Raw genomic sequence first — 57,200 nt, forward strand, 5'->3', positions numbered from 1 at the left:
TAGGACAGCGAGCGAAGCCAGAGATAGTGCTTGGGCTCGGAAGCCGTGACTTCGTCGAGAAAATCCAACCAATGCTGCTGTGCTGAGCGGCTCATACCTTAACCCGTTTCTTGAACACACCCGCCTAGAATCGTTCGGAAAAACCAGCCTTTGCCTTATTGCGTCATAATTGTCAACAGGGAGAGTTTGTGGGGCTGCCGGCTTAGGTGCTTTTACCCGGCCGGGGGTTGGGGGAGGTGTCCCCTCTCAAAATTCTGCCCGGTCGGGCTACTCAGTCCGAGAAATCCGCTTCGCAATAAAACTTAGGGTCTTCCTTCGTCAGCCCCTAAGTTTTTTGCTCCGACGGATTTCTCGGCCTTCGTACGCCCTCCCTCTTGCAGAGATAGTTTGAGAGGGGACACCTCCCCCAACCCCCGACCTACCGTCAAAGAAGAAGCTTCGGCCCAAAACCATTTCGCGTCTCTGCCCAAGGTAGGTCGGGGAGTCCGGGGACTCCTCCGAACGGCTTTTGGGCCGTCGATCACCTTAAAGCATCCAATAGATATCGATGGACCAAGCTTTCCCCGGCCCGGCTTGAGGGCCGGGGAAAAAAGTGAGGAGGATGTCCCCGGGCTCCCCGACCGGGCTGAAACACCAGACATGGCGCCAGCAGCAACTCGAGAATTGCGAAGTAAAATCAGCTAAATTTGGTTGTCTGGACCAAGCAAAGCGGATAGGACCCACCCCATGCCTCAGCAGATTCGCAAGGGATTTTGGCTACTGGCGCTCCTCGCCACCCTGGTGGGAATCGGCGCCGCCGCTTACCTGACCTATCAGCACTTCCTCCACCTTTCGGCCTCGATGACCGGAAAGTCGCTGTGCAACCTCAGCCCTTACCTGAATTGCGATTCAGTCCTCGCCAGCAAATACGCCAGCCTCGGCACCCTGCCCTTGGCCGGCCTCGGGCTGCTCTTCTATATTTACGTCTTCGGCGCCCTGCTCTATTCGCGGATGGCCCCCGAAAACTTCTCCGAGATCCTCGCCCTTCCGACCCTGCTGGCCCTGGCCACGATTTTTTTAAGCCTTTTCCTGGCCTACGTTAGTTTTTTCGAGCTGCAAGCTCTGTGCATCTTTTGCTTCACGCTCTACGTCGTGAACCTGATCTTGGCTTTAGCGCTGTGGGCCCTGATGGGCCGAGGAGGACCGGTGGAAATTTTTCGCAAAATCCCTTGGGGCAAGGCCCTGCTCTATTTCGGCATCGTCTTCGCGATCGGTGGCGTCATCCTGCACACCAACCACAAGCAGATGGCCAAGGAGCTTTCCAAAGGCGAAGTTCAGGAATATCTCAATCAGTTCATGGCCCAGAAGCCGGTCGCGATCGACGTCAGCGGCAAGCCCTTCTGGGGCAATGCCGACGCCAAGGTCGTCATCGCCGAGTTCAGCGACATGGAATGCCCTTATTGCAAGGTGGCGGCCTTCAACCTGAAGCCTTTGCTCGGCGATTACCGCGACAAGGTGAAGCTGGTGTTCATGAACTACCCCTTGGACAAGGCCTGCAATCCTTCCATGCAGCGCGACCTTCACCAGCAAGCTTGCAATGCCGCTTACGCCGCCCATTGCGCCGGCGTGCAGGGGAAATTTTGGGAGTACCACGACGCCGCCTTCGATCGGCAGCCCAAGTTTTCCGATGAGTCGCTGCTGGCCATCGGCCGCAAGGTCAAGCTCGACATGAAAGCCTTCGAGGCCTGCCTCGGCGCCGACTCCACCAAGCAGGCGGTGGCCGCCGACGTCGCTCTGGGCAACCAAATCGGGGTCAGCGGAACCCCGGCGGTCTACATCAATGGGCGCTCGCTGCCCAACTGGATCAATCGCCAGATCCTCCAAGGCGCGGTCGAGCGCAGCTTGGCCCCGTAGGGGTGGGCCTTGCGCCCACCCTGTCTACCCATCAATGTCCATGTACCGGGCGACCGCAAGGGTCGCCCCTACTGATATGAAATGCAGATTCCGCAGTCCTCGGTTTCGTCGATGACCGCCCGGGCCTTCTTTTTCTTGGGCGGCGCCTTTCCGACCTTGAGGACTTGATCGCTCTGGCTGCCGTAGCGGTAGACCGTGATGCCCTTGCACTTCTGCTCATAGGCCGCCATGTAGATTTGATAGACATCCTCCCAGGTGGCATCCTCGGGCAGGTTGACCGTTTTGCTGACCGCGTTGTCGGTGTACTTCTGGAAGACCGCCTGCATCTTGATGTGGTCGATCGGCTTCAAATCCATCGAGGTCTTGAAGACTTCCTGAATTTTTTTCGGAACCTGGCCGAGCCCCTGGACGCTGCCGGTTTCGGCGATCTCGGCGAAGAGCTCGGGCGTGGCCAAGCCCTCGGCCCTCATCTTGGCCTGGAAGACCGGCAGCACCTCCATCAGCTCCTCGCCGCCCAAGGCGCTGCGGTAATAGCTGAGCGCGAAGGCCGGCTCGATCCCGCCGGTGGTGCCGGCGAGCAGGCTCAGGGTGCCGCTAGGCGCGATGGTCGTCAGGGTGGCGTTGCGTTGCGGCGCCATCCGGGCCTTGTCCAAGGCCGAGCCCTTGAAGCTGGGGAAGGCTCCCCGCTGCTTGGCCAAGGAAACCGAGGCCTGGCGACAACGCTTCAGGAAGAGCTTCATCATCGTGGTCGCCAGGGTTCGGGCCTTGGCCGAGTCGTAGGGGATGTCCATCTTCATCAACATTTCGGCGAAGCCCATCACGCCGAGGCCGATCTTGCGGTTGGCCATGGTCAGCTTTTGGATCTCCGGCAGCGGGTAATGGTTGACGTCGATGACGTTGTCGAGAAATCGGACCGCCAGGTCGATGAGAATCTCGAATCGCTCCTCGTCGAACTCGCCTTGATGGACCAGGGCCGAGAGGTTGATCGAGCCGAGGTTGCAACTTTCGTAAGGCAAAAGCGGTTGCTCGCCGCAAGGGTTGGTGGCTTCGATCTGGCCGAGCTGGGGCGTCGGGTTGTGCCGGTTGATCTCGTCCAGGAACAGCAGGCCCGGGTCGCCGACCGCCCAGGCCGACTTGCAGATGGCCTCGAAGACCTCCCGGGCCGGCGTGAAGCGGACGATCTTGCCGTTGCGCGGATTGACCAGCGGATAGGTCGTTCCTTTCTTCAGGCAGCGCATGAAGTGGCTGGTCACGCCGACCGAAAGGTTGAAATGGCTCAAGCCCCCCTGGTCCTTGGCCCGGATGAAATCAAGGACGTCGGGATGGTCGACCCGCAAAACAGCCATGTTGGCGCCGCGGCGGGGCGGCGCGCCCTTGGCCACCTCGGTGGCGTTGTCGAAGAGCTTGATGAAGGAGACCGGGCCGCTGGCTTGGCCGCCGGTCGAGCTGACCGGGTCGTTTTTGGGCCGGATCGCGGAGAAGCTGAAGCCGGTGCCGGCTCCGCCGCGGTGGAGCAAGGACATTTGCTGGACCGCCTTGGTGATCCCCTCGATGCTGTCGGGCACCGGAAGGACGAAACAGGCCGAAAGCTGGCCCTGCTCCCGGCCGGCGTTCATCAGGGTCGGCGAGTTCGGCAGGAACTCGAGGTGGCTCATCATCCGGTAATATTCGTTTTCGTAATAATCGACCTCGTCGAGCGAGCTGAAGGCCGCCTCGGCCTGGGCTACCGCATGGGCGACTCGACGGAACAGGTCCTTGGGGCTCTCCACCACCCGCGCGAGGCTATCCCTCCGCAAATAGCGGGCCTCAAGGATCTTTACAGCTGTGGGCGAAAGACTCCTCATCGACCTCACTCCTCGGAGAAATTCTAGTCGAAAAATGCAAGAGACAGGCTAAAAAAATGTCGATTTTTTTGACGCGGTGTGAAGGGTGGGGTTTTGTTGATCTTTCACCCTCTCCCCTTGCGGGAGAGGGCCGGGGAGAGGGGGCGTGGCATTAAGTGAATGCTGCTTATGCCATGCCCCCTCTCCCGGTTTCGCTTTGCGAAACCACAGCAAGCTTGGAAAGGCTTAACATTACCAAAAAGTTTGCCCGGCGACATTAAGTCGCCGGTTTGCCTTTTTGGTCCCCCGCAAGGGGGGAGGGAAAATAAAAAAGGCAGCCTCTTCAGCTGCCTTTCCTGAGCGGGAGACGGGGCTCGAACCCGCGACGTCAACCTTGGCAAGGTTGCACTCTACCACTGAGTTACTCCCGCATTGCGGGGGACCTCATAGCCAGCCGGCTAAGAATTGTCAATCCTTCGTGATTTGGTCTAGAAAGGCGCCATGTCGCGCTACGATGTGGTCATCCTGGGCGGCGGCGCCGCCGGCCTTTTTTGCGCCGTCCAAGCCGGCAAGCGCGGCCGGCGAGTCCTGGTGCTGGAGCGAGCCGAGCGGCTGGGCAAGAAAATCCTCATCTCCGGCGGCGGCCGTTGCAATTTCACCAATGTCCAAAGCCGGCCCGAGAATTTTTCCTCGGCCAATCCTCATTTTTGCAAGTCGGCCCTCGCCCGCTTTTCGCCGGCCGACTTCGTCGAGCTGGTCGAACGCCACCGCATCGAATATTACGAGAAGAAGCTGGGCCAGCTCTTCTGCAAGCATTCGGCGAAGGAGATCGTCGCCATGTTGGCCCGGGAATGCTCGGCCGCCGGCGTCGAGATCCGCTTGCGGCAGGAGCTGCTCTCGGTCGAAAAGAACGGGCTTTTCCGGCTCGAGACCGCCGCCGGGCCGATCGAAGCCGAGAGCTTCGTCGTCGCCACCGGCGGCCTCTCCTACCCCAATCTCGGCGCCACCCCTTTCGGCTACGAGCTGGCCAAGCGCTTCGGCCACGGGGTCCATTCCTGCCGGCCGGCCCTGGTGCCCTTCCTGGTCGACGGCGAGGATCGAGTTTGGACCGAGCTGAGCGGCGTCTCAACCGAGATCGTGGTGTCGGCGAAGGCCAAGAGCTTTCGCGAAAGCCTGCTCTTCACCCACCGCGGCCTGAGTGGGCCGGCGATTTTGCAAATTTCCTCCTATTGGAAAAGCGGTGAAGCGATCGCGATCGACCTGCTGCCGGAAGAGGAGGCCGGGTTTCTGCTGCGGCTGAAGAAGGCCGGGGAAAAGGCCGAGCTGAAAAATCTGCTGGCTCGGCACTTGCCCCAGCGGCTGGCCGAAACCTGGTGCGCCCGCCACGCGCCGTCAAGACCTCTCCAAGATTGCCCCGATCGCGACTTGAGCCGGGCCGGCGAGCTTTTGAAGCGCTGGGAGCTCAAGCCCTCCGGCACCGAAGGTTACGACACGGCCGAGGTCACCGCCGGCGGCGTCGACACCGCCGAGCTTTCTTCCAAGACGATGGAGTCGAATCGGGTTCCCGGCCTCTATTTCATCGGCGAGGTCCTCGACGTCACCGGCGAGCTCGGCGGCTTCAATTTTCAATGGGCTTGGGCTTCGGGCTTCGTCGCCGGGCAGGTTGTGTAGGGGCGGGCCTTGCGCCCGCCCCAGGCGCGGTGCCGAGGGCGACCGCAAGGGTCGCCCCTACGATGGGGGCAGCGCTTAACTTGATAAATTTCATTTTATCATCCCGGTCCCAGGACTTGATCTCAGCCTCGCGCTTCGAGGCCAGCGAGCGATCGGGTTGAGGCTCGCTGTAGACCAGGTTCACCGGCAAACGGCTCCGGGTGTAGCGCGAGGCCAAGCCGCGGTTATGCCGCTCCAGCCGGCGCTCCAGGCAGTTGGTGATGCCGGTGTAAAGGCTGCCGTCGTTGCAGCGCAGGATATAGACAAACCAGGTGCTTTGCTCCATCATGTCGGCCATGAATCTGCCCAATGTGAAGGACCTGCAACGCCGCGCGTTACGCTTGGTCCAAGATCCCGAAACCCTGCGCAAGGTCGTCGACGAAGCCGACGCCAAGGCCGAAGCCCATCGTTCGCGAATCGGCGCTTTTTGGTCCGAGCTCAAGACCCTGCTCCGGCTGGTCCGGGCTTGGCTCGGCGGCCGCTATCGCCAAGTTCCCTGGAAAACGCTGCTGGCGGCGGTCGGGGCGCTGCTCTATTTCCTCAACCCCCTCGACCTGATCGCCGACTTCCTCTACGTCTTCGGTTTCCTCGACGATGCCCTAGTCGTCGGCTTGGTGCTCTCCTCGATCCGCTCCGATCTGGAAAAGTTCACGGCCTGGGAACAGAGCGGAGAAATTCCAGCAAGTGCCGATTGAAAAGCTCCGGATTCTCCAAATTGCTCAAGTGAGCCGCCTCCGGGATGATTTCGAGCCGCGACCCCGGAATACGCCGGTGCATCGACTGGGCCGACGAGACCGGCGTGACCCCATCCTTTTCTCCGACCAAGATTAAAACCGGCAGCTTCAGCCTGTCCAAGGCCGAAGTCGTGTCGCTGCGCGCCGCCAAGGCGATCAGAGTCCCGGCGATCCCCAGCGGCGAGGTGCGGGCGATGAGCTTGCGGATCAAGCTCACGGCTTGCGGCTTGGATTCCAAGGATTTGGGCGAGAAACCCGCCGGCAGCAGGACGTCGGCGAAAGCCAGCGACCCGATGGCTTTGACTTGCTTGACTTGGGCCGCCCGGCGCAGGCGGGTCGGATCGCTGTCGGTTTCGCTCCGGGTGTCGGCCAGGACCGCGGCCAGGAATCGATCGCCGTTCCGCTCCAGGGCCCGGAGCGCGATGTAGCCGCCCATCGATAGGCCGATCAGCACCGCCTTTGGGATTTTCCAATGGTCCATCAAGGCCAGCAGATCGTCGACGTGACCTTCGATGGTGTATTGGCCGTCGCCGGGCTCGTTGGCGCCCAAGCCTCGCAGGTCGTAAGCGTAGGCCCGATACTCCGGCGGCAGAGCCTCGAGCTGCGGAGTCCACATCTCGGAGCTGAAGGGAAAACCATGCAGAAAGATCAGCGGCAGACCGGTTTCTTGGCCATGGCTTCGATAGTGAAAGCTGTAATCGTCGAGGACGGCTTGCATCCGCGAAGAATAATGGACTTTTCGCCAAAATCCATTATTTTCCGGCATATTCTCGGCACCCCCCAAGGAGGCTTTCATGATCCGGATTCGACTCACTGTCGCCTTAACCGCCGCCGGCCTGGCCCTAGGCCTTTCCTCGGCTCTGGCCCTCGAAATGATGACCTACAGTTATATGGACAAGAACCGCGACGGCAAGGTCACCATGAAGGAGTGGACCAGCAGCAGCACCTCCTTCAAGGCTCGCGACTACAACAACGACGGGGTCCTGACCGGCGACGAGCTCCGGGTCACCTATAAGGGCAAGAAGGAAAACCTCAGCTTTCAAGAGACCCTCAACATGCGTTTCGAGGAGCTCGACGTCAACAACGACAACATCATCTCGACTTGGGAATGGCCCTCCCAGCGCCGGTACTTCGACCAGCTCGACGACAACGGCGACCGCACCTTGACCCGGGTCGAGTTCCGCGACCGCAAGGACGAGACCCTCGACGCCTTCTCGACCCTGGACAAGAATCGCAACGGGGTCTTGAGCAAGAAAGAATCCCAGCTGAGCGACAATGCCTTCAACCAACTCGACACCAACCGCGACGGCCAGCTCACCCGAAACGAATACTACGACAAGGTCGCCTCGGTCCCGCCTCCGACCAACAATTTCGACGCCCTCGACCGGAACAAGGACGGCATCCTCTCGCCTTTCGAATGGCAGGGCAGCAAATCCGACTTCGACGCCGCCGACACCGATAACAACCGGGTCATCACCGTCATCGAATTCAACAACCGCTCGCGAGCCAGTCGGCCGGGAATGAAGTGAGACCCAGGCTCTTCGTCGGAGGCGACCTCGACGGCTTCTTCGGGCTCTTCGTCGACAACCTGCTTCAGCTCATGCTGATCGACGTGCTCTGTCGCGGGGTCTGCGGCCTGCCCGACGAGCTCGTGGTCGGGCGGATCCTGCCCGGGGCCGCGATCTCGATCCTGCTCGGCAACCTGTTTTATTCTTGGCAGGCTTGGAAGCTGGCCAAGGCCAGCGGCCGCTCCGACGTGACGGCCCTGCCTTACGGCATCAATACGCCGAGCTTGGTCGCCTTCATCTTCCTCATCATGGGGCCGGTCTACCAAGAGACCAAGGACCCGGTCCTGGTCTGGAAAGTCGGCCTCTTCGCCTGCCTGCTCAGCGGCATCCTCGAAACCGTCGGCGCCTTCGCCGGCGACTGGCTGCGGCGGCATACCCCGCGGGCGGCCCTGCTCTCCTCCTTGGCCGGAGTCGCCATCACTTTCATCGCCTTGGGCTTTATCTTTCAGATCTTCGCCTCGCCGGCCATCGCGATCCTGCCGATGATGCTGATCCTGGCGGCTTATGCCGGCCGGCTCAAGCTGCCCGGCGGCATTCCCGGCGGCTTCGCCGCGGTTCTCTTAGGCACGGCCTTGGCTTGGTTGCTCCGGTCTCTCGGTTTCGAGCTCTTCACGCCCTCGGCGGCGCCCTTCGAGCTGGGCTTTCATCCGCCCCGCCCGGCGCTGGTCGAGCTTTGGGATTTTTTGGAAAGCCCCTGGATTTGGCGCCATCTCGCGGTCATTTTTCCAATGGCCTTGTTCAACCTGATCGGTTCGCTGCAAAACCTCGAAAGCGCCGAGGCCGCCGGCGACCGCTACGAGACCAAGCCGGCATTGCTGGCCAACGGCCTCTGCAGCGTCCTGGCCGCGGCCTTGGGCAGCGCCTTCCCCACCACCATCTATATCGGCCATCCCGGCTGGAAGGCGATGGGCGCCCGCATCGGCTATTCGATCCTCAATGGCGGGGTGATCACCCTGCTTTGCCTCTTCGGCGGCGTCTCCTTGGTGCTGCGTTTCGTTCCCTTGGAAGTGACGCTGGGCATCCTGCTCTGGATCGGCATCGTGATGAGCGCCCAGGCTTTCCAGGAAGTGCCGAAAGCCCATGCCCTGGCGGTGGCCGCCGGCTTGATCCCGGCCTTCGCGGCTTGGACCTTGATGGTCGTCGAGACCAGCTTGCAGAAGGCCGGCTCGACCCTCTTTACGGTGGCGCCGAAATTCGGCAATGCCCTCTTCATCGATGGCGTGATCGCCTTGAACCAGGGCTTTCTGATCACCTCGATGGTGCTGGCCTCGATCGTCGTCTTCTTGATCGAGCGCGAATTCCTGAAGGCCGCGCTTTGGTCGCTGGCCGCGGCCCTGCTTTCGGCCTTCGGGCTGACCCATGCCTATCGCTTGAGCGAGACCGGAGTGCAGAACGACTTCGGCTGGCTCCAGGCCCCGGGCTTCGTCTTCGGCTACCTGGCCAGCGGCCTCTTGTTCTTGGCTTTGGCTTGGTGGAGCCGCGACCAGGCATGAAACAGGAATCTCTTTTCATTCCCATCAACAACAGCGATGAGCTGCATCTGCGGCGGATTTATCGCGATCCCGAGGGCGAGCCGATTTTCCTGCTTCACGGCTCGATCGAGAACGGCCGGATCTTCTATTCCGAGTCGGGCAAGGGCTTGGGCCCCTACTTGGCCCAGGCCGGCTTCGACGTCTACGTCGGCGATTTGCGGGGTCGAGGGCTTTCCCGGCCGCCGATCGGCCGCCATTCGCGCTACGGCCAGACCGAGGCCATCCTTGAGGACCTGCCGGCCTTTTTGAGCGAGATCCGTCGGCGCCGCGGCCGGCCGCCGCGCCATTGGGTCGCCCACAGCTGGGGTGGCGTTTTGCTGATGGCCCTTTACGCCCGCTCACCCGAATGGCGGGCCGGTTTGGAGTCGGTCCTCTGTTTCGGCACCAAGCGCCGGATCGCGGTCTTCAATCGCGAGAAATTCCTCAAAATCGATCTATTCTGGAATTTGGCGGCTCCCCTCTTGGCCCGGATCTACGGATATCTGCCGATGGTCGAGTGGAAAATGGGCAGCGACAATGAAACCGCCTCCTCCTTGAGGCAGAACCGGGCCTGGGTGAAGGCCGGATCGCCCTGGGTCGATCCGCAAGACGGCTTCGATTACGGCGAAGCCCTACGATCCGCGCCGCCGCCGCCGACCTTTCACTTCGCGGCGATCAAAGACGCCTATCTCGGCCATCCCGAGGACGTCCAAGACTTCATCCGCGAGACCAAGCCTCGGGGGCTGAAATATCATTTGCTGAGCCGGGAGAACGGACAAAGGCACGACTACGGCCACATCGACATGCTGACTCATCCCGATGCGCCGCAAGACCACTTCCCGATGGCCCTCGATTGGCTGAAGGGCGGTTTTACTCGTCGAGGATGAAAGTGATCTGACACTCCACCCGATATTCGGTGATGCGGTCGTTCTCGATCTTGGCTTTTTGCTCGACGACTTCCAAGCCGGTCATGCCGCGCAGGGTTTTGGAAGCGCGGGAAACCGCGATATTGACGGCGTCATGGAAGCTTTCGGCGGAAGATGCCACGACCTGGGTTTTTCGGGCGACGGCCATAAAGACTCCTTTCTCGTCATGCAGGTTGTCGAGGCGATTATAGGAGCCTGGGCCCGATTCTCAAAGCGCCGAATGTGTTTTCGGTGCCTTCGAAAGGAAGCGTTTCAGGATGCCGATGACCATGGGCAGGATGGAGATGAAAATCACCACCAAGATAATAAGGTGCAATTTTTCGCCCAAAGGACTCCGGCCCAGGAAATATCCCAGCAAGGTCATGGAAAAGACCCAGCCGATGCCGCCGAAGACGTTGAAGGCGACAAAGCGCCGGTAGGACATGTCGGCCACTCCGGCGATGAAGGGAACGAAGGTGCGCAGGATCGGGACGAAGCGGGCCAGGATGATGGCCTTGCCGCCGTGCTTCTCGTAGAAGGCATGGGCCTCGAGGGCGTATTTCTTCTTGAAAAAGCGGTTGTCCGGTTTGTTGAAGATCTTGGGCCCGGTCTTGCGGCCCAGCCAAAACCCGACCTGGTCGCCGATCACCGCCGCCGCCATCAGGGCCAAGTTGACCGTCCAGATGTTCAGGATCGGCTCGCCGCCGCTCAGCGAGCGCGAGCAGAGCACCCCGGCCGTCACCAGGAGGGAGTCGCCGGGCAGGAAGAAACCGGCCAGCAGCCCGGTCTCGGCGAAGACGATGAAGACCAAGAGCAAAAGCCCGCCGGAGCGAATGAGGGCTTCAATGCCCTCGGGGCTGTGCAGGTTGCTGAGGAATTGAAATACGAAATCCATTCTCGCCTCTCTTCCCCCCTTTGAAAAAGGGGGGCCAGGGGGGATTTAAGAAATGCGGCAAAAGCCAGGGTCTCTTCTAGGCACAAGTGGCGCTTTAAATCCCCCAACCCCCCTTTTTCAAAGGGGGGTAATTATTTTCTCTGGTTGGCCGGCAGGACCGTCTTGCGCAGCCGGATCGACTTGGGGGTCACTTCGACCAGCTCATCGTCCTTGATGAATTCAATGGCCCTTTCCAGGGTCATGGGCAGGACCGGAGTCAGGACGACGTTCTCGTCCTTTCCGGCGGCCCGCATATTGGTCAGCTTCTTCTCCTTGCAGGGATTGACGTTGAGGTCATTGTCCCGGTTGTGCTCGCCGATGATCATGCCCTCATAGACCGGCACGCCCGAGGGAATGAAGAGGACGCCCCGGGGCTCGAGGTGGAACAAGGCGTAGGGGACGCTCTCGCCCATCCGGTCGCAGACCAGCGATCCGCTGACCCGGCTCTTGATCTCGCCGCGCAGCGGCTCGTAGCCGCTCAAGTAGGAGTTCATCAGGCCCACGCCCTTGGTGTCGGTCAGAAATTCGCTGCGGTAACCGATCAGGCCCCGCGAAGGGATGGAGAACTCCAGCCGGATCCGGCCGGTGCCGTGGTTGACCATGTTGATCATGCGGCCCTGGCGCAGCGAGAGCTTCTCGGTGATCACGCCCATGAAGTCCTCGGGGATGTCGACGAAGAGATGCTCGATCGGCTCGAGTTGCTGGTCATTCTCTTGCTTGAAGATGATCTGGGGCCGGCCCACCGCCAGCTCGAAGCCCTCGCGGCGCATCGTTTCGATCAGGATCGCCATCTGGAACTCGCCCCGGCCCTTGACCAGGAAGCTGTCGGGCGTCTCGCCGTCTTCCACCCGCAAGGCCACGTTGTGCATCGTCTCCTTCTGGAGGCGGTCGAGGATGCGGCGGGATTGAACGTACTTCCCTTCGCGGCCCGAAAAAGGCGAGTTGTTGACCATGAACTTCATGGCCACCGTCGGCTCGTCGACGACCAGCCGTTTGAGGGCCTTGGGAGCCTCGGCGGTGCAGATGGTGTCGCCGATGGCGACCTCCTCGATGCCCGAGAGGATGACGATGTCGCCGGGCTCCACCGACTCGACGTCCTTGAACTTGAGGCCTTCATAGGTCTGGAGGTGCGAGACCTTGAGCGCCTCGGGCGAGCCGTCGGCGCCGATGCAGACCAGGGCGTCGTTCTTCCGGGCCTTCCCCTGGAAGACCCGGCCGATGGCCAAGCGCCCGAGGTAATCGGAATAACCCAAGTTGGTGACCAGCATCTGGAAGGGCTCGCTGGCCTCGTAGGCCGGGGCCGGGACCTCGCTGAGGATCGTATCGAAGAGCGGCTGGAGGTCCTTGCCCTTCTCGTCGAGCTTTTGCTGGGCGACGCCTTCCCGGCCGATGGCGTAGAGGACCGGAAATTCGATCTGGTTCTCGTCGGCGTCGAGGTCGATGAAGAGGTCGTAGATTTCGTTGAGGACCTCCTGGGGCCGGGCATCCTTGCGGTCGATCTTGTTGACGATGACGATGATCTTGAGGTGGGACTCCAAGGCTTTCTTGAGGACGAAACGGGTCTGGGGCAGCGGGCCTTCCGAAGCGTCGACCAGCAGGATGGCGCCGTCGACCATTTTGAGGCCCCGCTCGACCTCGCCGCCGAAGTCGGCGTGGCCCGGGGTGTCGATGATGTTGATCTTCACTCCCTTGTAGGTGGCCGCGCAGTTTTTCGAGGCGATGGTGATCCCCCGCTCCCGTTCCAGTTCCATGTTGTCCATCATCCGGTCGGCGGTTTCCTTGTTGCTGCGGAAAGTCCCTCCCTGCTTGAGCATGAAGTCGACCAAGGTCGTTTTGCCGTGGTCGACGTGGGCGATGATGGCCACGTTGCGAATCTTTTCGTTGTGAGATTGGTTTTTCATGTGGGACGAAACAAAGTCTGGAGGGCCTGGCTGCGATAAGCGAAAACTCTCTCCAAATCGGGGCGAACCAGCAGCCGATGGACCAGGCTTCCGCCGAGCACGGCGTACTCTACCAAGTCCTCGACTTGAGTTCCCCCTTCCTTTTCGGTCAAGAGGTGTTGATGAACCCATCGGCGGTAGGGACCCTTCCTCTGCTCATCGACGAAACGAAGGGGGGGATCCCAAACCGTGATCTCGCTCTGCCAGCGAATCGGCACTCCGCGCAAGCGCAATTTATAGTCCAGGAGGGTTCCGGCGGCGATTTGCGGGGTTGAGGAGCGGAGAATCGTAAAATGGAGCCAAGGCGGAGTGATTTGCTGGAGATTCTTGGGGTCGGCGAAGAAGCTGAAGACGCGGTCGCGGGCGGCGGGAAGCCAAAGCGAGCTTTTGAGCAGGTGGGTCTTCATTCCGGACCCTGGCCCCATAAGCCCCAACCGGCGTCGCGGGCCTTTTTTTCCAGCTTGAGGAACTCCTTCTTTTCCCGGAAATCGAAATTCTTGAAGGTCGCCGCCCAGCCATAGCGGACCAGCTCCCGGTTGGCCATGTATTCCTTCTCCTCGGCCGGCAGCTTGCCGGTATAGGGCTGCCCTATCGCCGCGGCGAAGCGGTCCTCGGGCATCTTGAAGTAGACGTAGGCCAGGGTGCGGCCGTATTTGTCGCGGGTGGTTTCGTCCAATTCCAGCCGGACCAGCCGGCCCTTCAGCAGCTCCCGGGTGACCTCGTAGGATCGGGCGCCGAGCTCCTGGATCTTGGCCGCGTCCTGACGGCTACGCCGGGCGTCGCGGTAGAGCTTTTCGCTGGGGTGGAGCTCGGGAGTGTCGATGCCCAGGAGACGGACCTTTTGGCCGCCCTTCAGGCGCAGCGTGTCTCCATCGTAGATCTTCTGGACCCACTGCCAATCTTCCTTGGCCAGGAGGCCGGCCGGCGCCGCGAGCAGAAGAATCAGGAGAAAAAAGCGCTTCAACGGTATCTCGCCATGATGGCCCGGATGAATTGGACCAAGTAGTTGACGCCCGAGCCCACCGCGATGACCAGGGAGACGATGAGCAGGATCCAACCGATCTTTCCGAAATCGAAGCCGAGGAAGGGGTAATAGACCATGAGAAAAATAAGAGCCAAGGTCTGCATCACGGCCTTCTTTTTGCCCCAGTAGTCGGCCGGCATGACGATCTCTTCGGAGGCGGCCATTCCCCGGAGCGCGGTGACCGAGATTTCGCGGGCCAGGAAGACGATCGTCATCCAGGCCGGAATCCGGCCGATCGGGATCAGCATGATCATCACCGCCAGAATGAGCAGCTTGTCGGCCAGCGGGTCGAAGTACTTCCCGAAGACGCCGTTGATCTGAAACTTGCGGGCGTAATAGCCGTCGACCAGGTCGCTGACTCCGGCCAGGATGAAGACCAGGGCGGCGGCGATGCCCCAGCAGAGGTTTTCCTTGTCGGTCTTGGCCGGTGAGATCTTGGCGATCAGGAAAAGCACCACCGGGATAAGCAAAATCCGGCCCAAGGTCAGGTAGTTGGGCAGGTTGAAATACTCGCGTTTCTTGGCCGACTTATTCTGGTTCATGGGTTACGCGGCGACCATCCCTATCCCCGCCGCCGAAGTCCAGCGCCAAAAGTTTCCCCGCTTGACAAGGCCGACGGGATCGCAGCATGCAAGCCGACAATGCGCCAGCATTACGATTTCATCATCCTCGGCAGCGGGATCGCGGGCTTGAGCTGCGCCCTGCAGCTCGCCGGCCATGGCCGCGTGGCGGTCTTGACCAAGAAGGAATCGGCCGAGTCCAACACCAACTATGCCCAGGGCGGCATCGCCTCGGTCGTTTCGCCCCAGGACAAGCTCGACTCTCATATCCGCGACACTCTCGACGCCGGCGCCGGTCTCTGCCATGAAGCGGTGGTCGCCAAGGTCATCGCCGACGGGCCCCACGTCGTTCAGGAGCTGATCGAGTTCGGCGTCGAGTTCAGCCGAAGCCAGGGGGGCGATTTTGACCTCGGCCGCGAAGGCGGCCACAGTCAGCGTCGGGTCCTCCACGCCGGTGATTTCACCGGCCAGGTCATCGAGCGGGCCCTGCTCCAGTCGGTGAAGTCCCATGCCAACATCCAGATTTTCGAGCATCACTTCGCCATCGACTTGATCACCACCCGCAAGCTGGCAATCGAGGAAAAGGAGCCCAACCGTTGCCTGGGGGCCTATGTCCTCGATGTGCAGAACCGCCAGGTCCTGACCTTCACCGCCGGCGCGACGATCCTGGCCACCGGTGGCGCCGGCAAGGTCTACCTTTATACCAGCAATCCCGACATCGCGACCGGCGACGGCCTGGCCATGGCTTGGCGGGCCGGGGCCAAGGTCGCCAACCTCGAGTTCGTCCAGTTCCACCCGACTTGCCTCTATCATCCCCAGGCCAAGTCCTTCCTCATCTCCGAAGCCCTGCGCGGCGAAGGCGGCGTGCTTAAGCTGAGGAACGGCGAAACCTTCATGGAGCGCTACGATCCCCGGCGCGAGCTCGCCCCCCGCGACATCGTGGCCCGGGCCATCGACCATGAGCTGAAGAAGAGCGGCGAGGACTTTGTCCTGCTCGACATGAGCCACCTGCCGGCCGACTATTTGCGGGAGCGTTTTCCCAACATCGGCGAGTCGCTGCTCCGCTTCGGCATCGATTTCACCAAGGACCCGATTCCGGTGGTCCCGGCCGCCCATTACATGTGCGGCGGAGTTGTGGTCGACGACAAGGCCGAAACCTCGCTCCGCAACCTCTTCGCCTGCGGCGAAGTCACCTTCACCGGCCTCCATGGGGGCAACCGCCTGGCAAGCAATTCGCTGCTCGAGGCCGTGGTCTACGCCAATATCGCCGCCCGTGAGGCTCCCGAGCGCCTCGGCGGGGCGCCCTTTCCCGACGTCGAGATTCCGGGCTGGAGCAGCGGCCACGCGGCCGATTCCGACGAGGCCGTCGTCATCAAGCAGAACTGGGACGAGATCCGGGCCTTCATGTGGAACTATGTCGGCATCGTCCGGACCAACAAGCGCCTGCACCGGGCCAAAAAGCGGATCGAGCTGCTCTTGGAGGAGATCAAGGAATATTACTGGAACACCGTGGTCAGCCCCGACCTGCTCGAGCTGCGCAACATCGCCTGCGTCGCCGACCTCATCATCCAATCGGCCCTCTGGCGCAAGGAAAGCCGGGGTCTGCATTACAACCTCGATTACCCCTCGCAGTCCGAGATGTACCGCCGGGATACGATTTTGGAACCGTAGGGGCGACCCTTGCGGTCGCCCTAGGCGAGGGTATTGAAAGCGCCCCCGACCGGGCACCCGCAAGGGGTGCCCCTACCATTATTTATAAGTGAGAGTGCTGGAGCCGGCGGCGCCGTTCAAGTGTAGCTTGAAAGGGACGTCGCGGTTGCGCAGCGCCTGGGTCGGGAAGACCACGAGGTAGGCCGTGTACCACTGGTTGACGTAGTTGAAGAAGCGGATCTCGAACTCGGTGATGGTAATCTTCTCGATCCGGGTCGGCTTGAGGAATTGGCCGCCGACTTCCAAGGTGACGTCCTGCAGCGACTTCGGTGAGCCCAAATCCATCATTTCCCGCCGCCGCGCGTAGAGGGCGACGAAGAAGGAGGCATCGGAGCCGGGATCGATCCAAACGCCGGCCTTTTCCTTGGCCCGGTATTCCTGACCGTGGGGATAGACCTCATCGTACTCGCCCTTGAAAGCCCGGCGGAACTCGTCGGAAGCGTAAGTCGCGTACCAGATGATCTGGGCGTGGAGGTCCTGCAGGCTGTAATGGCTGCCGTTCTTGGTATAGCGATAGAGGGTCTTCTCGTAGTCGTCCTTCGTGGGAAAGAGCGCGTCGGGGACCGCTTGGGCGCTCAGCGGCAAAAGGCAGAAAATGGCGAGAAGAAGACGGCGCATTGCCATAGATTTAGCATCGACCGGCTTTGAGGGCAAATTGGATTATCGCTGGATGTCATCCTGAGCGTAGCGAAGGATCTACGACTGCCCAAGTCTGATGGTCCACCTTGGGTAGTCGCAGATCCTTCGTCCCCCCAGTCTCACTCGAACCTCGCGGCGTTCGACCGGGGCCCCCGCTCCTCAGGATGACTGCCCTACCCTACCAAATCCGACTTCCGGAAAAGGCTGAGGACCTTCAAGCCCTCGGCCTCCAAGGCCTCGCGCCCGCCCTCTTCCCGGTCGACGACGACCAGCACGCCGAGCGGGACCAGCCCGGCCTCGCGAACCGCCCGGTAGGCCTTGAGGATGGAGCCGCCGGTGGTGATCACGTCTTCCACCAAGACCACCCGCATTCCGGGCCGGAGGTGACCGGCGCCTTCGATCCAGCTCATGGTGCCATGGCCTTTGGGCTCCTTGCGGACGATGAAGGCCGGAATCGGAAAGCCCCGGTAATAGCTGGCCAAGCTGACCGAAGTCGCGATGGGGTCGGCGCCCAGCGTCGGTCCGCCGACGGCGCCGGCTTCCGGGAAGTGCTCTTGGATCAAGTCCATCATCCCCTTCCCGACCAAGGCGGCGCCTTCGGGATGGAGCGTGGTTTGCTTGCCGTCGAAGTAGAAATCGCTCATCCGGCCCGAGGCCAGGCGGACCTCGCGTTTTTGATAGCTGAAGAGCAGGATCAAGTCCTTCAGGCGCTGACGGTCGTATTTCACTTGAGCCTCGCGTTCAACCAGGACTCGATCTCCTCGAAGATCTCCTCGCGGTTGGTCTCGTTGAAATTTTCGTGATAGCCCGGATAGACCTTCAGGGTCTTGTCCTTGACTTGCATCTTGTCGAAGAACTCCCGGGTGCCCTCGATCGAGGTGATCTTATCGCCCTGGCCGTGGATCAGGATGCTGGGCAGCTTGATCTTGGGAGCCAGCCCCATCACCCGGTCGAGGTTGTCGAGGATCTCGGCACCGAGGCGCAGGCTGATCTTATTGCCGACCAAGGGGTCGTCGGCATAGGCCGCCACCACCTCGGCATCGCGCGAAACCCAAGTCGGATCGATCTCGTTGGCCACGGCCAATTTGGGGAGGAAGCGCGCGGCCGCCGTCCCCAAATAGCGTTTCAAGGGCGAGAGCGGAACCGCCAGCTTGAGGTTGGGTCCCGAGAGGACGACTCCCTTGGGCTCCTTGGGTTGCCGGGACAGATAGCTGACCGCGACTTGGCCGCCGAAGGAATGGGCGACGAGGAAGAGCGGAAATTTCTTTTCCTTGGCCGCCACCATTCGGACAAAGGAGTCGAGGTCCTCGACCAAATCCTGGAAGTGCTCGGCGTGACAGCGGGAGCCGGGGCTGCGGCCATGGCCCCGTTGATCCATCAGGTAGATAGCCCAGCCGCAGCGCAGGAAATATTCCCACAAAAAGCGGTAGCGCCCGGAGTGCTCGGCCAAGCCGTGCAGGACTACCAGGACGCCCTTCTTCTTTTCGGGTTGAAATTCTCGGTAATAAAGCTCGGTCCCATCCCAGCTTTCAAAGAAATGATGCCTTGCCTCGACGGCGGTCATGGAATTTCCCCTATTTGCACTCGCTCGGCCCAGCCTTCCTTGCCGGACGGACTTTTGACAAGTGCAAAATCGCCCTGGACCTTCTTCAGCCGGACCAAGCGGCCTTCCCGCAGCTCTTCCCGGACCGGGGCTTCGGCCAAAGGCTGCTCCCGGAGGGAGAGGCTGGGGGCCACGACCACCGCTTCCGCCCGGGCGAAGGGCCAGGCGCTCCGCATCAGGTACTGGAAGGAGCCGAAGAAAAGCAGGGGCAAGGCGGTGGCGGCCAGGATCAGGTAGAGCGGTTTCCGCTGGAGCCGATAAGCGGTCAGGAGGCCGAAGAACAAGAGACCGGTCACGGCGCAGAGCCAGAGGCTTTCCGAGCCATTGAGCCCCAATCGATAGAAGGGAATTTTCCGAAGCAAGGCGCGGGGCCCCTCGACCGCGGCCCGGCTGGGCTCGACCTTGGCTTCGATGAAGGCCAAATTTTCGCGAAGCGCCGGATCGCGCGGCGACCATTCCCTGGCGGCCAGGAAGTAGCGCCGGGCTTGGCCGGCCTGCCCCAGGCGCCAATAGGCGCTGGCGATGTTGTAATAGAGGTCGCCGTTGATGAAGCCGATCTGGCTGAGCTCGTTCCAGCCACGGATGGCCTCCGCGTATTTGCCGGCCTGATAGGCGGCCTGAGCCTGGTCGGCCAGCTCCTTGGGCGTGACGGCGATGGCCGGAGTTGAAAGCAGGAGCGTCGCAACAATGAGAAAAAGTTTTTTCATAGGTCTCTTTCCCTCCCCTTTATAAGGGGAGGGTTAGGGAGGGGTAGAGAGTTGGCTTGATGCAAAAAAAATTGCATAAACCAGCTCTCTACCTCCCCCTGCCCCCTCCTTACAAAGGAGGGGGAATCCTAGGCGGCCTTCTCGATCTCTCGGAGCAGGTCGACCGCCTCCTCCTTCAATTGCTTCTCGCTGGGCTTGGAGCCGGCCATTCCGCCGTAGCGCCAGAGGTCGAGCTGCTCCAGGAAATAAACGGTGCGCCGGGTGATCTCGACCGGAACCAGCCGGCTGCGCAGCAGGTCCTCGATCTCCACCGGCGTCAGGGCTTCGCCCTTCACCCCGTAGCGATCGCTGAAGTATTCCTTCATCACCCGCGAGACCGCGAAATAGTCGGCTTCGCCGGCCTTGGCTCCCTTTTGCAGGGAGGCCCGGGCTTTGCGGAAAGCCCGGCTTCGCTTGCGGTCGCCGGCATGGGCCTCCGTGCTGGCCCGGTAACGCTGCAAGGCCAGCAGGCCGAAGAAGAAGGCCGGCGCGCCGAGCAGCATGGTCCAGATGACCGCCTTCTCGTAGGAACGGAGCCGCTGGGTATAAAGGATGGCGGCCGGAGCCTTGAGCGGCCGCAGGTCGAAGGCCGGCTCGGTCCCGGCGGCGGCCTTGGCGTCGTCGAGGCCGGCGGTCACCAAAGCCTCGCTGGAGGGCGAGCCCAGGATGTGGACGCTGAGCGGAGCGGTGCTGAGCTTTTCGTAGCTCCCCTTCTCCGGATTGAAATAGCTGAATTCCTGGGCCGGGACCTGGGTGGTTCCGGGCCGTTCGGCGACCAAGGCATATTCGAAGACCTTGCGGCCCGACAGGCCCTGAATGCTACGGTCAAGCTTCACTTCCGGTTTGGAGGGATAAACCTTGAAATAATCGAGGTCTTTGAGATCCGGCAAATTGGCTTCCCGGAGATTGCCCTTGCCCGAGATCTCGATCTTCAAATTGGTCGTTTCGCCCATGCCGACCGAGTCCTTGCTGAGCGAGCTCGACATGGCGAAGCTTCCGACCAAGCCGGTGAAGTCGGCCGGCGGCGCCGGCAGGGGCTTCACCTGGACTTCGATGGGCGGCGCGGTGAAGGTCTGGGCCCGTTGCTGGGTGGCGAAGGTTTGAAAGAAAGGATCGTCGAAGGGATTTCGCCGGATCGGGACCGGCACCATGCCTCGGACTTGAGTCTCGGCCAAGCGAAGGGTTCCGTCCTTGGTCGGGAATAATGCGAAACGCCATTCGTTGACCGCGTAGCGACGGCCGCCCAGCTGGGTTTCGAACTTCCGCTCCTTGATCAATTCCTCGGAGAAGAAATCCTTGAACTCGGGCAGCGAGAGTTGGGCGTTGGAGATGCTGACCGCGGTGTAAAGTCGGAAGGTATAGAGGACCTGCTGGCCGACATAGGCTTCCTTGCGGTCGACCTCGGCGGTGACGAAGGTCGTCTCGTATTTCTTGTCCTCATAGCCCGGCGGAGCACCCGGAGGCACCGGCCCCGGCTGTTGGGGAATCCGCTGGGAGGGCATCTGGGGAAAAGGCATGGAGGGGAAAGACGGAAGACTCGGCTGAGTTTGGTAGGCCGGCGGCGCGCTCGGCGCTTGGGCCGGTCCGGTTCCATCGTCGTCGTTGACTTCGACCCGGACCGAGCCGGCGGTGTATTCTCGTCCCTCGATGTGGACCTTGATCGGCCCGATGAGGAATTTGCCGGGCCGGCGCGGCGAGAGCAAATAAAGGAAGGTCTTGCTGACGCTCATCTCGCCGTTGACGATCTCGACCGCGTTGGTTGAGGAACGGCCGATGACGTCGAAGTTGCCGAGCGGCGGAATGTCGGGGGTCGTCATGGCGCTGCCGCCCCGGATCTCGACGGTGAGCGTCAAGGTATCGCCCAGGTCGACCTCGCTTTCATCGACGTAAGCCTCGATGGTGGGCTCGGCCGCCTGGACCCGGGCGGCGCCACCCAAGGTGGCCAGGAAGATCGTCGCGGCAAGGAAGATTTTTTGAAGCATGCTCACCAATCCTGCAAGGGCTGCCGGGACCTGCCGACGGCGCCTTTGATCTGCTCTTCCCGAATCTTTTTGCTGTGGTCCTCGATCATGTCAAGCCATCGGTCGGCTTCTTTCTCGCCGGGGCTGGCCTGAGCCTTGGCCTGGCCCTGCCTTTCCTTGCCGCTGCCCTGGGGGGTCTCGCCGGCGGCCTCGAGCTGGCCTTCCATATTGGGCTTCTTTTCAGGCTGGCCCTCGCCTTCGGGACCCTGCTCGGAGCCGCTGGAACCCTTGGCCTGGTCTTTCCCCTCTTCCGGCTTTTGGCCTTCTTTTTGGTTGGAGTCCTGGCCGGCGCCGGCTTGGTCCTGTTGGCCGGGTTTTTCGCCGGCCTGCTGTTGATCTTGGGGACCTTGCCGGCCTTGTTGGCCTTCTTGCGGCTTTTCCTGGCCGGACTGGGGCTGCTCGCCTTGTTGGCCCTGTCGAGCCTGCTCCTGCTTCTCTTGTCCCTGCTGAGACGAATCTTGCGGCTGCTGACCCTCCGAGCCTTGGGGTTTTTCGCCGGTTTGCTGCTCCTGACCTTGGCCCTGTTGGTTTTGATTTTCCTTGCCCTGCTCCTGCTGGTCTTTTTGCTGATCTTGATTTTGTCCTTGGGAGCCCTGGTTTTTTTGCTCTTGCTCCTGGCCCTGGCCGCCTTGGGATTGTTGCTGCTGTTGTTGATTCTGGCTTTGCTGTTGTTGCTGTTCTTGGCCGCTTTGATTTTGCTGTTGACCCTGCTGCTGTTGGTCTTGTTGGCTTTGCTGCTGCTGCTGCTGCTGCTGCTGCTGCTGCTGCTGTTGTTGTTGTTGTTGTTGTTGTTGGAGCTGGCGCTTGACGAATTCCAAATTGAGCTGGGCCTCGGCGTCGTCTGTCTTGAGCTTGAGGGCCTGCTCGTAAGCCTTGATCGAGTCCTCCAGCTTGCCCAGGCGGTATTCCGTATTGCCGAGGTTGTATAAGGATTGTTCTTTGAGGTTGAGGTCCTCGGCTTTCTCGAAGGCCTTTTTGAAGCTTTGCTTGGCCTTATCGAATTGCTTTTGGCGGTATTGGGTGTTGCCGAGGTTGAAATAATCCTGGGCGTCGGCCTCTCGCTGGAGGTTGGCTTCGAAATCTTTCCGAGCCTGGGAATAGTCCTTGGACTCGTAGGCCTTGCGGCCGCGGTACTCCCGGTAAATCTCGCTCGGACCAGCGAAGGCAAAAGCCGAGGCAGCTAGAGAACCAAGGAGCAAAAATGTAGATAAGAGGTGTTTCATCGTTTTCTTGCCCTCTCCCCTTGTGGGAGAGGGCGCCCGAAGGGCGGGAGAGGGGGTGCTGCATTAGCAAGCATTCCCTATGCCTCCCCCCCTCTCCCGGTCGCCTTCGGCGACCACCCTCCCCCGCCAGGGGGGAGGGTTAATCTCCGCCCCTCCGCGATCATCCGCTCCAGCAGGAGTAACGCCGCCGCGATTCCCAGGGGCCAATAAAATCGGCTTTCCCAGACCTGTTTTCGGGCCGCCTTGAGCTCGCTCAGCTCCATCGCCCCCCTCACCCCTTTGACGTAAAGCTGATTCAAGTCGGCATCGCCGGTCACCGCCCGGACATAGGCCCCGCCGGTCTCGAGGGCCAAGTCCTTCAAGGCTTCTTCCTTCAGCTTGCTGACCACGGTTTCGCCCTTCTCATCCTTCTTGAAGCCGCCGCCTTCCTCCGGCACCGGCGCCCCCTCGGGCGTGCCGAAGCCGAGGACGAAGGCCTTGATCTTTTTCTCCTTGAGCAGGTCGATCATCTTGTCGAGGCGCTCGCTGTGATCCTCGCCGTCGGAGAAGATCAAGACCGCCTTGGCCGACTCCTTGTCGCCCATTGCCTTGATCGCCAGCGAAAGCGCGCTCGACAAATCGGTGCCTTGAACCGGGATGGTCGAAGGCGAGAGCTCATCGACGAACATCTCCAAGGTTCCGTAGTCGATGGTCAGCGGCGAGAGCAAAAAGCTGCGACCGGCGAAGGCGACCAGGCCGACCCGGTCGCCGGAGAGCATCTCGATCAGATCGTGAAGCTTGCGCTTGGCCCGTTCCAGCCGCGAGGGCTTCAGGTCTTGAGCCAGCATCGAGTTGGAGACGTCGATGAGGATCACCAAGTCGGCGCCCTTGATCGTGACTTCCTCCTCCCGTGTTCCCCACTGCGGTTCCATCAAGGCCAGGATGAGGAAGCCGACAGCCGCGACCTTCAGCGCGTTTTTCAGGCCGGTCCGCCAAGGCGACCGGTTGGGCATGAGGCGGGGTTTCAGCTCCGGATCGGCCAAGGCCTTCCAAGCCGCCTTGCGCTTGGCGGCCTGGTAAAGGAAAAAACCCAGCAAGATCGGGATCAGGATAAAGAAGAAAACGGCGTTGGGATGGTTGAAGCGCATTAAGCCAACCTCCGGAGCCAGGTGCTGCTGAGGAGGGCTTCCAGCAGCAGCAAGCCCAGACCCAGGCCCGCCAAATAATAATACCACTCCTCGTAGACTTCGTAGTGCTTGACCTTGGCCTTGGTCTTCTCGAGCTGGCCGATTTCCTTATAGATGGCCTCGAGCTTCTTGGTGTCGGTGGCAAAGAAGTATTTGCCGCCGGTCACCTCGGCGATATTGCGAAGCGTGTCCTCGTCCATGTCGAGGTTCACATAGATGAGGCGGTTGCCGAAGATGCCGGGCTGGGGAAAAGGCACCTTGCCCTTGGTGCCGATGCCGATCGTGTAGACCTTGACGTTGAAGGTCTTGGCGATCTCGGCGGCCTTCTCGGGTGAAATGCTGCCGGCATTGTTCCGCCCATCGGTGAGCAAGATCACGACCTTCGACTTGCCGGGCTGGTCGCGGAGCCGCTTGACCGCCAGCGCCAAGCCGTCGCCGATGGCGGTGGCGTCGCCGGCGATGCCGATGGTGACGTGATCGAGGAGCTGGATCAGCACGTCGTAATCCAGGGTCAGCGGGCATTGGGTGTAGGCCTCCTCGCCAAAGATCACCATGCCGAGGCGATCGCCCTTCTGTTGGCGCAGAAAGTCGCCCACCACCTTTTTGACCACGGTGAGCCGGTCCACCGCTTCGCCGTCGAGCTTGAAGTCCATCGCGGCCATGCTGCCCGACGCGTCGATCGAAAGCATGATGTCGATGCCCTCGCTGGTCACTTCGGTCTCGGCCCGGCCCCGCTGCGGCCGGGCCAGGGCGACCACCAGGCAAGCCAGGGCCAAGGCCAAAAGCCAGGCGTGGAATCGCATCCAAAAGGAATCGCCGGCCCGATGCAGGCCGGTCGACCGCGAGGTCAGTGGAAACCGGAACAAGGGTTGGGAGCGGCGAAACCGTTCCAGCAAGAGAATGCCGAGGGGCAAGGCCAATCCGAGCAGCACCCAGGGGTAAAGGAAGCGCAGCATCAGGCCTTCGCCTCCTCGGGCGCCGGCGCGACCTTCTCGGCCAGCACCTTGGCCCGGTGGCCGGCGACCGATTGGATCCAAGTGCGGGCCAGCTTCACGCTCTTGAGGATCTCCTCACGTGGCGGGACGAATTGGGCGAACTTGGCCATGTCGGCGAGCTCGAGCAGCCAATGGGCATCGCGGACTTGATCGTTGTCGAGCCAAGGGCTGGCCCGCAGCGCCGGCCGCAGCTCCTCGAGGGTGGCTTCGCAAGCCGGAATCTCGAGCTCGCCCTCGATGAATTCTCGAAACAGATCGGAGAGACCGAAATAAAAGCGGCGGATTTGGCCCGATTCGACCAGCCGGCTGTTGACCAGCTCCTCGAGCCTCTTGAGCGCTCTTTGCTCGGGGCTGAGCGGCGGCCCGGCTTCCTCGGCCGCCGGCCGGCGGTAGCGCCGCCATAAGGCCCGAGCCAGGAAGAAAGCCAGGATCAGCCCCAGCGAGATGGCGATGCCCCAGATCCAGCGGAGGTCCCAGGCTTGGATATCCTTCAAGTCCAGGATGTCCTGCATCTCCTCGAGCTTGGGCAGGGGCTTGGCCATCTATTGTCGCTTCTCCCGGAGCCGGAAAAATTGCAGCAAGGGATGGATGTAATCGCGGCTCTGCTCGACTTGGACCGAGTCGACGCCCAACGACTGGAAGAGCTTTTGCGGTTCGCGGAGGGTCCGCTCGGCAAGCTGGCGGTATTTTTTCTGAAAAGCCCGGCCCGAGCTGTTCACCCAACGCTCCTCCCCGCTCTCGGGGTCGCGCCAGCGCAACCAGCCGGCCGCCGGGAAATCGGCCTCGACCCGGTCGTAAAGCTGGATGCAGACCAGATCATGGCGCCGTTTGGCGATGGCCAAGGCCCGCTCGTAGTCTTGATCGAGGAAGTCGGAGATGAGGAAGGCGATGGAGCGGCGGTTCATCACCCGGATCAGGTATTCGAGCGGCACCCGGATCTGAGTCTTGGCGTGGGTCGGCTTGAAGGTCAGGATCTCTTGGATGACTCGGTAGACGTGGCCCTTTCCCTTCTTGGCCGGAATGAACTTCTCGACCCGGTCGGTGAAGAGGATCAGGCCGACCTTGTCGTTGCTCTTGATCGCGGCATAGGCCAGGACCGCCGCGACCTCGGCCGCGGTCTCGCGCTTGGAGCGCTCCCGGGTCCCGAAATCGAGCGACTCCGACATGTCGACCAGGATCATCACGGTCATCTCCCGCTCCTCGCGGTAGACCTTGACGAAGGGCCGGCCGATTCGGGCGGTGACGTTCCAGTCGATGCTTCGGATCTCGTCGCCCGGCTCGTACTCCCGCACTTCCTCGAACTCCATGCCCCGGCCGCGGAAGGCGCTCTCGTACTCGCCGGCGAAAATCTCGTTGGCCAGGTAATTGGTCTTGAGCTGAATGCGTTTTATCTTTTTTAGAATTTCCGGTGGCAGCATACTTGTAGGGGCACCCCTTGCGGGTGCCATGTCCGCGACGGTTGCGGTCTTCTTGCACTGGGCGCCCGCAAGGGGCGCCCCTACATCCTCACGGGACCTCCAGTTGATCGAGAATCTTCTTTAGCACCTCGTCGCTCGATAGCCCCTCGGCCTCGGCCATATAGGTCAGGAGGATCCGATGGCGCAGCACGTCCGGCGCCATCGTCTTGACGTCCTGGGGAGTGACGAAAGCTCGGCCTTGGAGGAAGGCGTAGCAGCGGGCCACCGCGCTCAAATAGATGCTGGCCCGGGGCGAGGCGCCGAATTGGACGTAGCTTTCGAGCCCTAATTTCAGCTCGGCCGGATTGCGAGTCGCCAGCACGATGCGCACGATATAGTCCTTGATCTTGGGGTCGAGATAGACCTGCTCGATCAGCCGGCGCATCTCGCCGAGTTGAGCGGCCTTGAGCAGCGGCCGCAATTCTTCCCAATGGCCGGCCTGGGCCCGGTCCATGATCGCGACCTCCTCCTCCTTGCTCGGGTAGGAGACGTTGAGCTTGAGCATGAAGCGGTCGACCTGGGCTTCGGGCAAGGGGTAGGTCCCCTCCTGCTCGATCGGGTTTTGAGTCGCGAGGACGACGAAGGGCGGCTCGAGGTGGAAGGTCGAGTTGCCGATGGTGACCTGCTTCTCCTGCATCGCCTCGAGCAAGGCGCTTTGGACCTTGGCCGGCGCCCGGTTGATCTCGTCGGCCAGGATGATGTTGGCGAAGATCGGCCCCTGCTTGACGCTGAAGTCCTGGGTCTTGGGGCTGTAGATTTGGGTGCCGATCAGGTCGGCCGGCAGCAGGTCGGGCGTGAATTGAATCCGTTGGAACTTGACGTCGAGGACCCGGGCCAGGGCCCGGACGGTGGTGGTCTTGGCCAGCCCGGGAACGCCCTCGACCAGGATATGGCCTTCGAGCAGGACGCCCATCAGGAGTCGCTCGACCATGTATTTTTGGCCGACGACGACTTTGGAAACTTCTTCGAGAACCGAGCTCAGGAGGGGTTGGTAGCCCTTCACTCGCTCCAGGTTCTGCTGGATCTCTTGGCTCATGCAAGGCACCTTTCTATCTAAAAGACGAAATGCCTGTCATCCTGAGCGAAGCGAAGGATCTGCGACTGGCCAAGCGACTATTGTCTGCCAAACCTTCTTCGCCTCCTCGGAACTCCCTTAAGATGTCGCGAAGAAGCTTTGGGTTTTTAAAGCACCTTGGCAGGTCGCAGATCCTTCGCTTCGCTCAGGATGACAGCTTGTTTCACGTTTCACGTTCCAAACCAGGTGCGTGATTTCTTAGATTTTTTTCGGGATTTGGTAAAGGAACTTTCGGGGCCCGGGGAATCGCCCAAGGTCTTGCGGAAAGCCTGGAGCAGCTCCGCTTGCTCGGGGCTCAAATCCCGCGGAGTTTCGACGAAAAGGTGGACATGGAGATCGCCCCGCCGCTTGTCGCGAAGGGAGGGCATGCCCTTCCCCGACAACTTGAGGACGTCGCCGGTCTGGGCCCCCGGCGGGATGCGCAGCTTTTCGCCGCCTTCCGGAACCGGGACCTCGATTTCCTCTCCGAGGGCCGCGGCGACCATCGAAACTTTGCGTTGATGATGGAGATCCGGTCCCTGGCGCTGAAAGCGCTCATCCTCCTCGACGGTGAGAACGACGTAGAGGTCGCCGCGAGGGCCGCCCCGGCGGCCGGCTTCGCCTTCCCCGCGCAGGCAAAGTTGGGTGCCGTTGTCGACGCCCGGCGGCACCTTGACGGTGAGCCGCTTGCTCTTGGCGACGCTGCCCTGCCCGCGGCAATCCTTACAGTGCTCCTTCACCACCTTGCCGTGGCCTTGGCAGGCGTTGCAAGTGGTGGAAATGGTGAAAAAGCCCCGCGATTGGTAGAGCTCGCCCTTGCCGCCGCAGTGGCGGCAAACCAGGGGCTCTTGGCCCTTGGGGTAGCCTTGGCCACCGCAAAGCTCGCATTCCTCTTGCCGTGGCACGTCGATCTTTTGCTCGATCCCGCTGAAGGCTTCGGAAAACTTCAGCCGGATGTCGAAGCGAATGTCTCGGCCGGGCTGGGGGCCTCCTCGCCGGCCGCCGCCTCGGGAAAAGCCGAAGAAGTCTTCGAAAATATCGGAAAAATGGGAGAAGACGTCGCCGACGTCGTCGAAGCCATGGAAGCCCTGGCGCTGAAGCCCGGCATGGCCGAAGCGGTCGTAAAGGGAGCGTTTTTGGGGGTCGCTCAAGACTTCGTAAGCCTCGGAGGCTTCTTTGAAACGTTCCTCGGCCTCGTGGCTGGGATTGCGGTCGGGATGGAATTCCAGAGCCTTTTTCCGGTAGGCGGTCTTAATCTCACCGTCGCCGGCTTGGCGGTCAAGCTCGAGGATTTCATAGTAACAGCGCTTCACAGGGCCATCCATACTGTCCAGTCATTCTGAGGACCCGAAGGGTCCGAAGAATCTCATACCCACCAAGGCAGTCGCAGGTCCTTCGCTGGCGCTCAGGATGACGGCCATTGGATGCAAATAATCATTATTTTGGGATTGTCAACGGCGATTCCCGCGTTATTTTAAGGACATGCAAGTGACCGAGCTTTTGGAGCACACCTGGGGCCGCTTGGAGGCCATCGACGACCAGGAGCGGATGGCCGACGCTAAATTGTTGGAAGAATTCTTCCAGGGCGGCTTCATCGACGCCCGCCGTTTCGGCCTCAACCAATGGAAACAGGCCTGCCAAAAATTCGCCAAGGGGCCCAAATTCGTCTTCAAGAAGGCCGATTGGGAGGGATTGAAGAGCTTTTTCTTCGGCGCCGAGATCAAGCGGCCCTTCGACCCCAAGCGTTTGAATGACGGGATGCGGCCGCTGGACTGGACCTCGGAGCTTTATCAAAAGGTCTTCCGCTTCGAAACGACGATGACCTTGGAGGAGTGGAAGAAGATCGTCCAGACCCAGATCCTGACCCGCTTTAAAAAAGGCAATGAGCTGGTCTACAACGCGGCGTTCAAGGCCCTGCTCGAGGGCTTGCTCAAGCAAAAGGCCTCGCCGCTCCGCCGGCTGGAGCTTTGGTATCATTTCGAGCGATCGAAGGAGGGGCCACCGGCCGCGGTCCAGGCCGGGGCCAAGGCCGAGTCGGAGGGGAAACGAACGCCCTCCTCGCCGGTGATTCGCGACGCCTTCGTCGCCAAGCCCGAGGAGTCGGTGCGCCGCGGAGCCATCGACAAGCTCTACTTTCATCAGGGCGAGCAGCCCAAGGCCACCGACGACGAAAGCCTCGATTTCTTGGATGAGCTGGCCAAGCTCGGCGACGACGAAAACTCGCCGTTGAAATGACCGGCCGAGGAGGCCGGTCATCCTGAGCCAGCAGGCGAAGGATCTGCGACCCACCAAGGTGCTTCGAAGGGCCTTAATTTACTTCGGTCTGCTAAGGAATTCGGAGGGAACGAAGGAACGTTGGGGCTTTAAGCTTCTTGGCCTTCGCAGATCCTTCCCCCCAGTCTCACTCGAACCTCGCGGCGTTCGACTGGGGCCCCCGCTCAGGATGACAGCCCCCTGCTCAGGATGGCGTTTTCCCTATTGTCACCCTTGACTTAAGGGCTTTCCGACTTATATCTCCCCATGGAATTTTTACGGGACATTCCCGAAAGGCCTCGTTTATACTCGGGAAAAAATTAGTCCCGCGATGAAAGGAACACCCAGCTTTATGGCTAACAAAAGCAAGATTATCGGCATCGACTTAGGCACGACCAATAGCGTCGTCGCGATCATGGAGGGCGACGAGCCCAAGGTTATTCCGAACCAGGAAGGCAACCGGACCACCCCTTCGGTGGTGGCTTTCAGCAAGGACGGCGAAGTGCTGGTCGGACAGGTCGCCAAGCGCCAAGCGATCACCAACCCGGAAAATACGATTTACTCGATCAAGCGTTTCATGGGCCGGAAGTTCGACGAAGTGGCCGAGGAGATCAAGATGGTCCCCTACCACGTCGTCAAGGCCGGCAACGGCGACGCCGCGGTCGAGATCCAAAGCAAGAACTACAGCCCGCCCGAAATTTCGGCCAAGGTCCTGATGAAGCTCAAGCAGGCGGCCGAGGATTATTTGGGCGAGAAGGTCACCGAGGCGGTCATCACCGTCCCGGCCTACTTCAACGACGCCCAGCGCCAGGCCACCAAGGACGCCGGCAAGATCGCCGGCCTCGACGTCAAGCGCATCGTCAACGAGCCCACCGCCGCGGCCCTGGCCTACGGCTTGGACAAGAAGAAGAACGAGATCATCGCGGTCTACGACTTCGGCGGCGGCACTTTCGACATCTCGATCCTCGAAGTCGGCGAGAATGTCGTCGAGGTCATCTCGACCAACGGCGACACCCACTTGGGCGGCGACAACATCGACCAACGATTGATCGACTACCTCATCGCCGAGTTCAAGAAGGACCAAGGCATCGACGTCAGCAAGGACCGGATGGTCCTGCAGCGCCTGAAAGAGGCGGCCGAGAAGGCCAAGATCGAGCTCTCCAGCGTGATGGAGACCGAGATCAACCTGCCCTTCCTCACCGCCGACGCCAGCGGGCCCAAGCACATGAACATCAAGCTGACCCGGGCCAAGTTCGAGGCGCTCTGCGAGGATTTGTTCACCCGGAGCCTCGAACCGGTCAAGAAGGCTCTGGCCGACGCCGGCAAGAAGCCTTCGGAAATCGATGAGATCGTCCTGGTCGGCGGATCGACCCGGATCCCGCGAGTCCAGGAAGAGGTGAAGAAGTTTTTCGGTAAGGAACCGCACAAGGGAGTGAACCCCGATGAAGTCGTGGCGCTCGGCGCCGCGGTTCAGGCCGGCGTTCTCTCGGGGCACGTCAAGGACCTCTTGCTCCTCGACGTCACCCCTCTCTCCCTTGGCATCGAGACCCTGGGCGGCGTGATGACCAAGCTCATCGACCGCAACACCACGATCCCGACCCGCAAGTCCCAAATCTTCTCGACGGCGGCCGACAGCCAGCCCAGCGTGGAAATTCACGTCCTCCAAGGCGAGCGCGAGATGGCCAAGGACAACCGGACCTTGGGCCGCTTCATCCTCGACGGAATTCCGCCGGCGCCGCGCGGCGTACCCCAGGTCGAGGTCACCTTCGATATCGACGCCAACGGCATCGTCAACGTCTCGGCCTTGGATAAGGCGACCAACAAGAAGCAGCACATCACGATCACCGCTTCCAGCGGCCTGAACGACAAGGACATCGATCGGATGGTCAAGGAAGCCGAGAGCCACGCGGCCGAAGACAAGAAGCGCCGCGAGGAGATCGAGGTCAAGAACCACGCCGACTCGCTGGTCTACTCGACCGAGAAGACCCTCAAGGAAAACCGCGAAAAGGTCGAGGCTTCGCTAGCCGGCGACATCGAATCGGCGATCGCCGATTTGAAGAAGGCCATCGAGGCCAACAACGTCGACGACATGAAGAGCGGCATGGAGAAGCTCACCCAGCTTTCCCACAAGATGGCGGAGGCCATGTACAAGTCGGCCTCCAGCGCCGGCGCGCCCGGCGGCGAGCAGCCCTCCGAAGCCTCGCAGGAAGCTCCGAGCGGCGGCGAGGAAGCCGGCAAGAAGGATGACGTGGTCGATGCCGAGTTCGAAGAGGCGAAGGATTAATTTTGAGCCGTGTCATCCTGAGCAAAGCGAAGGATGACCAGCCTCCCCCTTGACACCTAGCGTTAAAATTTGATTTCTTTTTTCCCGAAAGCTGGTTAGTGGCCTAGGCGCGTGTTTTTTGGGAAAGGAGTGCAAATTGAGCTGGCTAAGTAGCGCCCTGACCTCGAGCGTGGGACGAAAGTGGGTCATGGGCCTGACCGGTTTCTTCTTGATCGGCTTCACGCTGATTCATCTGGCGGGCAATCTCCTGCTCTACGTCGGCGACGGAGCCTACAATCATTACGCTCATAGCCTCCATGCCAATCCCAGCCTGGTTCTGGTGGCCGAAATCATCTTGCTGATCCTGTTCGGCGCGCACATCGTCCTGGGATTTCAGCTGACCATCGCCAATCGCCGGGCCCGCCCCGAAGCTTATGAAATGCGGCGCTCCAAGCAGGGCAACACCAAGGCCACGCCTTCGGCGACGATGTACGTCACCGGCGCCTTGGTCCTGGGCTTCATCCTGCTTCACTTGGCCGACTTCCGTTTCCACCTCCACAATCCGGGGCCGGAGGGCGAAGAGCCCTTCGTCAAGGCCCTGCGCTTGTTGCAGGATCCGATCACCGCCTCGGTTTACTTTTTGGGCAGCCTTTTGCTCGGATGGCATTTGTGGCACGGCTTTCAGAGCGCCTTCCAATCGCTGGGCCTGCGTCATCCCAAATACACGCCCTTCATCCGCAAGTTCGGGGTCGCCCTCGCCATTCTGCTCGGCTTGGGCTTCGCCTCCTTCCCGGTCTGGGCCTACTTGAAGAAGTTCGGGGTGTTGCCATGAGTCAGGTTCTCGATTCCAAAGTTCCTTCGGGCCCGCTCGACCAGAAATGGACCAAGTGCAAAAACGAGATGAAGCTGGTCAGCCCGACCAACAAGCGCAAATACGACATCATCGTCGTCGGCACCGGCTTGGCCGGCGGCGCGGCCGCGGCCTCGCTGGGCGAGCTCGGCTACAACGTCAAGGCTTTCTGTTTTCAAGATAGCCCCCGCCGGGCCCACAGCATCGCGGCCCAGGGCGGCATCAACGCGGCCAAGAACTACCAAAACGACGGCGACAGCGTCGGCCGCCTCTTCTACGACACGATCAAGGGCGGCGACTTCCGGGCCCGGGAGGCCAACGTCTATCGCTTGGCCGAGGTCAGCGCCAACATCATCGACCAATGCGTGGCCCAAGGCGTGCCTTTCGCCCGGGAATACGGCGGCACCTTGGCCAACCGCACCTTCGGCGGCGTCCTGGTCTCCCGCACCTTCTACGCCCGCGGTCAGACCGGCCAGCAGCTCCTGCTCGGGGCCTACGCCAGCTTGATGCGCCAGGCCGATCGCGGCAAGGTCAAGCTCTACCCTCGCCAGGAAATGCTCGACTTGGTGGTCGTCGACGGCGTCGCCCGCGGCATCATCACCCGCAACTTGGTGACCGGAGCCTTGGAAAAGCACGACGGCCACGCCGTCCTGCTCTGCACCGGCGGCTACAGCAACGTCTTCTACCTCTCGACCAACGCCAAGGGCTGCAATGCCACCGCGATCTGGCGGGCTCACAAGCGCGGAGCCTTTTTCGCCAACCCCTGCTTCACCCAGATCCACCCGACCAGCATCCCGGTCCACGGCGATTACCAGTCCAAGCTGACCTTGATGAGCGAGAGCTTGCGCAACGACGGCCGGGTTTGGGTCCCGCGTCAAGCCGGCGACAAGCGGTCGCCGGCCGGCATCCCCGAAGCCGAGCGCGATTATTACCTCGAGCGGAAGTATCCGACTTACGGCAACATGGTGCCCCGTGACGTGGCTTCGCGGAACGCCAAATCGGTTTGCGACGAGGGTCGGGGGGTCGGCGAGACCGGTCAAGCGGTCTATTTGGATTTCGCCGACGCCATCAAGCGCGACGGCAAGGAAACCATCCGGCAGAAGTACGGCAACCTCTTCCACATGTACGAGAAGATCACCGCCGAGAACCCTTACGAGACGCCGATGAAGATCTACCCGGCGCCCCACTACACGATGGGCGGCCTCTGGGTGGACTATCATTTGGAAAGCAACCTGCCCGGCCTCTTCGTCCTGGGCGAGGCCAATTTCTCGGACCACGGCGCCAACCGGCTCGGGGCCAGCGCCCTGATGCAGGGCTTGGCCGACGGCTATTTCATCGCGCCCTACACCGTGGGCAATCATCTGGCCAGCCGCAAGCTCGAGAAGGTCACGACCTCGCACCCGGCCTTCGAGGAAGCCTTGAACGGCGTGAAAAGCCAGATCGACCGCTTCCTCAAAGCCAATGGCACCCGCTCGGTCGACAGCTACCACCGAGAGCTGGGGCGAATCATGTGGGACTACTGCGGCATGTCGCGGAATGCGGCCGGATTGAATCAGGCGATCGCGAAGATCCAGGCCCTGCGCAAGGACTTCTACGCCAACGTCCGCATCCCCGGCAGCGGCAACGAATTCAACCAAAGCCTGGAGCAGGCCGGCCGGGTCGCCGACTTCTTCGACCTGGGCGAGCTGATGTGCCGAGACGCCCTCAACCGCTGCGAGTCCTGCGGCGGTCACTTCCGCGAGGAAAGCCAGACCGAGGAGAACGAGGCCAAGCGCGACGACGAGAAATTCCGCTACGTCGCCGCCTGGGGATATCAGGGCGAGGGCAAGGAGCCGGTCTTGCACAAGGAGCCGCTCGAGTTCGAAGCCGTCCATCTAGCCCAAAGGAGTTACAAATGAGCGGCAAGAAATTGAATTTAACGCTCAAGGTCTGGCGACAAAAGGACCGGAATTCCAAAGGCAAGCTCGTCACCTATCCGGTCAAGGATATCTCGACCGACATGTCCTTCCTCGAGATGCTCGACGTGCTCAACGAAGAGCTCACCCAAAAGAACGAGGAGCCGGTGGCCTTCGACCACGATTGCCGCGAGGGCATCTGCGGGATGTGCAGCCTGATGATCAACGGCCAAGCCCACGGTCCCGACCGCGAGACCACGACTTGCCAACTCCACATGCGGCGCTTCAAGGATGGCGACACCATCGTCGTCGAGCCCTGGCGGGCCAAGGCCTTCCCCATCGTCAAGGACCTGGTCACCGACCGCACGGCCTTCGACCGGGTCATCAGCGCCGGCGGCTATGCCTCGGTCAACGTGGGCAACGCTCAGGACGCCAATGGCATCTTGGTCGGAAAGGAAAAGGCCGACCAGGCGATGGATGCCGCGGCCTGCATCGGCTGCGGGGCCTGCGTGGCCTCCTGCAAGAACGCCTCGGCCATGCTCTTCGTCGGCGCCAAGGTCACCCATTTCGCCAAGCTTCCCCAGGGCCAGCCCGAGCGGGCTCGCCGCGTTCAAAAGATGGTGGCGCAAATGGACGCCGAGGGTTTCGGCGCCTGCACCAACACCTACGAGTGCGAAGCCGCCTGCCCGGCCGGCATCAAGATCGCCACCATCGCCACCCTCAACCGCGAGCTCCTCAAGGCGGCCTTCGCCAGTCAGGACGAGGAGCAGCAGGCTGAGGGAAACGGGTAGCATTTCCCCCTCGTCGGCGCCCACATTTGCCTTTCTGCCCGGAAAGCCCCCGGGATATCTCCTTCCGCTTTTTTCTTTGGCCCTCAAGCCGGGCCAAAGAAAGGTTGAAGAGGGGATGTCTATTGGATGCTTTAGGGTGATCCCCTCTTCAAAACCCGCTCCAGGAGATATCCCAGGGGCTTTCCTACCCTGGTGTGCTGATTTTTTATCTACTGAAAAGCACAGAGGTAGGGAGGGGAGCCTGGGGGACTTCTCCGAACGGCTTTTGGGCCATCGATCACACTAAAGCATCCAATAGATATCGATGGACCAAGCTTTCCCTGGCCCGGCTTGAGGGCCAGGGAAAAAAGTGAGGAGGATGTCCCCCAGGCTCCCCTCCCGGGCTAGGGCACCCAGGCTGGAATCGCCACAAAAGAAAAGGGAACCGAAGCCGGTTCCCTTTCCGCAGAAGTAAATGTCAAAAGGAGGCTAGCCGAGTATGGCCCCGAGCTTCAGTGCCAACCCCATGTCGCCGGCGACCTTGAGCTTGCCGGTCATGAAAGCCATTTGGGGATTGAGCTTCCCGTCGATCATGTCGGAGAAATCGCTGGCCGCCACCGTGACGGTGCACTTGGCGTTGCCGGTGGAGCCGGAAACCACCTTCTTGTCCGGGCCGGAGAGATCGATCGACCAGACACCGCCGCCATCCCCAGTGATATTGAACTCATAAATCGCATTATTTGACGCCAACTTATCCGCATTAGTCTTAAGCTTTTCTGGAATTTTCTGTTCGAAGATCTCTTTGGGGGTCGACATGCTCTCTCCTTCAAGGATTAGATTAAGTGATACAAATGCAGGCCGGATTTATAGATCCATTGGCCGAAAATTAAAACTCCGAATAAGGCGGTGATCCACCGCGTTCCCTCGGGGCTGTACCAGCTTGGCCGCCGCCCCCGCAAGCCCCGATATATCGCCTCCCCCCCTCGAACCGCGAAGTAGACCGCCAAGGCCGGCGCCGCGGCGTTGAGCCGAATGCTTTCGCCCCAGTGCCCATGAAAGAAGGCGATGAAGGAACGGGTCAGGCCGCAGCCGGGGCAATCCCAACCGCTGAGGAAGCGGAACGCGCAAAGCGGTAGTCCTTCAACCCAGGCGGACGGCAAAAAAACGGCGGCGGCGAACACTGTCATGATCGCCGCCGCCGCGAAGATTGGTGAGCGAAACCCCGTTCTGAAGGCGCGCTTCACGCTCAAAACCGATTACTTGTTGGCTTGCTGCTCGGCCATCGGCCCGATGATCGGGATCAGCCATTTCTGGCCTTGGTAGGCCTTGATCATGGCGATGATCCAGACGACCAGGAAGCCGACCCAAACCACCAGGTTCAGGATCATGGCGACGATGCCAAGATAGGGAATGAAGCCGATGATCATGATCACCAGGTAGGCCACGAACACGGCGATGCCGAGGAAGATGGCTTGCCAAGCGTGGAACTTAACGTCCTTGTTTTCCTTTTCGATCAACAAGAAGATCAGCCCGGTCACCCAAGTGCAGAGGTAACAGAGCAAGGATGCGACGTTAGGTGCCAGTCCGGTTCCACCGCCACCACTGGGGGCGCTAGGGGTTTGGGTAGGGGTTTGATCAGCCACGTTTATCCTCCTTAAGGGGGGTTCATTCACTATAAAGACTGTCGAATAGGTCCTTGTAGCGTTCGTTGATCACTTTGCGCTTGATTTTGAGGGTGGGCGTGAGCTCGCCGCCCTCGATCGTGAAGTCCTTGTCGAGAATGGCGAAGCGCTTGATGCTCTCGTATTTGGGCAGGTCGTGGTTCTTTTCCTCGATCAGTTTTTTGACCATCTCGAAGATCTTGGGCTCTTTGGAGAGCTGGGCAATATTGGAGACCGAGATACCCTGCTCCGCCGCCTTCGCCTTGGCCTCGTCGGGATTGAGGGTGACCAGGGCCGTCAGGTATTTGCGCCGGTCCCCGTGGACCACCACCTGGCTGAGCAGCGGGATGGTCTTGAGAAGGTTTTCGATGTTTTGGGGGGCGACGTTCTTGCCGCCGGCGGTGACGATGATGTCCTTCTTGCGGTCGGTGATCCGCAGCATGCCCTGGGCATCGAATTCGCCGATGTCGCCGGTGTGGAACCAGCCTTCGGAATCGATGGCGGCCTTGGTGGCTTCGGGGTTGTTCCAGTAGCCTTGGGTCACCATCTTGCCTCGAACCAGGATTTCCCCGTCCTCGGCGATCTTTTCCTCGACGAAGGGCATGATTTTGCCGACGCTGCCGAAAGCCATCGCCGTCGGCAAATTGATGTTGATCGCGGCGGTGGTCTCGGTGAGGCCGTAGCCTTCGAGGATCAGGATGCCGGCGGCATGGAAAAATTCGGCGATCTCCTTGGAGAGCGGGGCTCCGCCCGAGACGAAGAAGCGCAGCCGGCCGCCCAGCTTGGCATGAAGCTTGGAAAACACCAGCTTGGTGGCTATGGCGTACTTCATCTTGAGGCCGCCGGGGATCGGCTTGTTTTGGAGCAGAAGCTGGGACCGCGCTTTGCCGGTGGCCAGGGCCCACTGGAAGATGCTTCGCTTAATGGAAGGCCCGTTCTCCACGTCGTTCATGACCTTGGTGTAGATCTTCTCGAAGATCCGGGGCACGCTGACCATGAAATGAGGCTTCACCTGGCCGATATCCTCGAGCAGCTTGTCGATGCTTTCGGCGTAGGCATGGGTGAAGCCGACCTTGAGCTGATAAAACTGGATGACCCGAGCCAGGATATGAGCCAGCGGAAGGAAGATCAGGCTGGTGTCATTGGGGTCGATCGGCATGCTCCGCTCGGCCGCCTCGACTTCGTAAACGATATTGCTGTGGTGGAGCATCACGCCCTTGGGCGGGCCGGTGGTGCCGGAGGTGTAAACCAGGGTCGCGAGCTGGTCGAGGCCGATCTGGCGGATCCGGGAATCGAAATCGGTGGCGGAGCCCTCGGCCAAGGCCTTGAATTCGTCGAAAGTCAGGATGTCCTCGCCCATCACCTTGCCGTCGATCATGACGATCTTGAGAGCCTGGGGTAAGCCGCGCTTGGCCTTGAGGACTTTTTCGAGCTGGGTGGAGTTTTCGACGAAGATGACCTTGGTGCCGCTGTCGCGAAGGATGTGCTCGACTTCCTCGGCAACCGAAGAATGATAGATCGGCACCGTGACCCCGCCTAGCGAGAGAATGGCCACGTCGAGCAGGGTCCATTCATATCGGGTGTTGGCAATGATCGACACCCGGTCGCCGCTCGTGACCCCCAGCTTTTTGAGCGATTCGGAAAAAGACTTCACCCATTTGAGGGCCTGGGTCCAACTCACGGTCTGCCAAAGGCCGGCTTGCTTATAGCGCAGGCAACCCTCGTCCCCTCGCCGCTCGGCCGCATCCTGGAACATCCGAAGGATATTTTCTGGAGCCATAGGCGGTATATAAGAGCAAGCCCCTGAGTTGTCTAGGGTTTTGTCGGATCGCAGCGTTCGATCCAGGGCAGGTTCCGGTAGAAGCCATCCAAATCCATGCCGTAGCCCACGACGTAGTCGCCACCGACCTCGAAGCCGACATAGTCCACCTGCAAGTCCGCGGGCGAGGTCTTTTTCTTAAGTAAGCTGCAAAACTTGACCGAAAGGGCTCCTTTTCCCATCAGGTGGGGCCGGACGAAACGAAGGGTCTGGCCGGTATCGACCACGTCTTCCAGGACCAGGACGTGGCAATCGGCCACCGATTGGGTGAGGTCGAATTCGAGCCGGAGGTCGCCGGAGCGCCCGTCGGCGCCGTAGCTGGAGACGCGAAGAAAGTCGACCCGCAGCGGGAGCTTCAGGCGGCGGATCAGATCGGCCATGAAGATGGCGGCTCCCTTGAGGATGCCGATCACCACCAAGGATTGGCCGGCATAGTCGCTTTGAATTTGGACGGCAAGCCGCTCGACGGCCGCGGCGATCGCCTTCTCATCCAATAAGATGTCGCCGCAGGGCTGGGGCATGCCCGGGGCATAGCATCACTCACCCGCCATGAGGAGATGTTTCTTTGGCGGCCGAGATCGGAGTGGCTTCGATCAGGTAGCGTAGGTAGCCGACGTCGGATGTTTTCGAGGCCGTTTTGGCGGAGATCGGAACGCCGAGCTCGCCCCTTCGGAAGAACTCCAAGCGGCTATGCATGCTCTCCTCCCACCGAGCGAGTCGATTCAGGTCGATCCCCGGATTTTGCGGCACCCATTCGGTTTGCTTGACCACCGCCTGGTATCCGCGGCGCTCGATCAGGGCGCTCAGGCTTTGGATGCCCGGGTAGCCCGCCACGTTCAAGAGGATCTTTCCCTGGGGAGCAAGCTTGAATCGAGTTTCGGCCAAGAGGCCGCTCATGAAGCTGAGCCCCACCGAGTCCAGGATCGGCCCCTTCGGAAAACTGGCGAATACCATTTCGGCCTTGTACTTCTCCGGCAGCGGCTCGAGTGTTTGGCCTTCCAGAAAACGGACCTTTTGGCGGATCCCATTCAGAGCCAGGTTCAAGTTTCCGACGATGGCGGCATTGGGGTCGGGATCCAAAGCCACGACCTCTTGCGCCAAGCCCAATTTAGCCAGCGTGACCGAGAATCCCGCCGAGCCGGCATTGAACTCCAAAACCCTCGAGAGCGGGCCGGCCGATTTAAGCCCGGTCATCAAGGTCTCGGCGAAAGACCAAGGCCAGGCTTCGCCCAGATAGCTCGCCGGCAAGCCGACAAGGGTCAGGATGTCTTCGAAGCCGGGAACGCTGCGGTATCGCACGTCGATCCGATTGCCGGATTGGTTCAAGGTCACCGCCCGCAAGATCCGGATCATTTCCAAGGTTGGGCCCCTTTTTTCGGGATGGTTCAAGCGTTGAGTCAATTCTTCGAAGATTCGCAATGGATTGCCGCCATTGCGACTTTGATGGTCCACGCGTAGGGCCCACTCCACCGCGCTCTCGCTGGGCTTCGGACCGAAAGCTTCCGGAAAGAAGGTCGGGAACTGAGAAACTCGCGGGATGGGCGTGCTTGGGGAGCCCGAGGGCGGAATGGAAGCCGGCGGCGGCGTTTGCGGAGCCGGTTGGGAAGCGGGCGCCGTGATTGGACCCGATGGCTTGGCCGGCACCGGAAGCGCCGGGCTCGCCGGCTTGGGCGGGGGGGCCGGAATACGCGCTGGAGCCGGTCCCGCGCCGGCTGCCACCGGAGGCTTGGGCGGCCGCCCGCCAGAGCCCGGCAAAGGCGGAGCTTTGGGAGCCTGGATGGGTTTCGCCGGAAGCGGAGAAGACGACGGTGGCGGAAGGATCAGTTTTTCCCGCGGCCGAGGCGCGCGTGGCGGAGTCGGCTGGAAATTGAGGAAACGGGGATCGGCCTGCCATTGCTCGAGGAAGAGCGCCACCTCTCGAGGCGCCATTTTCGGAGAGGGCAAGGTCGAGTAACTTTCCAACATACTAGCCAAGACCCGCAAGCCGGTGTGCCAATCCTCCGGATCTTTGGAATTGAGCCGCATGCTCGTCTTCGGTCCGAGCGCCGCTCCATTTGGAGCGGTGAAAGTTTGGAGGATCAGGTCCTTGAATTTCCTGAGCTCGGCGGTCGTGCCTTTTTGATCCACGCTTTCGATGAACTTGCGCCAAAACGGAATCAGTTGCGCGGCGGGCTCCTTCGAGGTGCCATTGCCCTCGCCGCTCATGAATAACCTGTCGGTTGAGGGCAAGGCCGGCTTCGACGATGAGGCTCGGAGCATTTCCGAGGGCGCGCCGGCGGTGACAAGGCGAGAATCCAAATATTCCGAGCTCCCCCCTCCTCCCGGGGACTTGCTGCGCCAGTGGAGCTCGCGATTGAAGCTCTCCCACTTCGGCCCCAGGGCGCTGCCGATCAGCCGTCCGGCGACTTTGAATTGCAAGAGCATTGCCAAGGAGCTGAGCCCAAGGTTGGCTCCGCTCAGCGGATCGCGCAAACCGGCCCATTCTTCCAATCGATGGCCCAAGAGGATGCCGCCTACTAAACCGACGTCGTGCAGCGGAAGTCGGCCCAGCGCCTTCATGGAGCCCAGGGTGAGGAAACCGGAAGCCAGCTCCCGGCCCAAGGCCGAGGCGCTCCAATCTTGGGGCTCCGCCAAACCGGCGTTGGCCAAGCGGGTGAAAGCCGAGAAGCTGGGAACCTCCAGCGCAAAAGCGCCGCCGGTCGCCAGGGCTCGGGCCCCGAAACCCCGGGTGAGGAGGCCGGCGCTGGGCCGGGCGATCAAGCGGGATAAAAAAGCGGCGCGGGCGACGCCGAAAACGGCTTGGGCGCCGACCATCCCGACCAAGGACGAAGGATGAAAAGCCTCACGGGCGAAGCGGCGAGCCAAGGAATCGACCTGGTTGCCGATCGTTCCCCGGCCGAGGAGGGCATCCCGGCGTTCGCGAGCTTGATGGATGACCGGTAGCGAAGGGTGGTCGGCTTGGGCGACGGCGCTGTAAATTTGACTCGCCAGCTCGAGTCGGTCGGCCCGCTCCTGACGGCCGGCGAAGGATAGCAGGGCCTCGAAAAAGAGCTCGGGATCCCCTTCCCTTTCCAAACTTTGGAGCTCGCGGCGGCCGGCCGGAGTGGTGTTCGGCAAAAGAGGTGCGAGAAAGTCTCGACGGAAGGATGCGGTGAAGTGAGGAGAGGCCAATTCCCGTTCTTGGCCCCCGCTCCTAGTGGCGATCGAAGCAGGCATGGGTCCCGAGCCTAAAAAAGATTTAATTGCGAATACTTGGCTCTAGGCCTCGGCCCGCCAATGGAAAAGTTGCTGCCAAATTCCAGAGTGATTTCGAGGACCCCCCTTTGAAAAAGGGGGGCTGGGGGGATTTTGAAAGCCTTTGCAAAATAAATGGGGTTCGATTTCCAGTTTTTTCTTCCTGCGACCGCTTTAAATCCCCCTTAATCCCCCTTTTTCAAAGGGGGAAAATCTTAATATCGATGGCTGGGAAAATGCCCGGGGCCGGAATCGAACCGGCACGGCCCTTTCGGATAATTCGCTCAGCCCGGCTAAGCCGTGCCGAGCTAAAGCCCAGGTGGAGCCTGCTCCCCCTTCAACCCCCATTGATGCGTAATACTTAAACGTCGCCATGTGGGGTGAGTGTGCCCGGGGCCGGAATCGAACCGGCACGGCCCTTTCGGACCTCAGGATTTTAAGTCCTGTGCGTCTACCAGTTCCGCCACCCGGGCTATTCGCGAGCCTCGGCAAAGCCGAGTCTCGCTAAAGCTCAGGGGGAGAATTCCATTCTCCCCCTTCAACCCCCATCGGTTAGAGAAAGGGGAATTTTTTATTTTCATTAAGGCCAGGGTGGGAATCGAACCCGCGATGGAGGTTTTGCAGACCTCTGCCTTACCACTTGGCTACCTGGCCGTGGGCCGCCAAAAGCGGCGGGGAATTGCTCTAGTGATTTTTAGGGGTTCCGTCAACCCGATTGAGGCAGAGTTTCGGGTAAAGCGGGCTCGGAGCCGAGGCCTCGGGCCGGCAGCGGAGGCTCGCGCTGCAAATCGCGGTCGTGCCGATCCTTCCACTTCTTCTTGCGATGAAATTCGAAGCTCTGCTCGGACTCCGGCGAGATGGCTTTGAAGGCCTCCTCGCCCTGCAACCACAGCCGATTGCCGGCCTTGTCCCGGACCGAAAGGCTGTCCAAGCTCAGGCGGATTGGGTTGGCGTTCCAAAAGAAGTCGGGAGCCGCCAAAGTGAGGACACAACGATAGCGCTGAGTCTGTTGGACCCGGCGGCAGCGGGCGTCCTCGAGGCTGCTCCGGTTGTTTCCGACTCCCAGCCGATAGGTCACGCGCAACGAGGAGCGGTCGATGCCGCTCCCGCCATCGACGATCTCGAAGGCCTGCTCCAATTTGATCTTCAAGACTCCGGCGTCGTAGGCCATGGGCTGGGGCGCTTTCTTGTAGGTGCGAAAACCCAGGAGCTTGGGCGGCTCTTGATCGACCTTGGGATTTTGCACCTCGAGCTCCTCGACCCGGGAGAATTCGAAGAGGTAGCGGCGTAACGAATAATAGCTCTGGGAGCTGGTGGCCCAAAACAAGTCGGAAACTTGATAAACTCCGGGCGCGGTGGTCGCCGGGATACTCCAATCACCGCCGAAGCAGGCTTGACCGTCGGGCTTGAGCCGGAAAAGCCGGTTCCCGACGACGATGGTCATTCGATGCGGAGGGACGGCCGAGTCTTCCATCAGAAGCTGAAAGCCGATGGCATTTTCCTGCAGTTGATCGAGAAAAGCCGAGGCGTTGGCGCTGAGCCGGATGCAGAGGTCGATTTTCTGACCGGCGGTGACCCGATGGCGTTCATCGACCGGCCGCTGGCTGTCCTCGGGGAAAAAAAGGATTTCGCCATAAGGCCCGGTGGGCCGCGATTCGGGAGCGCTTTCCACCGCCAAGCTGGGAGCTTCGGAGCTTGGGCCCGGCGCGTCGGCTCGGGCCACGAAGGCCAGCGCCAGCAAGCTGCTTGAAAGGAAGAGGATCGTCGACCTTCGGCCCATCATTCGCGGACTTGTAGAGGTCCCCCCGCCCTTTAGTCAAGAATGAGATGGAGGAAAGCCGAGAATCCCGTTGGCCCTGGGCCTCGGAAATGCTAGGAATTTTAAAATGCCCTCGCCGTCCAGCATCATCATTCCGGCCTACAACGAAGAAGCCGCCATCGCCTCGGTCATCGAGCAGGTCCGCCGAGCCCGGCCCGGCGACGAGATCTTGGTCGTGGACGACGCCTCGACCGACCGCACCGCCGAGCTCGCGAGCGCTGCCGGCGCCCACGTCATTCGCCATCGCCACAACCTCGGCTACGGCGGTGCGCTGAAAACCGGAATCCGGCACGCCAAGCACGAGACCGTCGTTTTTTTCGATGCCGATGACCAATTCTATCCCGAGGACATCGGCAAGCTGGTCGAGGCCCTTGGCGAAGCCGACATGGCGGTCGGGCAAAGACCCGAGGGCTCGGGCGCGCTCAGCCGCCGTTCCGGGAAATGGTTTCTCTACAAGGTCGCCAACTATTTGGTCGGCTATCAGATCCCCGACCTCAACTGCGGCCTGCGGGCCCTCCGCCGCGACTTGGCCGCCCAATTCCTCCATTTGCTGCCCAACGGCTTTTCCTTGACCACGACGATCACGCTCGCCGCCATCCGCAGCGGCTATCTGGTCAACTACCTGCCGATCCGCTTGAAGGACCGGACCACCGGCAAGAGCCGGGTCTCGATCCGCGATTTCTTCCGCACCATGCTGCTGATCGTGCGGATGATCGCCCTCTTCGCCCCCCTGCGGATTTTCATTCCGGCCAGCGCCTTCTTGGCGGCGGTGGCCATTCCCTGTCTGGTTTACGATATCTTCCACCACGATATCGGTGACACCACGGTCTTGCTTTGGCTGGCGTCGATGATGCTTTTCTTCTTCGGCCTTCTCGCCGACACCGTGGCCCTGGTCTCGCGCCAAGGCTCCCGCGAAATCTCTCCGCCCTCCGCTGGGGAGGGGTAGCATGCCGCTGCGCCTGGTCTATTCCGCTTCCCTCGTCCCCTGCCGCGACGAAGCGGTGGAGGCGGTCTTGCGCCGGCACGTCGACTTCAAGCTCCGGGACAGCTTTCGGATCGTCGTCCCGGACCTGGAATCGCGCCTCGACCTCGAGCGGAGCCTGCTCGCCGATCCGCGATTGGGCGAGGTCCTCATCGGCAAGAGCCTTTTGACCTGGCCGGCGCTGATTCAAAACCTGCTCCGCGAGCTGCCTTCGGTCCGCCCCGCGCCGAGCCCGGCTTTGCAGAGGCGGGCGCTGGGCGCGGCGCTGATCCAGGCCGGCCTCGATTGGAAGCTCGACCTCGACTCCCAGCGCCGCCTGATCCGGGAGCTTCAGCAAATCCTCCGCCAGCACGGCCCGGGCCCGGCCTTCAACCCCGGCGCCCGCTTGGCCCAGACCTGGCAGCGAATCCTGGCCGAACGCTTCGGAGCTTGGACCGCCGACGAGGCCGCGGGGCGGCTTTGGTCGGCCCTGGCGACTCGAAGCTGGCGCGAGCTCGCCGAGCCACGCGAGATCTTTTTGCTGGGGTTCCGGATTCCCGATCCGGCATTTCTCCGCGGGATCCAAGCCCTCCTCCAAAATTTTCCCGACCTGCTCCTCCACCTTTACTTGCCGCCCCGTGATCCGCTCGCCGGCGAGGAGGGCCGATGGTTGAATTGGCGGGATTGGCTCGAGGAATGGGCCGAAGGTTTCGAGGAGTGGCCGGCCTCGCCGGCGCCCGCGCGAAGCTTGCGGGTCTTTCCCACCGTCGTCCACGAGGCCGGCCATCTGCTGGAGCAGAAGCCGGACGAAGATTTTCAGCTCCTGGTCGCCGGCTCCGGCGAGCTGGGGCCGCAACTCGAAGCCCGCTTTCTCCTCGGCCTTGGCCTGGGTCCGCCGAGCCCCCATGGCAGTCACGCGGCCTTCTGCGCCGAATTGCTCGAGGCCATGGGAAGGGATTTGGCCGAGGCTGAAGCCTCCTTGGAGGAATTCCTGGCCGGCAAGGAAGAGCTTTTTAGGGATTTTCAATCGCGGCTTTCCCGTTCCGGCGACGCCGAGGGCCTGCGGCTCCTCGAGGCTTTTTTGCAAAAGCTGAAGGAGCAATCGGCCGCCCAAAGCCTCGACCCGGAGAGACGGGAGCCGAGTCAATGGCTGGAAGAAATCCGCGAAGAGTGGCTCGGGCTTCGCCTGACTTCAGCGGCGGCCAAGCAGCTGCCTTGGCGCCGGCTCGATCGTCCCGGGATGGCTTCGCCTTCCCGCCTATGGCTGGCCGGCCTCCGCGAGGGAGCGGTCCCCGCCGGCACCGAAGCGGCTTTCTTTGATGAGGAGAAGCCCTTTGCCTTGGTCAGCTGGGAGGAAAAACTGGGCTTCGACCAGGTCCTGCGCTCGGCCCGGGATTCCTTGCTCTTCAGCTATTCTGAATTTTCGCTGGATGGCCGCCCGGCCTCGCCTTCGCCCTGGCTGGACCACTTGATTCCCTCCGAGGCCCAACGGAGCGAGAGCGAGCTGCCTTTGCGGCCCTGGAGTCGATCGGCTTTTTGGGAGGAGAACCTGCGCCGCGAGGCGGCCCGCCGCGGCCCGCCGCTCGGCGCCGATTCCGGCAATTTGAGCGGCCTGGGCTTGGAGGCCCTGTTGCTGGAGCAGATGCGGGCCAAGCCCTTGAGCCCGACTTATCTCGACAACCTCGCCAAGTGCCCTTGGAGCTTTTTCGCCCGCCGCCATCTCAAGCTGGCGCGGGAACCCGAGGAAGATCTCGAAATCGATCCGCGGCGCCGCGGCAGCCTCCAGCACCGGCTTTTGGAGGCCGCCTTCGCCGACCTGATCCGCGGGCATTTCGAAAAGGGGGCCCGGCCGAGCTTGGCCCAAGTCGAAGCGAGCTTGGAGCGGGTCTATACCGCCTTGGCCGCCGAGACGATGGAACAGCCCTCGCCGATTCCGCCGGTCCTGCTCCGGGATCAGCTGGAAAGGATGCGCGAAGTCGCCCGCTTCCTTTTGAGCGAGGAGCAAGAGTGCTGGACCCAGGCCAAGCAACGGCTGATTCCGCGCCACCTCGAATGGGGCTTCGGCCGGGGCGGAGTTCCGCCGCTGGAGGTCGAGCTGGAGGACGGCCGAAGCCTGCCCTTGACCGGTCAGATCGACCGAATCGATCAGAGCGAGGACGGCCGCCACTTTCTCCTGATCGATTACAAGTCCTCGCGCTCCACCGATTTGGCGGCCGAGCTCCGCGAGGGGCTCAGTCTCCAGCTTTGGGTTTATCTGCGGGCCGTCCGCCAACATCTCTTCACCGGGGCCGAGGCCCTGGGCGGTCTTTATTGGGATTTGAAAGAGCGCAGCAAGAACCAGGGCATGGTCCGCCGGGAGCTTTATCGCGACTTCACCCACCGCAACAATTTCGCCGCCTCCAAGTCGATCATGAAGAACGAAGAGTACGAGAAGGTCGGCCACCGCCTCGAGGAGAGACTCCGCTCGCTGCTGAAGCGGGCCTTGAGCGGCGATTATTCGCTGGATCCGGAAAAATGCTCGGGCGGGTATTGCGATTATTTCGAGATTTGCCGCTATGGAAACAAACCGCGAAATTGAGGCGCCGGCGCCGATCGACATCGAGGCCGCGGTCCACACCCTGGACCGTGACGCCATCGTCGTGGCCAACGCCGGCGCCGGCAAGACCTATCTCTTGGTCGAGCATTACTTCGCCCTGCTCGAGTCGGGCCTGGATCCGGCCCAGCTGGCGGCCTTCACCTTCACTGAGAAGGCGGCCAAGGAGCTCAAGGAGAGGATCCTCAAGCGTTTGGATTCCCATCCGGCTTTTTGCGAGCTGCCCGATGAGCTGCTCCAAGAATGGCGGCGCAAGCTCCTCGGTGCCTCGATCGGAACGATCCACCAATTCTGCCTTCAGTTGATCGACGCCGCCCGGCCCGCCGGCCAACGCAAGGCTTTCAAGGTGGTCGACGAGGCCTTGGAGGAAATGCTCAGGGCCGAGCGGCTAAGAGCCTTCCTTCGGGAGCGCTTCCTGGCCGAGGACCCCGACGCCCTCCGGTTGCTCAAGGCCTTCGGCATCGGCAAGCTCCGCGAATTGATCTTCGCCCGAGTCGAGATGTTCTATGCCGAGGGCCGGACAGCGGAGCTGCCGGAAGCCGAGCCGGCCGAGGCCGGGCTGCTTCGCTCGCTGGAAAGCTTGGCCCGGCCTTTCCTCGAAGGGCTGGACCGGCGCAAAGCCGAGCTCGGTTGGATGAGCTTTTCCGACATGGAGCGGCGGGCTTTGGAGCTGCTCAGCCGGCCGAACGAGGCCCTGCGCAAATTCCTCAAGCCGCTGCAACATTTCCTGGTCGACGAATTTCAGGATACTTCGCCGGTCCAGATACGCCTCTTGCAAGCTCTTCGCCAGGCCCGAGGCCCCGGCTCGAGGCCGCGCCTCTTCGCGGTCGGCGATCCCAAGCAGTCGATTTACCGCTTTCGCGACGTCGACCGTCATTTGATCGCCGGGACCCAGGAGGAAATCCTGGGCGACGGTGGAAGGCGCTTCGATTCGGCGATGAATTGGCGCTCGGCGCCGGTCCTGCTCGACTTGGTGAATCGTTATTCGGCGGCCGCTTTCCCGGCGGACTTGCCGTCGCGGCCGACCCGGCAGGCAGACCCGGCCGCCTTCGCCCGTCTCATCGAGCTTCAAGCCGGCGAGAAGAAATCGAGCGCCGAGGAGCAGGCCGAGCGCGAGGCGGCCGCGGTCAGCGGCGCCATCGCCGAGCTCCTGAAAGAAACGCCGGCCGAGGAGATCGCCGTCCTCTACCGCACCTCCGGCGCCGTCGAGGCGCTGATCCGGGTTTTGCAAGAGCGCGGCATTCCTTATTGCATCCGCGGCGGCCAGAATCTCTTCGAGCGCCAGGAGATCTTCGACCTCCACCGTTTGGTTTATTTTTTGGGCAACTCCAAGGACGATCTATCCTTGGTCGGCGTCCTGCGCTCGCCCCTCTTCCTGCTCTCCGACGCCGCCCTCTTCTTCCTCGGCTTGGATCGGAGCAAAGCGGAGTCTTTTTGGGAGCACCTATTGAAAGAGGAGACTTTGAGCCGGTTGCGCAGCGCCCGGCCCGAGGAAGTTGAAAAATTCCTCGCCTGCCGCGAGGAGCTGGGCCGCTTGATGGCTCTGACCGCCAGCCAATCCCCCAGCCGGCTCTTGGAGCGCCTGATCCGGCGCGGTGGCTGGGGCGAGCTTTATGCCCTGGCCTCGGGCGAGGAGCAGCGCTGGCTGGCGATCGAGCAATGGCTCGATTGGCTCAAGACGCTGGAGGAAGACGAGGCGCCCTTGACCTGGGCCGAAGTTTCGCGGCGGCTGCGTGAAACCGCCGAGCTGCAGCCGACCAAGACTCCCTTGGGCGACCTCATCGCCGCGCGAGGCAGCGTCCAACTGCTGACCTTGCACAAGGCCAAGGGCCTGGAATTCGACACCGTCTTCATGGTCGGGATGAACAAAACCCCGAAGCCCGACTATCCCCTCCTGCAACGGCTCGGCGGCCAGGCGGCCCTGAAGGTGCCCGATCCGAGGGAGGAGAAAGGCCTCCGCCCGAGCCCGCGCTACCTGGCCATTCAAGAGATCCACAAAAGCGAAGAGGCCGAGGAGAACAAACGCCTGCTCTATGTCGGCTTGACTCGGGCCAAGCGCCGGCTTTTCGTGGTGCTTCAACCCGGCCCTGGGACCAAGGGCACCTTGCAGCAGCTCTTGAGGCAGTCCTTGGGCGAGGATTGGGTGAAATGGCGCGGCGAATTGCCCGGAGGGCCCGAGTACCCAAACTACGGGCATAAAGAATTCACTATCAACTCCGCAGCGGGTCCCTCGCCGGCGCTCGGGGTGACAAACGCCGCTACCGTCAGCGAGCTCGAAACCTTCCAAGTTTGTCCGCTGAAGCACCACTTGGCCTATCGTCTCCAAGTTCCCCAGGAAGCCGCCGAGCTTCGGCCTCCGATCGAGGCCACCGCCATCGGCACCCTGCTCCACGAAGCCCTCAACTTGCTCCACCTGGCGCCGGAGCGCCGGCCCGAGGAGGCGATAGCTCTGGCCTTGGACTCGGGACCCTGGGCCGGCGATGTCGAGCTCGGGACTCGGCTGACCGAGAGCCTGCGAAAATATTTAGACAGCGACCTCTATCGCGGCATCGCGGCCGCCGCCGAGGATTACAGTGAATTGCCCTTCGTGCTTCGGCTCGGCGGCGTCGACCTTCGCGGCCAGATCGACCGTCTTTCCCGGGATTCCGAGGGTTGGCACCTGATCGACTTTAAATACAGCGACCGGCCGACCTCGCCCAAAGAGCTGCTCTCGGCTTACGGCTTTCAGCTAAAAACCTATGCCCTCGCCGCCTCGCGCCTGCTGCGGTCGCCGATCCGGCGGGCCCAGATCCACGTCCTGAACCGGGCCGAGAAGCATGATTTCCAATTCAGCGAGGCCCAGATCGAAGCCCACGTCCGGGAGCTGGAGAAGCTGACCGCTTCCTGGGCGGCGAAACCCGATCTCGGCTCGATCCGCTGGCGTCCGGCCTGCGCCCAGTGTAGCTTTCACCGAGCGGTGCCGCTTTGCCCGGTGCCCCACGGAAGGTCGTTTCGCGAATGAAAGATCTCTCTCTCGCCGAGCTCGGACGCCGGACCGCCCGCCCCGAAAGGGCCTTGGAGGTCGCCGAGCCGTGCTTGGGCCATGCCGCCTCGTCCCAAGATCCGGCCAGATCGCGGGCCTTGCTTTCGGTCTTGGGCAACAGCGACTTTTTAGCCCGCTGGGCCCGGCGCTATCCGGAGCGGGCCGCGACGGTCCTGGACGGCGAGCTGGGCAGGCCCTGGCGCGATGAAGACTATCTAGCCGAGCTTCATCATCTCCAGGCCTCGGGACCGGGCCTTTCCGAGGCGGCCTTGGTTTCGGCCTTGCTCGAATTCAAGTATCGCCACCTCTTTCGCATCAGCCTGCGCGACCTAGGCCTGGGCAAGCCTTTCAACGAGATCGCCGGCGAGTTCAGCGGCTTGGCCCGGGCCGTCCTTCAAGCGGCCCTCGATTGGCAGAACCGGAGCCTCCACGCCGAATTCGGGGTGCCCCGGCTGCGCAAGGGCGCCGCCGAGATCCCCTTCGCGGCCCTGGCCATGGGCAAGCTCGGCGGCGACGAGCTCAATTTCAGCAGCGACGTCGACCTGATCTATTTCTACGGCAGCGACGAGGGCTCGAGCGGCCGGGGCGAGCTCGGCGCCCACGAGTATTTCACCAAGCTGTCCGAGCGGCTCAGCGCCTTTCTCCAGCGGAAGAACGCCGAGGGCTTCCTCTACCGGGTCGATCTCGAGCTGCGGCCCGAGGGAAAGGCCGGCGCCCTGACCAACAGCCTCGACGCGATGGAAGAGTATTATGAGAGCTTCGGCGCGCCTTGGGAAAAGCAGGCGATGATCCGAGCTTCGCGGGCGGCCGGCGACGCCGGGCTCATCGCCGAGTTTCTCCGCCGCATCCACCCTTTCGTTTATCCCAAGCTCAGCGACTTCTCCTTCCTCAAGGACATGAAATCGATGAAGGAGAAAATCGTCCAAGCCGTGCGCGCCCGGCCCCAGCGCGGCTTCAACCTCAAACTCGGCGACGGCGGAATCCGCGAGGTCGAGTTCTTCGTTCAAGCCCTCCAGCTTCTCTTCGGCGGCCGCGACCCATCGCTCCAAATCGCCAATACCTTGGAAGCGATGAAGCGGCTGGGCCGGGCCGGGCTGATCGAGCCCCAAGAAGAGGCCGAGCTCTCCGAAGCCTACGTCTTCCTGCGGACGATGGAGCACCGTCTTCAGCTCGTTGAGGAGCAGCAAACTCATGAGCTTCCCCAGGACACCGAGGAATTGCGGGCCTTGGCCCGGCGGATGGGCTATGATGATCCCCAACCCGATTCGGCCGCCGAGCGAATGTTGAAGGATTTGGAATTGCGGCGCCAAAGGGTCCAGAGCCGCTTCGAGGCTTTGCTCTCCAACCGTTTCGAGGAGAAACCATGAACGCGCGAGTCGAGGGGCACTATCGCGAGCTGAAAAAGGCCCTGGCCGAGCAAGGCGACCTCGAAGCCAAGCTCTTGGAGCTGCGCCGCTTCAAGAAGCGCCAAGTCCGAGAATGGGAAGCCGAGCTTTTGGCCGGCCAGCTCGGACTCGAGCCGGTGATGGCCCATCTCACCGACTTGGCCGACGCCATCCTGATCGGCACCCTCGAGCTGGCCCGGGAGGAGCTCTCCCACGTTTACGGCTTGCCGCGCTGCAAGGACAATGACGGCAACTATGCCGCCAGCCACCTCGCGGTCGTCGGCATGGGAAAGCTCGGCGGTGGCGAGCTTCATTTCTACAGCGATCTCGACTTGATTTTCATCTACAGCCGAAACGGCGAGACCCAGGGCCGCAAGCCGATCAGCAACCGGGAATATTTCGCCAAATTGGTCCAACGCCTGATCAGCTACCTCACTCTCACGACCCGCGAAGGCTCGGCCTACAAAATCGACACCGAGCTCCGGCCTTCGGGCAATGCCGGCGCTTTGGTCACCGCGCTCGACTCCTGGATCTCTTATTATCATGAGCACGCCGCCCATTGGGAAAGGCAGGCCCTGCTCAAGGCCCGGCTGATCCAAGCCGGTGGAAATTTCGGCGAAGATTTCCGAGGCCTGTTCCGCCGCCTGATCTTCCTGAAGCCCTTTCCCGAAAGCCTGGCCTTGGAAATCCACCATTTGCGGATGCGCATCGAGAAGGAGCTGGCCAAGGAAGGCCCGCGGCGTTGGCATTTCAAAAAAGGGATGGGCGGAGTCGTCGATATCGAGTTCACCGTCCAATATCTCCAGATGAAGCTGGGGAAGATCTTCGAAAATCTCGTCACGCCCAACACCCTGGAAGCCTTGGACCGTTTTGACCAGCGCGGGATTTTGTCGAAAGTTGAGATTCGAACCCTCAAGGAGGCCTACGTCTTCTACCGGACCTTGGAGATTGTGCTTGAAGCCGAGTTCGATTTAAAAGAAGGCTATCTGGATCTCGAGCACGAGCGGCTCGAGGAATTGGCGGGGAAATTGTCCCTGCCCGACAAGGAAAACTTAGTCGGGATCTTCGGCGATTATCGGCGCAAGGTCCGGGAAATCTACCTGAAGACGCTCAAGATTGTGGAAGGCTAGTTGTGCTGCACCAGATTTCGGAACACTTTCTCAAAAATCGCCAACGGATCGAGGAATTCTTCGCCCAACGGGCCCAGGGCTTGAAGCCCCTTCCCTATTTGAGCTGCGACATTCGGAATTCGGGCCGCAAGATCGGCGTGGTCGACACCAATCTTTTCCCGGCCGGCTTCAACAATCTCTGCAATTCCTATTCGAGGATCACCGGCCGCGCCCTCCGGTCTTATTTCGAAGAGCAGCTGCCCGAGGTGAAAAGCCTGATTCTGCTGGTCGAGGAGCACACCCGAAATCGCTTCTACCTCGAGAACGTCCGGCGCCTGAGCCGTCTGCTCGAAGAGAGCGGGCTCAAGGTCGGCTTGGCCTATCTCGGCCAGGATTTGGGCGAGCCCCAGGTCGAGGTCGACTTGGGCGACGGGGCGCCCTTGGTTTTATACCGGCTCCAGGTCAAGGAAGGCCGGCCTTGGGCCGGGGAGCTGGCCGGCGATTGGATCCTCTCGAACAACGATTTTTCCAAGGGCGTGCCGGCCGAGATCGAGTCGGTCGCCGGTCGGGTCTCGCCCTCGCCCCAGCTTGGCTGGCACCGGCGCCGTAAGAGCCGCCATTTCGAGCTGCTCGCCGGCCTGACCGAGGAGTTCGCCCGAGTCGTCGACCTCGACCCTTGGCTCCTGCAATGCGATTTCGAGTCGGTGACCAATGTCGATCTGGCCAATGCCTCCGACGTCGGCCGGCTGGCCGACGCGGTCGACCGGGTCCTGTCAAGGGTCGGCGACCGTTATCGGTCCTACGGCGTGGAGGAGTCGCCCTATGCCTTCGTCAAGAACGAGGCCGGGACCTACGGCATGGGCCTGATGGAGGTCATGCAGAGCGATGAGATCCGAAACATGAACCGCCGCGACCGGAACAAGCTGCTCAGCGCCAAAGGCGGCAAAAAATCGGATTCCTTTTTGGTCCAGGAAGGGATTCCCACCGCCGACTTCTACAGCGAGTACCCGATCGAGCCGGTGATCTATATGGTTGGGTTTCAGATGGTCGGCGGATTCTTCCGGATGAACGCCCAGCGCGACGCCTTCACCTCGCTCAACGCCCGAGGGATGGAGTTCGCCTGCCTTTGCATGCACAAGCTCAGCGAGCCCCACGAGGGAGCCTTCCTCAACTGCGCCGAAAAAGAAAATTTGGTCCGCATGGCGACGGTCAGCGCCCGCCTGGCCGCCTTGGCCGCGGCCGAGGAAGCTAAAGAGCTGTAGCAAGGGGCTTCAGCCCCGTTCCTCTCTATTCCGGCGGCGGGCAGCCCTCGGTGTCGTACTTCGCTTTATCCATGAGATAAGCCTTGGCAGGCTCGGCGACCCCCGCGCTCCAGGCCCCGTCCTTTTGGCCGGCAACCGGAAGATCGTATTGCCGGAGGATGCCGATCACCCGCACCATCCGATTCGAGAACTCCGGTGGCCAAGAATCCATTCCTTTCACGTAGACCGTCCGGTGATCGATCGAAAGGGCCGCTCCCAACTTTTGATTTTGGGTGGTTCCAATCAGGATGACGCGCTTTCCCAGGTGGCGGTCCCAATCCTCGGCATGAGTCAAGGGATAAGCGGCCGCGGCGAGGGCTGAACCGGCAAAACAAATGAAAATTAGAATGAATAAAGGAGAGAGAAGCCGGGAAAGCTTTATTCCTCGGCGTAGGCCTTCTCGCGCCGCTCTTCCTCTTCTTTGCAACGGATGCATAGGTCGGTGACCGGCCGGGCTTCGAGGCGCTTGACGCCGATGTCCTCGCCGCAAGATTCGCAGACTCCATACTCGCCCTCTTCGATCTTTTTGAGGGCCTTGTCGATCTTGCGGAGAAGGATGCGTTCGCGGTCGCGGAGCTTGAGGTTGATGGCTTGATCGGTTTCGCTGCTGGCGAGATCGACCTCGTCGGGAAGGTCGTTGGGATCGAAGACCACCGATTGCTCGCTGAGAGATTCGTTGAGCTGAGTGATCGCCTTGCGCCGCTCCAGCAAGATATCCTTAAATTTCTTCAGGTCTTTTTTGTTCATAATTCCTCGCCTCAGCGGAAAACGGGTAAAGAACGATATTGATGAAAAGGAAATGTCTTGTCAACGATGATCTCGATGATAAGCTTGGGGTTCTTCCGAATCGAGGAGCCTTTTGGTGGCCAACGCCGATAACGCGATTCTACTCATTGTTTCGCCGGACAAGCCGGGACTGGTCTCGGCGGTTTCCGAATTCGTTTACAAGCACAACGGCAACATCGTCGACTCCGACCAGCACACCGACGTCGAGACCGGCACCTTCCTGATGAGGCTGGAGTGGGAAATGGGCGGCTTTAACCTCGACCGGACCCAGCTTCAGCAAGAGCTCGACAAGCTCGCCGCCCGCTTCAACATGGAGCATTCGCTTCATTTTCGCGACGAGCGCTGCCGAATGGCGATCCTGGTCTCGAAATACCGCCATTGTCTGTACGATTTGCTGGTCCGCCGGGAGCTTGGCGAGATCGACGTCGACATTCCGCTGATCTTAAGCAACCATGCCGATCTCAAGGAGGTCGCCGGTCATTTCGGCATCCCTTTCGAAGTGGTTCCGGTCACCGAAGCGACCAAAGCCGAAGCCGAAAAGAAGCAGCTCCAGCTGCTGCGCGATCACCGGATCGATTTGGTGGTCCTAGCCCGCTACATGCAGGTCTTGAGCCCGAGCTTCGTCGCGGCCTACCCCAACGCGATCATCAACATTCATCACTCTTTTTTGCCGGCCTTCATCGGCGGGAAACCCTATCATCAGGCCTATTCGCGCGGCGTCAAGCTGATCGGCGCCACCAGCCACTACGTCACGGCCGAATTGGACAACGGGCCGATCATCGAGCAGAGCGTCGCCCGGGTCACCCACCGCGACCGGGTCGAGGACTTGGTCCGCAAGGGCCGCGATCAAGAGAAATTGGCCCTGGCTTACGCGGTGCGGATGCACATCCAACGGCGGATCCTCACCTACAACAACAAGACGGTGGTATTCGAATAATCAGGCCGCCTGCCGGCGCAGTTTGCGGTCCTCGAAAAATTTCAAGATCATCGGCAGGTAGAGCAAGGTCGTGATCAGGCAAGTTCCGAGGCCGATCGCCGCCACCTGCCCCATCGAGCGCAGCCCGCCATGGGTGCAGAAAACCAACCCGAAGAAACCGGCGGCATTGGTCATCGAAGCCAGCAAGGCCGAAACCCCGGTGGTGGTCAAAACCTTGGGCAAGGAGCCGGCCCCGAGCTCTTCATAGCGATGATAGATGTGGATGCTGTTATCGATGCTCATCCCCATTACCGCCGGAATCATGACCATGTTGTAGAGGTTGAGCTTCACGCCGGCAAGGAACATCACCCCCATCACCCAGAAAACGCCGGCCAATATCGAGAACATCACCAGCAGAGTCTTCCGGACATTGCGGAAATTGAGGAAGACGAAGAAGGATACGCTCAGCACCGAGATGACCAGGACCTTTTCGGAATCCCGGATCATCGTCGTCAGGACGTCGGCGAAGACGATGGCGTCGCTGCTGGCTTGGAAAGTCCCCTTGGGCGTCTCGAGCTTGGAAATCTCGGCGGCGAAGGCGATGGCTTTCCGGCCGTCGTCGAGCTCGATGCGGGGCTTGGCCAGGATCATCATCACGCTGCCGGGAATCGCGGGATCGCCGATGAAGCGCTCGGTCACCTCGGGCGGCGCCTCGCCCTCCTTCACCATGGTCGTGTCGGTTACCGCTTTCCGAAAGCGGTCGAGGTCGGCCCGCTTGTCGTCGGGCACCAGCTTGATGGTGTCGTCCTCCAGCATCTTCTGGATGTCTTTCAACACGGCCATCTTTTCTTCTTGCTGGCCGGGGACCAAGGAATAGATTGAATTGGTGCCCTGGACGGTGGTGTCGGGATTGGAATCCCGGATCTTCTCGACCGCGGCCTTGATGGCCTCGGCTTCGGCGCGGTTGTGGATGATCACCGCCGCCGGATTGTTGAGCCGCTCGCCGCTGGTCGCCCGCTGGCGGATCTTGTCGAGCCGGGTCGACGGGTCGTCGGCCCGGATCTTCTTGGTGTCGTACTCGAACTTCAAATATGGCGTGGCCAGGATCGAAAAGACCGTGATCAAGCTGAAAAGGACCAGCATCGGCCGGACGAAGCCGGAGCTGAAGGAAAAGCGGCCCTCGAACTCCCGGATCGTGCCGCCGAAATGAAGCAGCCGGATCTTTTCGCCCAGGACGAGAAGCGCGGGAAAGAAAGTGAAATAGAGCAAAAAAAGCACGATGAGGCCCAGCCCCGAGATGAGGCCGAACTCGCTGAATCCCTTGAAGTCGCTGAAGATCATCAGCAA

The 57,200-nt window shown here is 61.4% G+C and carries 50 protein-coding genes and 3 tRNA genes (1 of these 53 running past the window's edge); 19 read left to right on the plus strand and 34 right to left on the minus strand.

The features are described 5' to 3' along the window. The first annotated feature begins 726 nt into the window (after positions 1-726). A complete protein-coding gene (locus tag VJR29_12700; GenBank protein ID HKY64267.1) occupies positions 727-1,893 on the plus strand; it encodes a thioredoxin domain-containing protein in 1,167 nt (388 codons plus the stop codon). Between the two features lie 68 nt (positions 1,894-1,961). Here the strand turns inward: VJR29_12700 and VJR29_12705 are convergent, their stop codons facing one another. Further along, a complete protein-coding gene (locus VJR29_12705) occupies positions 1,962-3,737 on the minus strand; it encodes an adenosylcobalamin-dependent ribonucleoside-diphosphate reductase (GenBank protein HKY64268.1) in 1,776 nt (591 codons plus the stop codon). A 338-nt stretch (positions 3,738-4,075) separates the two neighbouring features. Continuing rightward, positions 4,076-4,147, minus strand: a tRNA-Gly gene (locus tag VJR29_12710). Between the two features lie 70 nt (positions 4,148-4,217). Here VJR29_12710 and VJR29_12715 point away from each other — a divergent pair. Then, positions 4,218-5,387 carry an NAD(P)/FAD-dependent oxidoreductase gene (locus VJR29_12715; protein ID HKY64269.1) on the plus strand — a complete coding sequence of 390 codons (1,170 nt, stop codon included), beginning with the start codon at positions 4,218-4,220 and terminating at the stop codon, positions 5,385-5,387. Here VJR29_12715 and VJR29_12720 read toward each other — a convergent pair. After that, positions 5,335-5,724 (minus strand): GIY-YIG nuclease family protein, encoded by a 390-nt coding sequence (locus VJR29_12720; protein ID HKY64270.1) that lies wholly within the window; start codon positions 5,722-5,724, stop codon positions 5,335-5,337. The two genes, VJR29_12715 and VJR29_12720, sit on opposite strands and share 53 nt — an antisense overlap. On the opposite strand from VJR29_12720, the gene VJR29_12725 reads away from it, so the two are divergent. Next, a complete protein-coding gene (locus VJR29_12725; protein ID HKY64271.1) occupies positions 5,714-6,121 on the plus strand; it encodes a YkvA family protein in 408 nt (135 codons plus the stop codon). The genes VJR29_12720 and VJR29_12725 overlap by 11 nt on opposite strands. On the opposite strand, the gene VJR29_12730 is transcribed toward VJR29_12725, so the two are convergent. Then, on the minus strand, positions 6,075-6,956 hold the full coding sequence (locus VJR29_12730) for an alpha/beta hydrolase (GenBank protein HKY64272.1): 882 nt from the start codon (positions 6,954-6,956) through the stop codon (positions 6,075-6,077). The genes VJR29_12725 and VJR29_12730 overlap by 47 nt on opposite strands. On the opposite strand from VJR29_12730, the gene VJR29_12735 reads away from it, so the two are divergent. From VJR29_12735 to VJR29_12745, 3 genes are read left to right on the plus strand one after another with little or no spacing between them, the layout of a single operon-like run. Further along, positions 6,955-7,689 (plus strand): hypothetical protein, encoded by a 735-nt coding sequence (locus tag VJR29_12735; GenBank protein ID HKY64273.1) that lies wholly within the window; start codon positions 6,955-6,957, stop codon positions 7,687-7,689. The genes VJR29_12730 and VJR29_12735 overlap by 2 nt on opposite strands. Further along, on the plus strand, positions 7,686-9,221 hold the full coding sequence (locus tag VJR29_12740) for an NCS2 family permease (GenBank protein HKY64274.1): 1,536 nt from the start codon (positions 7,686-7,688) through the stop codon (positions 9,219-9,221). Before VJR29_12735 ends, VJR29_12740 begins: the two co-directional genes overlap by 4 nt. Further along, positions 9,218-10,126, plus strand: coding sequence for an alpha/beta fold hydrolase (locus tag VJR29_12745; protein ID HKY64275.1), 909 nt, complete (start codon positions 9,218-9,220; stop codon positions 10,124-10,126). The genes VJR29_12740 and VJR29_12745 overlap by 4 nt, the downstream gene beginning before the upstream one ends. Here VJR29_12745 and VJR29_12750 read toward each other — a convergent pair. The 6 genes from VJR29_12750 to pgsA form a co-directional block, all read right to left on the minus strand. Next, positions 10,110-10,313, minus strand: coding sequence for a dodecin family protein (locus VJR29_12750; GenBank protein HKY64276.1), 204 nt, complete (start codon positions 10,311-10,313; stop codon positions 10,110-10,112). The two genes, VJR29_12745 and VJR29_12750, sit on opposite strands and share 17 nt — an antisense overlap. 60 nt (positions 10,314-10,373) lie before the next feature. Next, a complete protein-coding gene (locus VJR29_12755; protein ID HKY64277.1) occupies positions 10,374-11,039 on the minus strand; it encodes a VTT domain-containing protein in 666 nt (221 codons plus the stop codon). Positions 11,040-11,170: 131 nt separating this feature from the next. Beyond that, complete coding sequence (gene typA / locus VJR29_12760) at positions 11,171-12,979, minus strand: translational GTPase TypA (GenBank protein HKY64278.1); 1,809 nt, start codon at positions 12,977-12,979, stop codon at positions 11,171-11,173. Continuing rightward, positions 12,976-13,425 (minus strand): SRPBCC family protein, encoded by a 450-nt coding sequence (locus tag VJR29_12765; protein HKY64279.1) that lies wholly within the window; start codon positions 13,423-13,425, stop codon positions 12,976-12,978. The genes typA and VJR29_12765 overlap by 4 nt, the downstream gene beginning before the upstream one ends. Continuing rightward, positions 13,422-13,982 carry a thermonuclease family protein gene (locus VJR29_12770; GenBank protein HKY64280.1) on the minus strand — a complete coding sequence of 187 codons (561 nt, stop codon included), beginning with the start codon at positions 13,980-13,982 and terminating at the stop codon, positions 13,422-13,424. The genes VJR29_12765 and VJR29_12770 overlap by 4 nt, the downstream gene beginning before the upstream one ends. Continuing rightward, complete coding sequence (gene pgsA / locus VJR29_12775; protein ID HKY64281.1) at positions 13,979-14,584, minus strand: CDP-diacylglycerol--glycerol-3-phosphate 3-phosphatidyltransferase; 606 nt, start codon at positions 14,582-14,584, stop codon at positions 13,979-13,981. The genes VJR29_12770 and pgsA overlap by 4 nt, the downstream gene beginning before the upstream one ends. A gap of 99 nt (positions 14,585-14,683) precedes the next feature. Between pgsA and nadB the strand changes: the two genes are divergently transcribed. Next, entirely contained in the window at positions 14,684-16,273 is a 1,590-nt protein-coding gene (nadB, locus tag VJR29_12780) for an L-aspartate oxidase (protein ID HKY64282.1), read from the plus strand. A 78-nt stretch (positions 16,274-16,351) separates the two neighbouring features. Here nadB and VJR29_12785 read toward each other — a convergent pair whose 3' ends face one another. The 12 genes from VJR29_12785 to dnaJ all read right to left on the minus strand — a co-directional run bounded on the left by VJR29_12785 (position 16,352) and on the right by dnaJ (position 28,529). Continuing rightward, on the minus strand, positions 16,352-16,936 hold the full coding sequence (locus tag VJR29_12785; GenBank protein HKY64283.1) for a hypothetical protein: 585 nt from the start codon (positions 16,934-16,936) through the stop codon (positions 16,352-16,354). Between the two features lie 188 nt (positions 16,937-17,124). Then, complete coding sequence (gene pyrE / locus VJR29_12790) at positions 17,125-17,679, minus strand: orotate phosphoribosyltransferase (protein ID HKY64284.1); 555 nt, start codon at positions 17,677-17,679, stop codon at positions 17,125-17,127. Beyond that, positions 17,676-18,515: a lysophospholipase gene (locus tag VJR29_12795; protein HKY64285.1), complete on the minus strand. Its 840-nt coding sequence runs from the start codon at positions 18,513-18,515 to the stop codon at positions 17,676-17,678. The genes pyrE and VJR29_12795 overlap by 4 nt, the downstream gene beginning before the upstream one ends. Continuing rightward, positions 18,512-19,261: a hypothetical protein gene (locus VJR29_12800; protein ID HKY64286.1), complete on the minus strand. Its 750-nt coding sequence runs from the start codon at positions 19,259-19,261 to the stop codon at positions 18,512-18,514. Before VJR29_12800 ends, VJR29_12795 begins: the two co-directional genes overlap by 4 nt. 128 nt (positions 19,262-19,389) lie before the next feature. Continuing rightward, entirely contained in the window at positions 19,390-21,282 is a 1,893-nt protein-coding gene (locus VJR29_12805) for a BatD family protein (GenBank protein HKY64287.1), read from the minus strand. A 2-nt stretch (positions 21,283-21,284) separates the two neighbouring features. Further along, positions 21,285-22,544, minus strand: coding sequence for a tetratricopeptide repeat protein (locus tag VJR29_12810; protein HKY64288.1), 1,260 nt, complete (start codon positions 22,542-22,544; stop codon positions 21,285-21,287). 77 nt (positions 22,545-22,621) lie between these two features. After that, positions 22,622-23,671, minus strand: coding sequence for a VWA domain-containing protein (locus tag VJR29_12815; protein HKY64289.1), 1,050 nt, complete (start codon positions 23,669-23,671; stop codon positions 22,622-22,624). Further along, positions 23,671-24,666: a VWA domain-containing protein gene (locus tag VJR29_12820; GenBank protein ID HKY64290.1), complete on the minus strand. Its 996-nt coding sequence runs from the start codon at positions 24,664-24,666 to the stop codon at positions 23,671-23,673. Before VJR29_12820 ends, VJR29_12815 begins: the two co-directional genes overlap by 1 nt. Beyond that, positions 24,666-25,247 carry a hypothetical protein gene (locus tag VJR29_12825; GenBank protein ID HKY64291.1) on the minus strand — a complete coding sequence of 194 codons (582 nt, stop codon included), beginning with the start codon at positions 25,245-25,247 and terminating at the stop codon, positions 24,666-24,668. The genes VJR29_12820 and VJR29_12825 overlap by 1 nt, the downstream gene beginning before the upstream one ends. Beyond that, positions 25,248-26,123: a DUF58 domain-containing protein gene (locus tag VJR29_12830; GenBank protein ID HKY64292.1), complete on the minus strand. Its 876-nt coding sequence runs from the start codon at positions 26,121-26,123 to the stop codon at positions 25,248-25,250. It abuts the gene before it with no gap. Positions 26,124-26,211: 88 nt separating this feature from the next. Beyond that, entirely contained in the window at positions 26,212-27,198 is a 987-nt protein-coding gene (locus VJR29_12835) for a MoxR family ATPase (protein ID HKY64293.1), read from the minus strand. Between the two features lie 209 nt (positions 27,199-27,407). After that, positions 27,408-28,529, minus strand: a complete 1,122-nt coding sequence (gene dnaJ, locus VJR29_12840; protein ID HKY64294.1) for a molecular chaperone DnaJ — start codon at positions 28,527-28,529, stop codon at positions 27,408-27,410. A gap of 175 nt (positions 28,530-28,704) precedes the next feature. On the opposite strand from dnaJ, the gene VJR29_12845 reads away from it, so the two are divergent. From VJR29_12845 to VJR29_12865, 5 genes are all read left to right on the plus strand, one after another. Beyond that, a complete protein-coding gene (locus VJR29_12845; GenBank protein HKY64295.1) occupies positions 28,705-29,451 on the plus strand; it encodes a hypothetical protein in 747 nt (248 codons plus the stop codon). A gap of 370 nt (positions 29,452-29,821) precedes the next feature. Then, positions 29,822-31,753 (plus strand): molecular chaperone DnaK, encoded by a 1,932-nt coding sequence (dnaK, locus tag VJR29_12850; GenBank protein HKY64296.1) that lies wholly within the window; start codon positions 29,822-29,824, stop codon positions 31,751-31,753. Positions 31,754-31,889: 136 nt separating this feature from the next. Then, positions 31,890-32,564, plus strand: coding sequence for a succinate dehydrogenase cytochrome b subunit (locus tag VJR29_12855; GenBank protein ID HKY64297.1), 675 nt, complete (start codon positions 31,890-31,892; stop codon positions 32,562-32,564). Then, complete coding sequence (locus VJR29_12860) at positions 32,561-34,480, plus strand: fumarate reductase/succinate dehydrogenase flavoprotein subunit (GenBank protein ID HKY64298.1); 1,920 nt, start codon at positions 32,561-32,563, stop codon at positions 34,478-34,480. The genes VJR29_12855 and VJR29_12860 overlap by 4 nt, the downstream gene beginning before the upstream one ends. After that, positions 34,477-35,268 (plus strand): succinate dehydrogenase/fumarate reductase iron-sulfur subunit, encoded by a 792-nt coding sequence (locus VJR29_12865; GenBank protein ID HKY64299.1) that lies wholly within the window; start codon positions 34,477-34,479, stop codon positions 35,266-35,268. The genes VJR29_12860 and VJR29_12865 overlap by 4 nt, the downstream gene beginning before the upstream one ends. Before the next feature lie 468 nt (positions 35,269-35,736). Here VJR29_12865 and VJR29_12870 read toward each other — a convergent pair whose 3' ends face one another. From VJR29_12870 to VJR29_12910, 9 genes are all read right to left on the minus strand, one after another. Beyond that, positions 35,737-36,063 carry an SCP2 sterol-binding domain-containing protein gene (locus tag VJR29_12870; protein ID HKY64300.1) on the minus strand — a complete coding sequence of 109 codons (327 nt, stop codon included), beginning with the start codon at positions 36,061-36,063 and terminating at the stop codon, positions 35,737-35,739. Positions 36,064-36,080: 17 nt separating this feature from the next. Further along, entirely contained in the window at positions 36,081-36,434 is a 354-nt protein-coding gene (locus VJR29_12875; protein ID HKY64301.1) for a DUF2752 domain-containing protein, read from the minus strand. Positions 36,435-36,503: 69 nt separating this feature from the next. Next, on the minus strand, positions 36,504-36,890 hold the full coding sequence (locus VJR29_12880) for a DUF4870 domain-containing protein (GenBank protein ID HKY64302.1): 387 nt from the start codon (positions 36,888-36,890) through the stop codon (positions 36,504-36,506). A 22-nt stretch (positions 36,891-36,912) separates the two neighbouring features. Then, positions 36,913-38,688: a long-chain fatty acid--CoA ligase gene (locus VJR29_12885; GenBank protein ID HKY64303.1), complete on the minus strand. Its 1,776-nt coding sequence runs from the start codon at positions 38,686-38,688 to the stop codon at positions 36,913-36,915. A 32-nt stretch (positions 38,689-38,720) separates the two neighbouring features. Beyond that, complete coding sequence (gene hpt / locus VJR29_12890; GenBank protein ID HKY64304.1) at positions 38,721-39,248, minus strand: hypoxanthine phosphoribosyltransferase; 528 nt, start codon at positions 39,246-39,248, stop codon at positions 38,721-38,723. Between the two features lie 19 nt (positions 39,249-39,267). Further along, positions 39,268-41,844, minus strand: coding sequence for a hypothetical protein (locus tag VJR29_12895; protein ID HKY64305.1), 2,577 nt, complete (start codon positions 41,842-41,844; stop codon positions 39,268-39,270). 504 nt (positions 41,845-42,348) lie between these two features. Further along, positions 42,349-42,434: transfer RNA gene (locus tag VJR29_12900), tRNA-Leu, on the minus strand. 110 nt (positions 42,435-42,544) lie between these two features. Next, positions 42,545-42,615, minus strand: a tRNA-Cys gene (locus VJR29_12905). A gap of 52 nt (positions 42,616-42,667) precedes the next feature. Then, on the minus strand, positions 42,668-43,744 hold the full coding sequence (locus VJR29_12910) for a hypothetical protein (GenBank protein HKY64306.1): 1,077 nt from the start codon (positions 43,742-43,744) through the stop codon (positions 42,668-42,670). A 103-nt stretch (positions 43,745-43,847) separates the two neighbouring features. On the opposite strand from VJR29_12910, the gene VJR29_12915 reads away from it, so the two are divergent. The 6 genes from VJR29_12915 to gshA are packed head-to-tail and all read left to right on the plus strand — an operon-like array spanning position 43,848 to position 54,112. Beyond that, positions 43,848-44,726 (plus strand): glycosyltransferase family 2 protein, encoded by an 879-nt coding sequence (locus VJR29_12915; GenBank protein ID HKY64307.1) that lies wholly within the window; start codon positions 43,848-43,850, stop codon positions 44,724-44,726. 1 nt (position 44,727) lies between these two features. Then, entirely contained in the window at positions 44,728-47,319 is a 2,592-nt protein-coding gene (locus tag VJR29_12920) for a PD-(D/E)XK nuclease family protein (GenBank protein ID HKY64308.1), read from the plus strand. Next, the gene (locus VJR29_12925; protein HKY64309.1) at positions 47,297-50,335 is read left to right on the plus strand and encodes a UvrD-helicase domain-containing protein; all 3,039 of its coding nucleotides are present in this window, start codon (positions 47,297-47,299) and stop codon (positions 50,333-50,335) included. The genes VJR29_12920 and VJR29_12925 overlap by 23 nt, the downstream gene beginning before the upstream one ends. Next, positions 50,332-51,723, plus strand: a complete 1,392-nt coding sequence (locus VJR29_12930; GenBank protein ID HKY64310.1) for a hypothetical protein — start codon at positions 50,332-50,334, stop codon at positions 51,721-51,723. The genes VJR29_12925 and VJR29_12930 overlap by 4 nt, the downstream gene beginning before the upstream one ends. After that, positions 51,720-52,871 carry a hypothetical protein gene (locus VJR29_12935; GenBank protein ID HKY64311.1) on the plus strand — a complete coding sequence of 384 codons (1,152 nt, stop codon included), beginning with the start codon at positions 51,720-51,722 and terminating at the stop codon, positions 52,869-52,871. The genes VJR29_12930 and VJR29_12935 overlap by 4 nt, the downstream gene beginning before the upstream one ends. Positions 52,872-52,873: 2 nt before the next feature. Then, a complete protein-coding gene (gshA, locus tag VJR29_12940; GenBank protein ID HKY64312.1) occupies positions 52,874-54,112 on the plus strand; it encodes a glutamate--cysteine ligase in 1,239 nt (412 codons plus the stop codon). Between the two features lie 25 nt (positions 54,113-54,137). Here the strand turns inward: gshA and VJR29_12945 are convergent, their stop codons facing one another. Together VJR29_12945 and dksA are read right to left on the minus strand one after the other, a co-directional pair. Continuing rightward, complete coding sequence (locus VJR29_12945; GenBank protein HKY64313.1) at positions 54,138-54,446, minus strand: hypothetical protein; 309 nt, start codon at positions 54,444-54,446, stop codon at positions 54,138-54,140. A gap of 83 nt (positions 54,447-54,529) precedes the next feature. Continuing rightward, positions 54,530-54,898 (minus strand): RNA polymerase-binding protein DksA, encoded by a 369-nt coding sequence (dksA, locus tag VJR29_12950; protein HKY64314.1) that lies wholly within the window; start codon positions 54,896-54,898, stop codon positions 54,530-54,532. A 115-nt stretch (positions 54,899-55,013) separates the two neighbouring features. On the opposite strand from dksA, the gene purU reads away from it, so the two are divergent. Further along, positions 55,014-55,874 (plus strand): formyltetrahydrofolate deformylase, encoded by an 861-nt coding sequence (gene purU, locus VJR29_12955; protein ID HKY64315.1) that lies wholly within the window; start codon positions 55,014-55,016, stop codon positions 55,872-55,874. On the opposite strand, the gene VJR29_12960 is transcribed toward purU, so the two are convergent. After that, on the minus strand, positions 55,875-57,200 hold the 3' portion of the coding sequence (locus VJR29_12960) for an MMPL family transporter (GenBank protein HKY64316.1). It continues 1,080 nt past the right edge of the window; the window shows 1,326 of its 2,406 coding nt (coding positions 1,081-2,406); the start codon falls outside the window, past its right edge; it ends in the stop codon at positions 55,875-55,877.

The sequence above is a fragment of the bacterium genome, from assembly GCA_035281585.1.
Lineage (GTDB): Bacteria > UBA10199 > UBA10199 > DSSB01 > DSSB01 > DATEDP01.

Coding starts and splice junctions, on each gene's coding strand:
- VJR29_12700 (HKY64267.1), top strand. CDS start 727: ATGCCTCAGCAGATTCGCAAGGGATTTTGGCTACTGGCGCTCCTCGCC.
- VJR29_12705 (HKY64268.1), bottom strand. CDS start 3,737: ATGAGGAGTCTTTCGCCCACAGCTGTAAAGATCCTTGAGGCCCGCTAT.
- VJR29_12715 (HKY64269.1), top strand. CDS start 4,218: ATGTCGCGCTACGATGTGGTCATCCTGGGCGGCGGCGCCGCCGGCCTT.
- VJR29_12725 (HKY64271.1), top strand. CDS start 5,714: ATGTCGGCCATGAATCTGCCCAATGTGAAGGACCTGCAACGCCGCGCG.
- VJR29_12720 (HKY64270.1), bottom strand. CDS start 5,724: ATGGCCGACATGATGGAGCAAAGCACCTGGTTTGTCTATATCCTGCGC.
- VJR29_12735 (HKY64273.1), top strand. CDS start 6,955: ATGATCCGGATTCGACTCACTGTCGCCTTAACCGCCGCCGGCCTGGCC.
- VJR29_12730 (HKY64272.1), bottom strand. CDS start 6,956: ATGAAAGCCTCCTTGGGGGGTGCCGAGAATATGCCGGAAAATAATGGA.
- VJR29_12745 (HKY64275.1), top strand. CDS start 9,218: ATGAAACAGGAATCTCTTTTCATTCCCATCAACAACAGCGATGAGCTG.
- VJR29_12750 (HKY64276.1), bottom strand. CDS start 10,313: ATGGCCGTCGCCCGAAAAACCCAGGTCGTGGCATCTTCCGCCGAAAGC.
- VJR29_12755 (HKY64277.1), bottom strand. CDS start 11,039: ATGGATTTCGTATTTCAATTCCTCAGCAACCTGCACAGCCCCGAGGGC.
- typA (HKY64278.1), bottom strand. CDS start 12,979: ATGAAAAACCAATCTCACAACGAAAAGATTCGCAACGTGGCCATCATC.
- VJR29_12765 (HKY64279.1), bottom strand. CDS start 13,425: ATGAAGACCCACCTGCTCAAAAGCTCGCTTTGGCTTCCCGCCGCCCGC.
- pgsA (HKY64281.1), bottom strand. CDS start 14,584: ATGAACCAGAATAAGTCGGCCAAGAAACGCGAGTATTTCAACCTGCCC.
- nadB (HKY64282.1), top strand. CDS start 14,684: ATGCGCCAGCATTACGATTTCATCATCCTCGGCAGCGGGATCGCGGGC.
- VJR29_12785 (HKY64283.1), bottom strand. CDS start 16,936: ATGGCAATGCGCCGTCTTCTTCTCGCCATTTTCTGCCTTTTGCCGCTG.
- VJR29_12795 (HKY64285.1), bottom strand. CDS start 18,515: ATGACCGCCGTCGAGGCAAGGCATCATTTCTTTGAAAGCTGGGATGGG.
- VJR29_12800 (HKY64286.1), bottom strand. CDS start 19,261: ATGAAAAAACTTTTTCTCATTGTTGCGACGCTCCTGCTTTCAACTCCG.
- VJR29_12805 (HKY64287.1), bottom strand. CDS start 21,282: ATGCTTCAAAAAATCTTCCTTGCCGCGACGATCTTCCTGGCCACCTTG.
- VJR29_12810 (HKY64288.1), bottom strand. CDS start 22,544: ATGAAACACCTCTTATCTACATTTTTGCTCCTTGGTTCTCTAGCTGCC.
- VJR29_12815 (HKY64289.1), bottom strand. CDS start 23,671: ATGCGCTTCAACCATCCCAACGCCGTTTTCTTCTTTATCCTGATCCCG.
- VJR29_12820 (HKY64290.1), bottom strand. CDS start 24,666: ATGCTGCGCTTCCTTTACCCCTGGGTGCTGCTCGGATTGGCCTTGCCC.
- VJR29_12825 (HKY64291.1), bottom strand. CDS start 25,247: ATGGCCAAGCCCCTGCCCAAGCTCGAGGAGATGCAGGACATCCTGGAC.
- VJR29_12830 (HKY64292.1), bottom strand. CDS start 26,123: ATGCTGCCACCGGAAATTCTAAAAAAGATAAAACGCATTCAGCTCAAG.
- VJR29_12835 (HKY64293.1), bottom strand. CDS start 27,198: ATGAGCCAAGAGATCCAGCAGAACCTGGAGCGAGTGAAGGGCTACCAA.
- dnaK (HKY64296.1), top strand. CDS start 29,822: ATGGCTAACAAAAGCAAGATTATCGGCATCGACTTAGGCACGACCAAT.
- VJR29_12860 (HKY64298.1), top strand. CDS start 32,561: ATGAGTCAGGTTCTCGATTCCAAAGTTCCTTCGGGCCCGCTCGACCAG.
- VJR29_12865 (HKY64299.1), top strand. CDS start 34,477: ATGAGCGGCAAGAAATTGAATTTAACGCTCAAGGTCTGGCGACAAAAG.
- VJR29_12870 (HKY64300.1), bottom strand. CDS start 36,063: ATGTCGACCCCCAAAGAGATCTTCGAACAGAAAATTCCAGAAAAGCTT.
- VJR29_12875 (HKY64301.1), bottom strand. CDS start 36,434: ATGACAGTGTTCGCCGCCGCCGTTTTTTTGCCGTCCGCCTGGGTTGAA.
- VJR29_12885 (HKY64303.1), bottom strand. CDS start 38,688: ATGGCTCCAGAAAATATCCTTCGGATGTTCCAGGATGCGGCCGAGCGG.
- hpt (HKY64304.1), bottom strand. CDS start 39,248: ATGCCCCAGCCCTGCGGCGACATCTTATTGGATGAGAAGGCGATCGCC.
- VJR29_12910 (HKY64306.1), bottom strand. CDS start 43,744: ATGATGGGCCGAAGGTCGACGATCCTCTTCCTTTCAAGCAGCTTGCTG.
- VJR29_12915 (HKY64307.1), top strand. CDS start 43,848: ATGCCCTCGCCGTCCAGCATCATCATTCCGGCCTACAACGAAGAAGCC.
- VJR29_12920 (HKY64308.1), top strand. CDS start 44,728: ATGCCGCTGCGCCTGGTCTATTCCGCTTCCCTCGTCCCCTGCCGCGAC.
- VJR29_12925 (HKY64309.1), top strand. CDS start 47,297: ATGGAAACAAACCGCGAAATTGAGGCGCCGGCGCCGATCGACATCGAG.
- VJR29_12930 (HKY64310.1), top strand. CDS start 50,332: ATGAAAGATCTCTCTCTCGCCGAGCTCGGACGCCGGACCGCCCGCCCC.
- VJR29_12935 (HKY64311.1), top strand. CDS start 51,720: ATGAACGCGCGAGTCGAGGGGCACTATCGCGAGCTGAAAAAGGCCCTG.
- dksA (HKY64314.1), bottom strand. CDS start 54,898: ATGAACAAAAAAGACCTGAAGAAATTTAAGGATATCTTGCTGGAGCGG.